Raw genomic sequence first — 55,153 nt, forward strand, 5'->3', positions numbered from 1 at the left:
CAACGCCTGGGGCACCAGCGCCCCTCAGTGCGTGAACCAGGTCGGTGACGGCTTCCAGCTCACCCGCGCAGACGGCTCGGTCCCCACCAACGGCGCGCCGAAGTCGTACCCGTCGATCTTCGCCGGCTGCCACTACACGAACTGCTCGCCCGGCACGAACCTGCCCAAGCAGATCAGGACCATCGGCAGCGTGCCCAGCACCATCGCCTTCCAGTACGTCGGCGGTGCGGTGTACGACGCCGCGTACGACATCTGGCTGGACCCCACGCCCAAGAAGGACGGGGTCAACAGGACGGAGATCATGATCTGGCTGAACAGGGTCGGTCCGGTGCAGCCGATCGGCTCGAAGACCGGAACCGCCTCGCTCGCCGGCCGCAACTGGGACGTGTGGCGCGGCAGCAACGGCCAGAACGACGTGATCTCCTACGTCGCACCCGGCGCGCTGTCCGGCCTGAGTTTCGACGTGAAGGAGTTCATCAACGGGGCCGTCTCCCAGGGCCTCGCCACGCCGGACTGGTATCTCACCAGCGTGCAGGCCGGCTTCGAGCCCTGGCAGAACGGCGCCGGTCTGGCCGTCACCAGGTTCTCCGTCGGCGTCAACTAATGGCGGCGCCCGCCGGCACGCACGGCGGGCGCCGCCGTACCACCGCCTCGCTGAACCCCGCTCCTCCCGAGGGCCCGGTCACCGCCGGGCCCTCGGCGCACCTCTGCCACGGCCGCCCGGACGCGGAATCGCCTCAGGGCCGCAGCGAGACCGCCGCGGCATCACCGCCGCATCAGCGCCGCACCGGTGCGGCAGCAGTGCGGGAGCGGCACCCGTGCGGCAGCGGCATCAGTGCGGCGTCACCCAGGACGGCACCCAGGTGCCGGCGGCGTCGTGTCCGGCCGCGTCGGCGGCGAGGTAGGCGCGAAGGGTGGCCAGCGCGGGGTGGGGGTTGTCGCGGTGCCAGAGCAGCGAGTGCGGGTAGACGGGCGTGGGATCGGTGACCGGGATGCGGCGCAGGCCGTGGCCGGCGGGCCAGACGAGGCGGGTCCGTTCGGTCGTGAAGGTGGCCAGGGCAGGCGAGTCGGCGATGGTGTCGAGAAGCGCGTCCGACCCGAAGTTGGGGCCGGTCGCCTCGATGGTGAGGCCGAACTCGGCGACCAGCGCGTCGTAGTAGGCGGCCCACTCGGTGCCGGGGACGATGCCGGGCATCCAGATGCGGTGTTCGGCGAGCTGGGCGACGGTGACGGACCGGGCCCGGGCCAGCGCGTGAGCGGGGCCGGTGAGGAGCTGGTGCGGTTCGTCGAGGACCCGGACCGACGCGATGTCCTCGGGAAGCGACCGGCCCGGCATGGCGACGGCACGGAAGGACGCGTCGATCGCACCCGACCGGATGGCGGCGACGGCCGTCTCGACGTCGAAGAGCATCACCACGTCGAGGTCGATCTCCGGGTGCGCGTGATGGAAGCCGCGCATCAGACCCGACGGCGCGACGCGCGAGGCGATCACGTCGACGCGCAGTGGACGGCGGCCGGGGCGCACGGAGGTGGCCGCGCGCTCCGCGACCCGCAGCAGCTCGCGCGCGTGGGGCAGGAACGCCTGCCCGTCGATGGTCAGCTCGGCGCCACGCGGGGTGCGGGTGAACAGCCGTACGCCGAGGTCGCGCTCCAGCGCGGCGATGCGTTTGGAGACAGCCTGCTGGGTGACCGCCAGCTCGGCGGCGGCCTCCTGGAACTGCCCCGTGTCGGCGGCGGCGACGAAGGTCCGCACGGTTTCTAGGTCCATAGCGACACCTTAGGCCCACAACCGTTGGTTGTGGCGTGATGCCGTGCGGGCTCGCTCGACCAGCGCACAGGCTGCCGTCCCGGGACGTCTGCTCACGGATTGGTTGTACAGCTACAGGGAGGGCGACGCCGGGTACGGCGCGCTCGCTACGACCCACCGGGATGAAGGTGACGGACCTCCGGTCGGGGACACGCCGTACAGCCGCGGGGCCGGACAACGTCCTGCAGGGGGCCCGCAGCGGGCTGTGCGAGGCCGGCCATGGGGATCCCTTACGGGACCGGCACGGGGGTGGTCGTGCGAGGCCTGCGGTATTCGGCGGCCCCCTCGGGGGAGCAATGGTGATGCCGAGAGTTCGGATGAATCCTGGGCGAACCGGACACGAATGACGGAGAGGGCCCTCATGCGTACGACCGCTCGCAAGACCACCGTGACCATTGCCGCCACCGCACTGCTGGGCGGATGGGGCGCACTGTCGGGAGGATCGGCGGAGGCGTCCTCGCCTGCCCCGGTCGCACGGCTGGGCGCCGGATCGCAGCCCTCCTCGTGCCGCCCGGCGAACCACCTTGCGAAGATCACCTCCGCCCCCGCCTCGTCGGGACACCGCCACTATCGCGTCTCCCTGACCGCGGCGGCCGGATACGAACCGTGCGTGCTGGCCGGATCTCCGACCGACGTGACCTTCCACCGCCACGGTTCCCCGATCGGCGTCACCGCCGGCGCGGACGGACCGCAGCACACGCCGGTGACCTTCGCTCCCGGTCACCCGGTCCACTTCGACATCCAGGTGCCGAACGATGCCGTCGGCGCATTCGCGGACGAGGCCGACTTCACCCTCAGGACCCCGGACGGGATGATCCCCGGCGAGTCCGCCGCCTACGGGACGCTCTCCGTGGGTGCCGATACGGCCGTCGGCCCGGTCCAGCCGGGAGCCTGACCCCGCAGAACGCCGCCAGGAGGCAGGGGGCTGACATGGCGCCAGCCCCACTACTCGGTGGTACCGTATAGCGGTACTCGGTACTACGCAGTACCGTGAGAGACCGAGGGGGCTCGCGGTGGACGACCTGACGGAGATGCTGAAGGGCACGCTCGAAGGGTGCGTGCTCGAGATCATCGGCGGCCAGGAGACGTACGGCTACGCGATCACTCGACAGCTGAACGAGCTCGGCTTCACCGATGTCGTCGAGGGGACGGTCTACACCATCCTGCTGCGGCTGGAGCGGAACAAACTCGTCCAGGTGACGAAGCGGCCGTCCGAAGTCGGTCCGCCCCGCAAGTTCTACGCGCTGAACGACGCGGGGCGCGAGGAACTCGCGAAGTTCTGGACGAAATGGCAGTACGTCTCCTCACGCATCGACAGGCTCAAGGAGGGCGGGAGATGAACTTCTGGGAGAAGGTCACAGGCAGCGATCTCACCAGGGAGTGGGCGGAGTTCGAGGTCAGGGCGGCGGCGCTGCCCGACGATCACAGGGCCGCGTGGGAACAGATCAAGATCCACCTCTTTCCGCACGGGGACTTCTCCGGCCGCAACCTGATGCCGATCCTCGACTCGGCTCTGGGCCTGCTGGAGGAGACTGCGGCGGACGGACAGAGCATCGGCGAGGTGCTCGGCGACGACATCCCGGGATTCTGCACGGCGTTGGCCGGCGGAGAAGGGGCCCGCACCTACCGGGACCGGTGGCGCGAGCAGTTGAACAGGAACGTCGCCAGGAAACTGAACCGGCTGGGAGGCTGACGTGAGCATCCGGGACATCATCGAGGGCAAGAAGCAGTGGCGGGCGCACATGGCCCGGGTCAAGGCACTCCCGCCGGACTACCGGATCGTCTACAGGGAGATGCAGAAGTACCTGTTCAAAGTCGGACCGGTCGACCTGCCCGACGGCCAACTACTCCCCGGGATCGTCGACTTCTTCGAGGCGGGTGCCGCCACGGGCAAGGGGGTCCTGGAACTCATCGGCACCGACGTCGCGGCGTTCTGCGACGACCTGATCAAGGACTCGCGCACGTTCGCGGACGTCTACCAGGAGTCCCGCGGCAAGCAGGCGGAACCGGCCGAACCGGCCGAGAAGTAGAGCTTGCCGGCTGAGGCCAGTGTGCGCAGGACACCCCTGACGGAAAGCCCGCGATCAGCGACCCATGCGGCGCTGCACGTCGAACCGCCGCAACACCCGCACCAGACGCCACACTCCGGCCGCCGAGCCGACCACCACGCCTCCCTCCAGCACTCCGTGCCTCGCCGAACCAGAGACACCGAAGGCCAGTACGAGAGCCAGAGCCAGGGCGAAGACCGCCGCAGCCAGCGCGACGGCAGTCACGAGGGCGAAGACGATCTCCACGGTCATTGCGTCCTTCTCCCACCGCGACTCACGCCCCATGTCCATCCCGCAAGTCTCACACCAAGGCCGCCCCACGGCACGCGGGCCGGACCGCCCGGCTCGTACGTGGAGGCGCACTCAGCCCTCCGGCCGAACGCTCCTGAGTTCCGTCTGCCGCGTAACCACAGCCGCCAACTGACCGGACGCGGCGCCAAGCACAAGAAACCCGCCCGCGGACCGCGTATGCGTCGCCGCGCGACCTCCACCCACCCGCCCGCCCTGCGCCGCTTCGCCCTCGACGGCGCCGACCACCCCGCTCACAAGGCCCCGGGCCGGCATGATCCGCCGCTCCATCATGTGGCGGAACAACGACGCCGCCGACAAGCGCCGCAAAGCCCAAGCGAGTTGGACCAGCACAGCCTGACCTGCAACAGCAGCGGTAACAAGCCACGTCACCACAGGTGCAGGAAGCTTCGGACATCGTCATGGCCGTCGAGGGCCCGACCGTCCACGTCCGACGGGTCCGCCTCGGCCCGCGCCGCCAGCGACTCCACCAACGCGCGGGCCTCATCGCTGAGACGCCCGAAGCGTCGAGCGGTATGGCCCAGGCACAACCCAGCGAGCCCGAGCAGCGGACTGCCAGACACAGCCCGCGTCCCGACCTGCACGCACCAGTGCTCGACGAACTCCGCGTCGTCGTCGTTCAACGCGGTGCCGACCAGGACTCCCGCTGCCTCACCCTCTGCCGAGCGGTCACGCAGAGCCTGCTCCAACGTCTCGACCACCACCTCGTGAGGCAGGGCGGGAGGGTTCTCGAAGCTCAGATGAGAATGCATCCCGCGAGACTACGCGGACCACATCCAACGGCCACCTGCCCCGGACCCGCTGCGGGTGGGCTCCGTTCAGTTGGACAGGCTTGTTGTTCAGCGTCCGGCCAGGGCACCGCCGTTGACGTGCAGGGTCTGTCCAGTGATGTGTCCTGCGGCCGGCGAGGCGAGGAACAGCACGGTGCCTGCGATGTCGGCTGGAGTACCGGCCCGGCCGTTGACTGTCTGGGCAAGCAGGTCGGCACGGCGCTTCGGGGTCATGCCGCCCTGGAAGAAGTCGGTGGACTCGGTGTAGCCCGGGGCGATGACGTTGGCCGTGATCCCGTCTTTGCCGAGATCCTGGGCGAGGGTGAGGTTCCAGGCCTCGACGGCGGCCTTGGCGGATCCGTAGGAGCCGGAGCCGCCACGGTGGGCCGCTATGGAGCTGACGCTGATCACGGCTCCCCCCGCTGTCAGGCGGGGTCGCAGGGCTGTGGTGACCAAAACCGCGGAGAGCACATTGGCGTCGAGGTTCGCGCGCCAGGCCGCCGCCACGCCGACCAGGCCGGATGGCGCCTCGGTACCGATGTCGGTGTTGCCCCCGGCGTTGTTCACCAGCACGTCCACCTGCGCGGGCAAGGTGTCGAGTGCCGCCTGGACCTGGCCGGGGTCGCTCGCGTCGAAAGCGACCGCGCGCACGTTCACGCCGAGTTGTGCGGCGGTTTCCTCCAGCACGCCCTTGCGGCGCCCGGTGATCACCACCTGGTCGCCCTGGGCGGCGAAGGCCTCGGCAACCGCCCGACCGATCCCGGTGCCCCCACCAGTAACCACGATCTGACGCATCCCCACTCCTCGTTTAGCGCTAAACGTGCGCGGGACACTACCACCGTGACCACCCCGGACCAGCCCCGCCTTGACCGCGCCGAAGAGATCGCCCAGGCCTGGCGACGCGAGCAGCCCGGGCTCCCGGTCGACTCGATAGGGATCCTCACCCGCATCCAGCACACCGCGAAACTGCTGGCCGACGAACGTCGCCGCGTCCTGGCTCAAGTCGGCATGGATGCCGCCACGCTCGACCTGCTCAGCACCTTGCGCCGCTCCGGCCGGCCCTACCGCCTGTCCACCCGGGAGCTCGCCACCCGCTGCCTGATCACACCGGGAGCAGTGACTCAACGGGTGGACCGAGCCCGGGACGAGGGTTTCGTCCGCAGGCTGACCGCGCACCCCGGCACCCGCGCCGTGCCCGTGGAGTTGACTCCCGAGGGGCACCGCGCGGTGGAGAACGCCGTAGACACCCTCCTGACCTACGAGCAGGGCCTCATCGAGGTCCTGTCACCCCACGAGCAGCGGGCGCTGACCCGCCTTCTGGTAGTGCTCCTGCAGGACCTCAACGACCGTGCTCACCGCCGGGCCGGCGACCTCGAACGCCCGGAGGATACTGACCCACGTTCCTAGTCGGTCGCCGCCAGTCGATGGAGAACTTCCGGCGAGGTGAAGCTCCAGCCGACGAGACGCGGCCCGCTCCAGTTGATGCCGATCGCGGGTCCGTCCTGGGCGGCATCCGGCAGTACCTGTTCGCACCGGATGTCCAAGGGCATGGATTCCACGCGCAGCTCATGCCCCCAGATCTTCGCTGTCCTGTGGGCGCGGGCCGACGTCGACCAGAACGGAAGGCTTCGCGTGCCCTCTGCGGCAAGGTGGGTGGGGCTTCCGCTGTCGTTCCTGACGAGCCGGACCAGTCGGCTGTGGCGGACCTCCCGGAAGAACGCCGCTGCCTGCGAACCACTCTGACTCATGGCCACCGAGACCATCGCTCCCCACCACTCATTCCTCGGGCATGCTCACTCGTCGAGGGGGCTTCCTCAGGCCGGAACCCCCGCGTCGTCGAGGAGGCGGTGCATGTCCTCTGAGGGGAGGCTGGGGTTGCCCGCTGCCGCTCCGGCCGTGCCGGGGTCCTTGAGGAGTTCGCGGATCCGCGGCACCGGAAGGCGTGGGTGCCGGGCTGCTGCTCGGCGGAGGTCCGGTTGGTGGGTGAACCGGACCAGGAGGTCCGGGGAAAGAGCGGGATCGCGCAACGCCAGGGACCGGCGCTCCGGGTCGGTGGAGTCGGCGAACCGCGCGGCCAGACCTGCCGAGGGGAAAGAGGGCCTCGTGATGAGCATCTTCACGGCACGATGACTGCCGTTGAGGTACAGGTCGAGCAGCAACTCCGGTGGCGGCTCGGGGTGGAACTCGCACAGCAGGAGTCGTACGGCGAAGTCCTCGTCCTGTGCGAGCAGTTCGACCAGGTCGGCCGGCAGGGTCGGACACACCGCGGCGCTGCGGCGCAGCCAGGGATGCGCGGAGGTCGCACACCGGCGAAGGACGTCCGCGTCGTCCCGGGCCTCCCACACCCACTCCAGCGGGTCCAGGCGGGCGTCGGGTTCCACGGTGTAGTCGATGGCCGCGCGTTCGGATTCGGCCAGTTCGGGCCGGGCGGAGACGACGAGCCGCACGCGTGGGTCCGGGGAGAGAGCCAGGCGCCGGACGAGGCCCGGCGACAGGAAGGGGTTCGCGGCCAGCGCCGCCGCCCTCGGACCGTCCGCCATGCGCTCGGCGAGTTCGTGGCTCAGCCGCCCGGCCCTCAGGACATCGGACAGCTTCCAGGAGTCCTGGAGATGCTCGACCAGCCATGTGGTCAGCGCCTCGTCCTGATGGCAGACGCGCAGTGCGGCGACACGTCGTACATCCGGATCGTCGTCCTCGAGGAGTGCCTGTCGTGTGGCCTCCTGAAGCCGGTCCCACGCCCGGCAGGACGCCTGCCGCAGCGTGCCGTCCGGATGATGCGCGAGGCCGGCCAGTAGGTGCGCGGGCACCAGGTGCGAGGTGGCGGTCTCGCGGCGAACGCGCTCCTGAGGATGCGAAAGCAGCCGCTCGTACGCCCAGTCCGGCAGCGGTTCCACCCGGCGCCGGTACGGTGTCGGGCCCACGGCGAGGGCGAGGGCGACCCGCGGGAACGGGTCGTCCAGGAGTCGGGCACGCTGAGCCGGGTCGGCGTTCTCGCTGAGGGCGAATTCCATCCGCAGGGCCGGGTCGGGGTCCATCAGGATCGCCTCGACCAACTCCGTTGGAAGATTACCGCGTTGGGCGATGGTTCTCCTGATCGCGCGGTCGTCATACTTGAGGAGACGCATCAACACACTGCCCGGCGCGGCCTTGTTCCACGACAGCATCGCGAGCACGTCCGCGTGGCGATCGGTCATCGCGCCCTCCTGCGGTGGACAAAGATCGCGCAGCCTATCGATTCCGCTCGCCGAGCGGTACCCGACAGCCGCCGGCCTCCTCCGCCCGCACAGCGCTCGGGGTGCCGGGGCCGGCCGCGATACCGACCGCCCCTGGCATCCACCGCTCCCGCGCACTCCCCCAGGTCGAGCACACGGGAGATTTCCACGACCGGCGGCTACGGTCCCGTCAGGCGCCGGTGCCACCAATGGGTGCCGCGAACCGAGGGAGCCAGCGGATCAGGCAGCGTCCGCCGCTCGAACTCCTGGTCCAGCCTCGCGACGATCCGTCCCAGCTCGCGGCGAGCTCGCGGAGGCAGGGCGAGCAGGATCGCCTCCACGTCGTCCCTGGCGGCCGGAGCGTCGTGACACGGACAGTCCGCGAGCGGCACATACAGCCGGCGCCCTGGGCGTCGGAGGAACCGCTCGATGTGGCCGAGGGACTCTTCCAGGCAGCCTGGAGAGAACCGCTCGGCTTCCAGGCGCCGTACAGCGGCCTGGGCACTGCGCCCGAGTCCGGAGATCCGACTGAACCGACGGGATCCGTCCCGGCTCAACTGCTTCTGGGCGCGCAACGCGCCGGGCGGCCTACGCGGCATCGCCCTTTCGGATCGGAATCACGCCGCCATGATGCCACGCGTGCCGGCATCACTCGCCCGATTATCCGAAGGGACCAGCCACACGTCCACGTAGCCGAATTGAAGTTTCGCGCAGCGGTCGGGAGTGCAGGGCCAAGCCGATTCAAGGCCATGTCCGACGGCGGAACGGTACCGCCTGGCGCGATGAGCCAAGGGGTATGGTCGCCAACGCGATTGCGAGACGCAGCCCTAACGCAAGTGGTCGCGCACGACATCGAGGAATATCCGGCGGCTCGGACCGATGGCGGCCCAGACCTTCTCGTCCTGCGGCTCGCCCGGATCCCCGGGTCCGTCCCTGATCACCCCTTGCACGGCGAACGCCAGCCTGCGTGCCGCTTCGTTCAGCTCGGGCGCGCACAGCATATGGATCGTCTTCTGCGCGATCCACATCCTGTCGATGGTCTGCCGCGCCCGTGTCTGCCACTGCTCGTCGGCCAGGTGGTGGTGATAGTGGTCCACGGCCACCCGTTCCGCCTCCTGTACGGTGCTGAGGAAGTCGACAAGATGGGTCAGGCACTCGCTCCGGCGCGCTTCGACCCGCTCACGATGACCCCGACGTACCTCCGCACGCTCCGCCGCGCGTCCCATCGAGAGCTGCGCCACCCACGACACGAGGCCGCCGAGAAGAACACCGATGAGCGGCGCGAGCGTCGTCACTGCCATCCCTGCACCATGGCATCGGCACACGGACGTCAGGGCTGTTCGGGCAAGTTCAGAACAACACCGGTCAGATCGTGATCGGTTGGTCGACAGCTATGCCACATCCGCACCCGGCATCGGCCAACCCAATGGCCCGAGGCTCGGGTTGGGGCTGACAAAGCCTTCCCCTGCCGCTCGCGTCCCCCAGAATTCACGGGCGGTCGACCAACGAAGACTGTCAGCGACATCCGCGTCATTCTCCGTGACAGCGGGAAGGTAATCGTCTCACAGTGCGGCGGTTCCTACGGGTACGGATCTCGCCGACCGGGTCGTCCCGCACATCTGATCCGCATCGTGGCCGCCAAGGAGGCGCCGTGCCCGCCGAGGACATCAACATCCATGCCTGGAAGACCTACGGAGAGCGCCAGCTGGCCCGCGCCTTCATGCCCCCTGTTCCGGACAGAATGTGCTGGACCCTCTGGGAGGGAGTGGGGCCTGGAATCGAAATCCTGGGCGACATCGCCGGGCGTCGTGTTCTGGACGTCGGTTCCGGGGCAGGCCACCACGCCGTGCATCTCGCGCAGGCCTACGGCGCCCACGTCACCGCCATCGAGCTGTCCGCGAGCCAGCACGAGCGGGCTGTCTCCAGCCACGGGGACGTACAAGGGGTGGAGTTCGCTCATGCCGATGTCACCGAGTACCTTGCCGACGCCGAGCCGTTCGACGCCGCATACGCCCTCGGCACCCTGGCCTTCATCGACCCGCACCGCGCGCTGCCCGCTCTGCGACGCGGCCTTCACCCCGGCGCGCCGCTGATCCTGTCGCTTCTGCACACCGATCTGCACGGTCGCGGCCCGTCGACGGAAGTGGCGCCGCGCGAGCAGATGATCCTGCTGCGCGACGACCCGCCCCTGCCGACGCAGATGTGGGTTCTGACGCCCCACCTGTGGGAGGACCTTCTCACCGAGTACGGCTTCCGCGTCGAGGCGACAGACCTGCTGCACCACCCCGACGAGGACGTCCCGGTCATCCAGCAACTCATCCGTGCCCGCCGCCTGCCCGATCGGATTTCCCGTGTCTCCAGCCGTCCCCGCGGCGCCAAGCCGCCGGTACCGCATGCGGCAGTGGGCGTCGGTGCGATTCTTCTCGGCGAGCAGGGACTCCTGCTGGGCCGCCACCGGCGTGGAACGCTCGAACTGCCCGGCGGGACCGTCGAGGCCGGCGAATCCTTCGAAGCCGCGGTGGTGCGCGAACTCCGCGAGGAGACCGGTCTTCTCGCCGACCTCTCTGCCATCACGCTCCTGGGCACACTCGTCGACCACGTGGACGGCGTCCTCCGGGTCACCGTCGGGGCTGTCGTCCACGCCTGGCACGGCCAACCGAGTACGCAGCCGGACGAAAGCGTGGGCGACTGGTCCTGGCATCCCCTGGATCGACTTCCCGGCGATCTGTTCGTGTGCAGCGCGCAGATCCTCACCGCCTGGAAACCCGGCTTGCCCATCGACCACACCCCCGCACACTTCACCCCCTACGCCGGCGGCGACTCCGCCGGTCACGAACGGCAGGAGTGAAGCGACCGGTCACCCGCTTGCCTTCACTCCCCCCTTTCACTGCCACAACCCCCCTCGGCTCTGGGGCACGGCTCGCGGGCTCTCGTAGCAGTAGCCCTCCGGCCGGCCGCGTTCCTGAACCCGACTCCCTTGCTACAGCGCGCTGTTCGCACCCCGCCGACCACACGGACTGATGGAGAACAGGCAATCAGACCGGCTGTCCGCAGCAGGGCCGCGCAACGGGGTGGGCCGAAGCACTCCGTCGCGTGCCGTGCCAGAATGGCAGTGATCGACTTGGGGGTCCGGAGAGGTCCTGAACGAGTGCCCATGAACAGCTCAGTCTCCTCGCCCGGCCGCACGAACGGGCCAGGCGGTGCGTGCTTTCTCTCCGTGGCGTGGTGGATGCCGAGAGTGTGCTCACGCACCGGTCGCCTGGGACTGTACGGCGGCTGGGCTACCGTCCGGATGAAGTGGTCGGCCGCCGCACGGCCGACCGGCTGGCGGTCGGTCCACCGGAAGCCGCACTGCGCGGCATCGGTCGGCAGCCGGAGTGGAGGGGCCGGGGGTTGCGGCACCAGGACGGTCGCATCGACGAGGTCGACTTCCCCGCTTCCCCAGCCCTCGGCATGCGGTACAGGCCGTCCCGTACCGGGCCGGATTGTCGCGGTCGTCGGGGCCGGCCCAGCGGAGGATCCGATGGCAGACCTGAGGGGATGACACATGACCGGCGGGCCCAGCCCAGCGGAGGATTTGATGGCGGACCTGCGGGGGATGGCGTATGACCAGTTACCGATCGCTCTCGGGTTCTACGACGAGAACAACCGCCTGGTCGACGCCAACGCGGCCGGAGAGCGTTCGCAAGGCAGAACCAAGCACGAGATGCGTGGTCTACGTCTGACCGACTTCTACGCCAGTGCCGAAAGCCTCCAGGTCGAGCAGGCCATGGGGCAGGTACTGCGAACCGGCCGGCAGATGACCGTCGAGATATTCGCCCAGACGCCGGGAGGGAGCCTCCCCCGCGCCTGGACGGTCATGCTCTATCCGCTCAAGGACCAGAGCGAACGGGTGCGGGGCGTGGCTATGGCCGGCATGGACACCACCGTCCCGTTCCAGGCGGCACAGCGTCCGGCCATCGTGGACGCGGCCGGTGCCCGCATCGGGACCACGCTGGACACGGAACAGACCGTCCGGACGCCGGCGGACTTCACCACCGAGCAGTCCGCCGACCACGCCTCCGTCGACCTGCTCACCGGAGCCGGCCACACCGAGCCGGATGGGCGATGGAGGCATCTGGGCACTTCGGGCGCTGAGGAGGCGGGGAACGTCACTTCGCGTACGCCGACCGGTGCGCGCATCATTATTCCCGCACCCCTGCCCGGCAGCCTGGGACCGCACGCTTCGGACGATGAGCACGCTGCCGTACGCGAAGCTATTGCCATCATGCAGAACCGCTTGGCCGAGCCGCTCACCCTGGCCGACATCGCCGCGGAAGTGCACCTGAGCGTGTACCACTTCCTGCGCGTCTTCCGCCTCGCCACGGGCGAGACACCGTATCGATATCTCACGCGCCTTCGCATCGCACTGGCACAGCGACTGCTGTCGGACACCACCCTCACCATCCAGCAAATAGCCGAACGATGCGGCTTCTCCGGCCCCGGTCCCCTGTCTGCCGCATTTCTGCGCCACGAGGGTATCCGGCCGTCCGTCTACCGGAGGAACTCCGCATCGACCAGGTGACCGTGCGGATCCAGGCCGTCGACCTCCGCGAGGAGCGCGTGAAAGTCCCGCACGTCGCGCGGGAGTTCTGGGCGATGGAGAAATCCGTCCATCAGTGACGCCCTGTCTGGAAGGCGAGCCGGGAAGGCCCTGCGTTCCGAGGGGCACCGGGCCACGGCTACTGATACTTGCGTGACGGGCAAGCGGATGCCTGGATCTCGCCGATCCCACTCGGCCGCGGTCACCGCAGACAGGGATGCTGTCGCGCCGCCGCACCGCATGTGCATGCAGGGGAATTCTTCTCGCGGCAACCAATAGCCCTGTAGCCCTGATCTGAACCACCTGAGCCAGTCCATCGGCATCTGTGGCCGGACGCCAAGGCACGCCCGATCGATCGTGGCTCGGTGAGCATGTGCGGCTACGTAACCCGAATGGCCGATGCCGAGATCCGTCAGTCATGGAAGCAATGCCCCTGGACCGATACGCGGACCATGGCTCTCACACATCCGCGGCAGTCCAGCGGTCATGCCCACACACCTGCCGCACCCCTCGCCCACCCCCGCGCCCCGCCCTGCCGGCGGCATTCGCAGACATCTGCTCCGCTGCGCGTGACCTTCGTGGCCTCAAGGTCGATACTGCCGACAGCGAGCCACTGACCATGAACCGGACGAGCACCTCCACCCGCCCTGGACCGCCGAGATCATCGACCAGCACTGCGGTCACCGACCAGCAAGAACGCAAGTCGCAGGCCTGTCTGTCAGCCCCATCAGGAGGTACCGATGAAGATGCTGATCAACGTCCCCGAGACCGTGGTGGCGGACGCGTTGCGCGGTATGGCGGCCGCGTATCCGGATCTGACCGTGGACGTGGAGCACCGGGTGATCGTCCGGCGGGACGCTCCCGTGGCCGGGCAGGTCGCCCTGGTGTCGGGCGGCGGGTCGGGGCATGAGCCGCTGCACGGCGGATTCGTCGGCCCCGGCATGCTCTCCGCGGCGTGTCCCGGCGAGGTGTTCACCAGTCCGGTGCCGGACCAGATGGTGCGCGCGGCGGCGGCCGTCGACAGCGGCGCCGGTGTCCTGTTCGTCGTGAAGAACTACACCGGCGACGTGCTCAACTTCGACATGGCGGCCGAGCTCGCCGAGGACGAGGGCATCCAGGTCGCGAAGGTGCTCGTCAATGACGACGTGGCCGTCACCGACAGTCTGTACACCGCCGGGCGGCGCGGTACCGGCGCGACCCTGTTCGTGGAGAAGATCGCGGGCGCCGCCGCGGCGGAGGGCCGGCCGCTGGAGCAGGTGGAGGCCATCGGACGCCGGGTGAACGAGAACTCCCGCAGCTTCGGTGTCGCGCTGACCGCCGTGACCACTCCGGCCAAGGGCTCCCCCATGTTCGATCTGCCCGCCGGAGAGCTGGAGTTGGGCATCGGCATCCACGGCGAGCCGGGGCGCGAACGGCGCGCCATGATGACGTCCGGCGAGATCGCCGACTTCGCCGTGAACGCGATCCTGGAGGACATGACCCCGCGCAGCCCGGTCCTCGTCCTGGTCAACGGCATGGGTGCGACCCCGCTGCTGGAGCTGTTCGGGTTCAACGCCGAGGTGCAGCGGGTGCTCGGCGAGCGTGGCGTGACCGTGGCCCGTACCCTCGTCGGCAACTACGTCACCTCCCTCGACATGGCGGGCGCCTCGGTCACCCTGTGCCAGGCCGACGAGGAGCTGCTGCGCCTGTGGGACGCGCCGGTGAAGACCCCGGCGCTCCGCTGGGGGGCGTGACACGGCGGACGCACCGGTCAACACCTCTACCACGCAAGGAGATCAAGTGCTCGACGCCGATTTCTTCCGCCGTTGGATGGCGGCGACCGCCGCGTCCGTCGACCGGGAGGCGGAACGGCTCACCACCCTCGACTCGGCCATCGGGGACGCCGACCACGGCAGCAATCTGCAGCGCGGTTTCACGGCCGTCCGGACCACCCTGGAGAAGGAGCGGCCCGACACCCCCGGCGCCGTGCTGAAGCTGGCCGGGAACCAGCTGATCTCGACGGTGGGCGGGGCCTCGGGCCCGCTGTACGGCACCCTGCTGCGCCGGACCGGGAAGGCGCTGGGCGACGCCGCCGAGGTGAGCGAGGGTCAGCTCGGCGAGGCGCTCCGGGCGGGAGTCGAGGGCGTGATGGCCCTCGGTGGCGCGGCGCCCGGCGACAAGACCATGATCGACGCGCTGGTTCCGGCGGTGGACGCGCTCGGCGACGGTTTCGCCGCGGCCCGCTCGGCCGCCGAAGCGGGCGCCACGGCCACCGTCCCGCTCCAGGCGCGCAAGGGACGCGCCAGCTACCTCGGGGAACGCAGCATCGGCCATCAGGACCCGGGCGCCACGTCCTCCGCCCTGCTGATCGCCGCACTCGAAGAGGCGGCCGCGGGAGGCTCCGGTGAGTGACGGGAAGCTGGTCGGGATCGTGCTGGTGTCGCACAGCGCGGCGGTCGCCGAGTCCGTCGTCGAGCTGGCCAAGGGCTTGGCCGGCGGGGCCACCGCCGTGCCGGTGGCGGCGGCCGGCGGCACCGAGGGCGGTGGGCTCGGCACGAGCGCCGAGCTGATCTCCGCCGCGGCGGCCGCCGTGGACCAGGGTGCGGGTGTGGCCGTCCTCACCGACCTCGGCAGCGCGGTGCTCACCGTGAAGGCGCTGCTCGCCGAGGGGGACGAACTGCCCGGCGGGACGCGCCTGGTGGACGCGCCGTTCGTCGAGGGCGCGGTGGCGGCCGTCGTCACGGCGTCCACGGGAGCGGACCTCGACGCGGTCGAGGCGGCGGCGACGGAGGCGTACAGCTACCGCAAGGTGTGAGGGTGGCTGGGGCGTACAGCTACCGGCAAGGTGTGAGGAGGCTCGGGCGTACAGCTACCGCAAGGTGTGGGGGTGGCCGGGGCGCACGGCCGGCGCGGGAGGTGACCCGTCCCTGCGCCCTGGCGCCCCGGCGCCTCGCCTTCCGTGCCCAGGCATCTCGGCCGAGGTGCGCGTCCGGGGGGGGCACTGCCTGCGCCGGGCGTCCGAGGTGACGCCGTGGCGGCGTCAGTCGCCGTGCCGGACCAGTCGGCGGGCCGCCCGTTCGCCCGTGGACACCGCCGACCGGTGATCCTCGATGGGCGTCACCCGGGTGTTCCTGAAGACGATGTAGGTGACGCCGGAGGCCGCGCCGCCGCCTCGCGGATCGGAGTGGATGCCGAGGCGCTGGGCGGTGGCGTACGAGGCCTCGCCGATGATGTCGCGGGGTCCGGTGTCCCCGACGACCGCGTACTGCACCCGGCCCCGGTAGATCACGGCGGCCACGGATCCGCCCCGGATGCCCTGATCCCGGTGGTCCCAGACGCGGCTCGGCGCCGGGACCACGATGTACGGCAGCCGTTCGGCGGCGAGATGGCGGCCGTCGGACTGCTGGTAGGCGGTGCCGGCCGAGAAGGACGGGTCGGTACGACGGTTGCAGCGGGCGGTGGGTCGGCCGTCGCAGTCGATGTCCAGGTCGGCCTTCCAGTACACCGCCCCACGCGTGGCGCAGACGGGGACGTCGGCGGGGGCGGCGGCGTCCGTGCGGTACCGGCCGCGGGAGACCTGGGCGCATCCGCGCACCCTGGCGAGCAGTTCGGCCGCGCTCACCCGGCCCTCGCTGCGGGTCGGCCGGGCGTCGCCCCGGGGCAGCCGGGCGTCGCTGCGGGGCAGCCGGGCGTCGCCTTGGGGCACCCGGCTCGCACCGCGGGAAACGGGTCGTTCGTGGGGCGGCTGCGCGGCGGCGGGCGGTGCCGTCGGGGCGAGGAGGGCGACACCCGCGGCAACCAGTGTCAGCGACTGAACACGCACTCTGGAAGACCCTCTCCTGGGGAGCATTCCGGACACCATGGCTCAATCTGGTGCGTATCGGCATGCATGGCCGCCCGGATGGGGCCGGATGGAGCATCGCCCTGACACTCCACGAGAGGCGCACAGGGGCGGGAGATCTGAGCCGATGTCAGCCCGGATCTCCCGGCCGCCCACGTCGGCGCGGATTCGGCGACGACAGCGTGTTCCGCGCCACGGAAGTGAACTGCTTTAGCCAGCAGGCGAGTTCACTCCTCGAAGGTCCAGCATACGCACCCTCGGACATGGGGGCGCGCGGCCCCCTCGTCACACCGTGCGCCCCCTCGCCACACCCCTCGTCACGCCCTCTTGCCATGTCCGCGCGACGCGGGCCATATTGGTCCGGACCATTGAGCGGCCTGGAGTGTCACCGGTCCCGGGGAGGCAGTTCCGTGCGACGCGCCCTCCTCCCCCTCGTCCCCTCCGTCGGAGCTGTGGTCCTGGTCGCGTCCTGCGCCTGGGGCGGTACGGCCGACAGCGACTCCGGACAGTCCCCGGGCGCGCCCACGGGGGTCACCGCGGTGGCGGGAAGCGCCTCCAGCGTGCACGTGATGTGGAACGACATGGCGACGGCCTCGGACATAGGCGGCTACGAGGTATATCGCGGCACCACGAAAGTCACCCAAGTGCCGGGTGCCCAGCACATGGTGGACGTCACCAGGCTCAGGCCGTCCACCATGTATGTCTTCACCGTGCGGGCTCGCGGCAAGGACGGGCGCCTCGGACCGCCCAGTCGCGGGACACGGGCCCGTACTCCCGCCATGGTCGCGGCGGACCGCTCGGCGCCGACCGGCCCGGGGCGGCAGACCGGCCGCGTGCTCGGCAGCCGGATGGTCGAGCTGTCCTGGACCGCCGCCCGGGACGACCGCGCTGTGGTGTCGTACGACATCTACCAGGGCGGTACGAAGATCCACAGTGTGGGCGGGAACCAGGTGGCGACCGTGCTCACCGGGCTGCGTCCCGGGTCCCGTTACGCGTTCACCGTCCGGGCGCGGGACGCGGCCGGCAACCTCTCGCCCGCCGGTACGCCGGTACGGCTCTCCACCCCGGGCACCGACGACGGCCACGGCACGGCGCCGACCGGCTTCACCGTCACCGCGCACCGCTCCGCGGGCACGTACAGCATCGACCTCGCCTGGGATCCGCCGGCCGTGGACGGAACGATCACGGAGTACCAGATCCAGGTGGACGACCGCCCGGCGACCTCGCTGGTGTGGGGCGGCGAGCCGCCGCACGGCCGGGCCCACTACCGCCTCTACTCGGGCAGCGACGCCGGGACCGGGCAGCGGATACGACTGCGGGCACGGCTGCCGGACGGGACGTGGGGCGGCTTCTCGGCGGAGCGCACGGTACCCCCGGCCGCCGGTGACTGAGAGGAAGGCACCGGCGGGAACATCACTCCGGCACGGCGTGTCGGCTTGCACCGGACGGCGGACTCCTTCACCTGAGCGGGCGCGCTGCGCATGCGGCGGGCTCCGGAGCCGCGTTGGCTGCCGTTGAGAGCAGCACGGCCGCTTCCCGACCCCGGCGGCGCATGGGACGCATCGCCAGCCGTGCCGCCGGAGGACAGCCAATGCGCACTTCCCGACTTCTCCTCCGCTCCGGCGTGCCCCTCGCCGTAGCCGGCGCGCTCGCGGCCCCGTCGGCCGGGACGTCCGCGGCGGCCACGGGAATCTCCGTGAGCACCTCCGGTTCCACGGTCTCCGTGGTCACCAGCGCGTGCACGCAGAACGCCGGAAGCTGGGGCAACGCCTCGCTGCTCAGCAGCGGTCAGGCGAACTTCGCCCAGGGCCGTCAGGCCGCCCTGTCGGGCACGACCGTCAGCCAGTCCGCCGCGTGGTCGGGGGTGAGTCCGGGGACGTACACGGTCGTCGTGGTCTGCTCCAACGGCACCACCGCGGGCACGCAGTCCGTGATCGTCTCCACGCCCTCCGCGCCCTCCCTGCAGTCCGCGTCCTCCGCGCCGACGGTCTCGTCCACCTCCGCGGCCGCGCCGGCCCGTGGAGTCAGGGGCGGCATCGGCGGGAGCGTCCGCGACTTCAGCCCGCTCACCCTCGGGGTGGGCGCGGGCCTGCTGGGCTCGGGCGTCATCGCCGCGGCCTGGTTCCTGCTGCGGCGCGCGAAGCCGTACCGGTACTGAGCCCGCACGCGGCGCGCCCAGGACGCCGCACGCCGCCCGCGGCCCATCAGCGGATCACCCCCGCCGGAGGGTCGCTGCCCGCCGAAGGGTGACCGAGCGGACGGTGACCCGCGTACGGCGCCCTGGGCGCGCCGCCGGTTCAGGTACGCCTCGTCGGACGGTCGGTGTCGTCGGACACCGCGGTATCCGCAGGCCCGGCGTCCGGAACCGCAGCCTCCGGCACCTCCGCGTCCAGCACTCCGGCGTCCAGCGGCCCGGCGTCCGGCAGCTCGGCCAGTTCCTTCAGCGCGTGAGCGAGCCACTGGGTCCAGAAGGTCTCCAGGTCGATGCCGGCCCGCAGGACCAGGTGGCGCAGCCGGTCCTGCGGAGTGTCACGGCCCGGCGGGAAGTCGCGCCGTTCGATCTCCTCGTACTCGGCCAACTGGCGCTGATGCAGCTCCAGATGGCGCCGGAGGTCGGCGTCGAGGCCCGCGGTGCCGACGACGGCCGCCGCGCGCAGGCGCAGCAGCAGGATGTCCCGCTGCGGCTTGGGATCCTGGGCGGCGGCGGTCCAGCGGGCCAGTTCGGCGCGGCCCGCGGGCAGGACCTCGTACCGCTTCTTCTGCCCGCGGGCGGGCTGCTCGGACGGCAGCGCGCGGATGAACCCCTCGGCCTCCAGTTTCCCCAGCTCACGGTAGATCTGCTGGTGCGTCGCCGACCAGAAGTAGCCGATCGACTTGTCGAAACGGCGGGTCAGCTCCAGCCCCGACGAGGGCTTCTCCAGCAGGGCGGTGAGGATGGCGTGCGGGAGTGACATGGGCTCATCCTAGGGAGACCGGTGCGGCCGCTACAGGGCCGCCGCGACCTCGGTGCCCTGCTTGATGGCCCGCTTGGCGTCCAGCTCGGCCGCGACGTCCGCGCCGCCGATCAGGTGGGCGCCGCGCCCGGCGGCGATCAGCTCCTCGTACAGGTCGCGGCGCGGTTCCTGGCCGGTGCAGAGGACGACCGTGTCGACGTCCAGGACCGTGCTCTCGTCGCCGACGGTGATGTGCAGGCCGGCGTCGTCGATACGGTCGTAGCGCACGCCCGGGACCGTGGTCACGCCGCGGTGCTTGAGCTCGGTGCGGTGGATCCAGCCCGTGGTCTTGCCGAGGCCGGCACCGACCTTGCCGGTCTTGCGCTGCAGGAGGTGGACCGTGCGGGGCGGGGCGGGGCGCCGCGGCGCGGCGAGACCGCCGGGGGCCGCGTAGTCCATGTCGACGCCCCAGTTGCGGAAGTACGTCTCCGGGTCCTCGCTCGCCTTGTCGCCGCCGTCGGTGAGGAACTCGGCGACGTCGAAGCCGATGCCGCCGGCGCCGAGGATGGCGACCTTGTCGCCGACGGGGGCGCCGTCGCGCAGGACGTCGAGGTAGCCGACGACCCGGGGGTGGTCGACGCCGGGGATGTCCGGGGTGCGCGGGGTGACGCCGGTGGCGACGACCACCTCGTCGTAGCCGTCGAGGTCGCCGGAGGTGACCCAGGTGCCGAGGCGTACGTCGACGCCGTGCGCGTCGAGCTGGTGGCGGAAGTAGCGCAGGGTCTCGTCGAACTCCTGCTTGCCGGGGACCTTGCGGGCGACGTTCAGCTGGCCGCCGACCTCGCTCGCGGCGTCGAACAGGGTGACCTGGTGGCCGCGTTCGGCGGCGGTCACCGCGCAGGCGAGACCGGCCGGGCCGGCGCCGACGACGGCGACGCGCTTGCGCAGCCGGGTCGGGGAGAGCACCAGTTCCGTCTCGTGGCAGGCGCGCGGGTTGACCAGGCAGGAGGTGATCTTGCCGCTGAACGTGTGGTCCAGGCATGCCTGGTTGCAGCCGATGCAGGTGTTGATGGCGTCCGGCGTACCCGCGGCGGCCTTGGCGACGAAGTCGGGGTCGGCGAGCATCGGGCGGGCCATGGAGACCATGTCCGCGTGCCCGTCGGCCAGCAACTGCTCGGCGACCTCGGGGGTGTTGATGCGGTTGGTGGTGACGAGCGGGACGGAGACCTCACCCATGAGCTTCTTGGTGACCCAGGCGTACGCGCCGCGCGGCACGGAGGTGGCGATGGTGGGGATACGGGCCTCGTGCCAGCCGATGCCCGTGTTGATGATCGTGGCGCCGGCGGCCTCGACGGCCTTGGCGAGGGTGACGACCTCGGGCAGGGAGGAGCCGCCGGGGACCAGGTCCAGCATGGAGAGCCGGTAGATGATGATGAAGTCGTCGCCGACGGCCTCGCGCACGCGCTTGACGATCTCGACGGGGAACCGCATCCGGTTCTCGTACGAGCCGCCCCAGCGGTCGTCGCGCCGGTTGGTCTGCGCGGCGACGAACTCGTTGATGAGGTAGCCCTCGGAGCCCATGATCTCGACGCCGTCGTAGCCGGCGCGCCGGGCGAGGCGGGCGGCGCGGGCGTAGTCGTCGATGGTCCGCTCGATGTCGGCGTCGGTCAGCGCGCGAGGGGCGAACGGGCTGATCGGGGCCTGGAGGGCGCTCGGGGCGACCAGGTCCTGGTGGTAGGCGTACCGGCCGAAGTGCAGGAGCTGCATGGCGATGCGGCCGCCTTCGCGGTGCACGGCCTCGGTGATCTCCTTGTGCTGCTCGGCCTCGGCCTCGGTGGTGAGCTTGGCGCCGCCCTCGTACGGCCGCCCCTCGTCGTTGGGGGCGATGCCGCCCGTGACGATGAGGCCCACTCCCCCGCGCGCCCGGGCCGCGTAGAACGCCGCCATCCGCTCGAAGCCGCGCTCGGCCTCCTCCAGGCCCACGTGCATGGATCCCATGAGCACGCGGTTCGGCAGCGTGGTGAATCCGAGGTCGAGCGGGGACATCAGGTGCGGGTAACGGCTCATCGGGCCCTCCGTGCAGGATGCGGTCGCTTCTTGTTGTAGAGGAAGCCCGATCCTTTATGCAACTTGTTGCACAAAGACTTTCCGCGATCCTCGCCACACTTCCTTTCCGAGGGAGGGAAGTCCCGCCATGCGGGGCACCGAGCCGCGCAGCGCGTTCACGGCGGTGACGGAGAACGGCCCCGTCGACCGGTCACTCGGGGCGGGGTGGCGCAGTACGCGCAGTACGCCCCGGCCGGAGAGGTACCGGCCGGGGCGTGTCGAGGCGAGCGGACGGGTGTCAGCGGCTTTCCAGGCGGAGGTGGAGATCGCGCTCCTGGTCGCCGGAGGCCCGGCAGGTCTCGTGGACGTCGAACACCGTGTCGAGGGTGTCGCGGAAGCGGTCCACGGCCCAGTACCCGCCCTGGATGTCCGCGAGGACGGAGGAGCTGAGGCGGGCCGGCGGGCAGCCCTCGCCGCGGGCGTCGGCGATGTCGTAGGTGCCGAGCCACACCATGGGGCGGGTCTCGTGGAGCTGCTGGGGGACCTCGTCCGCGCCGCGGTCCGACGCGAAGCAGGCGCTCAGGACGTCGAAGACGACCCGTGCGTCCTCCTTGGAGCACCCGCTGATCTCCACCGAGACGGTCTCCGGATGCGACCCCGTCATGTTGTCCATGATCGCTCCTTTCACGGCCGTGCCGCGGCGGAACGGGACACCCCGTCGAACCGCGTCCACCCCCAGCAAAGCACCACCCGGCGTCCCGCACATCTCAGGCCCCGCGGGCCGCCGGCGCGCGCGTCAGCCGCGGGAGAACTTGTACGTCTTGCTGTCCGTGAGCACACAGAATCCGGGCGACACGACGATCACGCGCAGGATGCCGGTGCGGCGGTCGTAGTCGACGCCCTCCGCCTCGAAGGATCCCGAGCAGGAGCTGCGCAGCGGCAGCCGGCGCAGCGCGGTGACGTGCCCGGAGACGTCGCCGGAGCCGCCCGGCGCGGCCGACAGGTCGATCTGCAGCAGGGGCTTGGTCATGCCGAACAGGGAGCCGTCGGGGTCGTCGGAGGAGCACAGCAGCGTGGTCGGCCCGGAGAAGTCGCAGCCCTGGACGTCGCGCACGGCGTGGTCGAGGTGGACCGTGGAGGCCTGCGGGAGGTTCGCGGAGGGCGACGTGGCGGGGTTGACGCCAGGGGTCGGGAAGACCAGGAGGCGATTCATCGTGCCCCACTCGCCGTTGAGCATCCACTGCCCGTCGGGCGAGATCGCGACCCAGGAGTTGTTCAGGGCCTCGCCGGCGCCGAGGGTGTGGACGTACTCGGTCCAGGCCCCGCCGGGCGCCTGGACCCGGAACATCTTCGCGTTCCCCGAATCGGCCTGGTAGGGATCGACGACGTAGCCGCTGTACGACGCGTCGGGGTCGCCGACGTGGTTCCAGCCGCGGACCGACACGCTCAGCGGGATGGTGCCGATGCCGGTGTAGTGGTTGGGGCTGTTCGCCGGGACCTCCACCGAGGCGAGGCCCTGGCTCTCGGTCAGCGGGTCGGCGCGGTCGGAACCGGTCTCGGTCCAGTTGTCCGCGGCGGTGGCGGGGGTGGTCACGGCGAGGGACACGACGGCGGCGGTGGCCAGGGTGACGAGTCCGGCGAAGGCGGTACGACAACGTTGCCGGGCGGGCGCGGGCATGGGCCGACTCCTGGGATGGGGGGTGGGGCACTCGGTCGGCGCACAGTCTGGCCCGCATGGATGGTCATGTACAGACCAATGACGGTCATGGGGGTGAACTCACGACGGCTTCCCGCCGGAGCCGCGGCCCGCCGCCGCACACCCCCGGCACTTCCGCCGCAGCTGACCCCGGGCACCCCGTCGCAGCCAACCCTCGGCACCTCCGCCGCGTACTCCCGGCATCTCCGCCGCGCACTCCCTGGCGCCTCCTCGCGGGCCCGGGCGCCTCCGTCGTGCACCGGCCCGCCGGCCCGCTCCCCGCAGGCCCGCCGCACGCCTGCGCCGGGCCGCCGCCCCTCCCCCGGCACACGCCCCCGGCCGTATTGAGGGATGGTGGAGGGACACGCCGAGGGACGGTGCGGCAACGAGCGAGGCGAACGGGACACGGTGTCGCGCCCGAGGAGTCGGAGGTCCGTACCGCGGAACCCGGTCCGGTGCGGAGGCGTCCGGAGCGGGAACCAGGAATGAATCCATGACGAGAGCGGCAAACTCCGACTCGGGACGGGCGGCGGCACGACCGGGTGCACCGGTGGAGCGGGGGAACGGGTCCGGAAGGAGAACGGTGGAACGGAGCAGGAAAAGCGGCGGAACGGGGAACAAGGGGAGTCGGCACGGGGGACGGCGTGCCACGCGGACGGGCTAAGGCGGTGCGGGCATGAGTGCAGCCGGGGTTCCGGCGACGGAGAGCGGCGAACCCGAGCGCGGGCCGGAACGCCCCGGAGGGCTGCTCGACGTGCTGGGCGTGGCGTCGGTGGTCCTGGACACGCGCGGCCGGATCGTCCTGTGGAGCCCGCAGGCCGAGGAGCTGTTCGGGTACAGCGCGCAGGAGGCACTCGGTCAGTACGCGGCCCGGCTCATCGTGCACGAACGGCACATGGAGCTGGTCAGCAAGCTGTTCGCGGACGTCATGCGCACCGGCCAGAGCTGGGCCGGCGGCTTCCCGGTCCGCCACAAGGACGGCAGCACCCGGCTGGTCGAGTTCCGCAACATGCGGCTGCTGGACGACCGGGGCGACGTCTACGCCCTCGGGCTCGCGGCCGACCAGTCGACGGTACGGCGGCTCGAACAGGACGTGGCGCTGTCCGAGCGGATGGTGCAGCAGTCACCGATCGGACTCGCGGTCCTCGACGCCGGGCTGCGGTTCGTGTCGGTCAACCCGGCGCTGGAGACGATGCACGGCGTCCCGGCCGCTCAGCACACGGGGCGCACGCTCCGCGAGGTGCTGCCGCAGCTGGACCCCGACGAGCTGGAGGTGCCGGCCCGCCAGGTGCTCGCCACCGGCACCCCGCTGGTCGCCCACCGTGTGGTGGGCCGTACGCCGGCCGATCCCGGCCAGGACCACACCTGGTCGATGTCGCTGTACCGGCTCGACGACGCGACCGGCCACGTGCTCGGAGTCGCGTACTCGATCCTCGACGTCACCGAACAGCACCGGGTCGCGGTCCAGGCGGAGACCGCGCGGCGCCGGCTCGCCGTGATCGCCGACGCCTCCGCGCGGATCGGCACCACGCTGGAGCTGGAGCGCACGGCGCTGGAACTGGCCGAGGTCGCCGTGCCCGAGCTGGCGGACATCGCGGCGGTGGATCTGCTGGACGCGGTCGTGGAGGGCCGGCCCAGCACGCTCCGCCCGGCGGAGCCCGCCGTGATGCGGGCGCTGGCGCTGCGCGCCGAGCGGGAGTCGGAGGCCGTGGAGGCAGCCGACCCGCCCGGCGAGGTCGCCCTGTACGCCCCCGACCGGCTGGTCACCCAGTGTGTCCGCACCGCCGAGGCGGTGATGCTTCCGCGCGTGAGCGAGGAGGACCTGCCGCGCATCGCCCGCAGCCCGGAGGCCGCCGTGATGCTGGGCCGCGTGGGCCTGCACTCGTACCTCGCGGTGCCGCTGATCGCCCGGGGCGAGGTGCTCGGCGCCCTGGACCTCAAACGGACCCGCAACCCCGCGCCGTTCGACGCGGACGACCTGCTGCTGGCCCGGGAACTCGCGTCCCGCGCGGCCGTGCAGATCGACAACGCCCGCTGGTACCAGAACGCCCGCAACACCGCGCTCACCCTCCAGCGCAGCCTGCTGCCCGGCGAACCGCCGGTGACGACCGGCCTGGAGGTGGCCTCCCGGTATCAGCCCGCGGGCGCCACCACCGAGGTCGGCGGGGACTGGTTCGACGTCATCCCGCTGGACGGCGACCGTACGGCACTGGTCGTCGGCGACGTGATGGGCAGCGGGATCGGCGCGGCCGCCACCATGGGCCGGCTGCGCACCGCGACGACCACCCTCGCCTCGCTCGGGCTGGACCCGGCGATGCTGCTGGAGCAGCTGAACAGGACCAGTTCGGCCCTGGAACCCTCCATCGCGACGTGTGTGTACGCCGTCCACGATCCGCATCTGCGCCGGTGCAGGATCGCCAACGCCGGGCATCTGCCACCGGTCAGGGTCCGTCCCGGGCATCCGCCGGAGCTGCTCGACCTGCCCACCGGAGTGCCGCTGGGCGTCGGCGGCGTCGAATTCTCCACCGTCACCGTCGACTTCGAGCCCGGCGACGAACTGGTCTTCTACACCGACGGACTGGTCGAGACGCGCTGCCACTCGCTGGACGAACGCCTCGACGTCCTGCTGTCGTTGCTCGACGACCCCGGCCGGCCGCTGGAGGAGACCTGCGACCTGCTCCTGCGCACGCTGCATCATCCCGACAACCACGACGACGTGGCCCTGCTCATCGCGCGTGCGCAGGAACTGGCCTGACGTCGCCGGGGTGTCATCCCGGCGCGAGCACCCCGGTCACCACATGGGCGTCCCACTCCTCCGACACCGTCAACCGGGTGGTGAGACCGGCGCGTTCGAAGGCGGCCACGGCGGCCGGCGCCTGGTGTTCGCTGGTCTCGGAGAGCAGGCAGCCGCCGGGCGCGAGCCATCCGGCCGCCCCGGCGGCCACCCGACGCAGCACGTCGAGACCGTCCGCGCCGCCGTCCAGCGCCACGGCGGGCTCGTGGTCGCGCGCCTCGGCGGGGAGCAGGGGGACCTGGGAGGTCGGCACATAGGGCACGTTGGCCGTGAGGATGCCGACGTGGCCGCGCAGGGCGTCGGGGAGGGCGTCGTAGAGGTCGCCCGCGTGGGCCCGGCCGCCGTACGGGGCGAGGTTCCGCCGGGCGCAGCGCACGGCGGCCGGGTCGATGTCGGCGGCGTGGACCTCGACGGCGCCGAGCGCGGCCGCCAGCGCGGCGCCGAGCGCCCCGGAGCCGCAGCACAGGTCGACCACGAGCGTGGCGCCCGGGGCCTGAGCGAGAGCCGTGTCGACGAGGAACTCGGTACGGCGGCGGGGTACGAACACCCCTGGTTCCACGGCGATGCGCAGGCCGCGGAACCGGGCCCAGCCGAGGACGTGTTCGAGCGGGAGACCGGCGGTGCGGCGGTCCACCATCGCGGCCGCCTCCTCGGGCGAACCGGCGGTGGCGAGGATCAGCTCCGCCTCGTCCTCGGCGAAGACGCATCCGGCGGAGCGCAGCGCGGAGACCATGGCGGAAGGGGAGAGCACGGGCAGGGAGGCCATAGAAGCCGAGAGCCTTTCGGAGACCTGGAGCCGAAGGGCGCTCTCGCGGTCACCGCTTTCCGTACCCGTGCGGGTACCGGCGTCCGGTCCGGTACGTACGCGGGCCGCGGTGGATCCGAGCCGTCACATGACACGGTCAGCCGATGTCGTGTGAAGCTGTCGCGAGGAGAGAGCCCTCAGCCGACACAGCGGTAATGGGTCTCACCTCCCTCGGCAGCCTGCGGCCGCGAGTGGTACGCGGCCGGACGGCCACCATACCCCAGTGCGATGGATCCGCCCCCGACCGCACCGAGTTCGAAATGCGGTGGCATCGCGTGACCCCGTTCCCGTACGCTCGCCGCGATGAACACTCACTCCACTCCGGAAATGGGGGTACCGTCCGCGCAAGGTGAGTGCTGATGCTCACCGAGACCGCGAACGGGTATTCCCGTCCGTCCTTCTGGCGGCGCGTACGCGAGTTCGCCGTGCCGCCCTCCATGATCGAGACCGCGACCGCCCGGCGTGATGCCGGGGACTGGGCGGGGGCGTGTGCCGCCGCCGGTGTCGACGTCGATCTCGACCTGCGTTCCGTCGCCCGCGCCCACGGCCGCGAACTCGCGTCCCGGGTCCGCGCCGACCTCCGCCGTCTCGCTCCCGACCTGCTGCGCTGGCACATGCCCAGGATCGCGCCCGACGGGCTGCTGCGGCCGGGGCTGACACTCGCTCTGGCCCGGTACGACGACCCGGACCGGCCTTCGGGCGCCCTGCCGCACCTAGTGGTCCGCACACCGCCGGCCTGGGCGGACGCCGGTCAGCGGATCGCCCTCTCCCTGTGGGACGGGGCCGGGCCGGCGCCGGGTACCGCCAGGCATCCGCACCCCTGTCCGAGCCGACGGTTCCGGTTCGATCTGCACCGGCACCTGTGGGACGCGGGCAGGGCGGGTGAACTGCGGGTACGAACGGGCGCCGACGGATCCGGCCTCGCACTCGCAGCCGAGTCGGCCGGGGCCGCACTGGGCGGGGCCGAGCCAGCTGGGGCCGAACTAGGCGGGGCTGAACTAGAACCGCCCGAACTGGGCGCGGGCGAAGGTGCGATGGCTGTCCCGCCGTGGTCCGGCTGTGCCGTGCAGCGGTGGCCGGCCGAGGCGGCGCTCCTGCTGGCCGCGGAGGGAAAGCCCACCGGCGCCTTCGTCGTACGGCTCGGCGGCCGGCGCCGGCTGGTGCTGGAGGCGACCGCGCCGGCCGGTGACGGCGTGCCGGGCGCGCTCCGGGTCGCGTCGGGCCACGCGGAGGGCGGCGTGTCCGCGCTGCCAGTCCTGCCCGACGCGGCGACCTGGGAGCTGCCCGACCTGGAACTGCTGCGGTCCGGGCTGCTCGACCCCGGCAAGCTGCACCCGCTCGTCGCCGCCGCCCTCGTGCCGGACCACCGGTCCCCCGGCCCGCCTGCGCGCCAGGGGCCGGCCGGTGAGCCGCGCCTGGTGGAGTGCCGGGGAGTCCTGCACCGCGTGGGTCAGGTGGACGGCGTCCTGGCCGCGCTGGACCACACCCCGGAGGAGCTGCGCCGGGAGGAACTGCTGGTCGCGCTCGGCGGACCGCCGTTGCCCTGCCTGCGGTTCATCGACGAGGCGCACCGGCGTCCCGAATGCCTCGCCGGCGTCCGCGAACGCCTGGACCACGGCGACATCCCGGGGGCACTGGCCGCCGTGGAAGGCCTGTTGGGCGCCGGCGCACTGCTGCGGGACGGCTCTCTGCGGGACTCGCTGGAGCGGGCGGCGCAGCGCCGGATCACGTACGGGCTCTACCGGGCCGGTCTCGTGGGCCCCGGGCGCGCCCCGCTCGATCCGGAGCGTCGCACCACCACCCGCCGCCTTCGCGGCCACCCGCGCCAGGCACTGTCCGGCCACTGAACACCTGTTTCTCCCGGTCGACTTCGCTCGAACCCGCACGGTTCCGGCTCAACTCGCTCTCCGCGTGCCGCGCTTGCACCTCGCTCCGCCGCGCCTTCGCGCTCTTCCCTCTCCCTTCTCACACCACAGGTGACCTCATATGACTGCCTACGCGCCCTTCGTCACGCCCGAAGTCCCGACTGCCGCCTCACAGATCGACGTCGCCGGGGACCTGCTTGACCTGCTGCGGCACACCGACACCGAGCTCCGCCCGGACCCCCAGCTGGAGGCGCTGGCACTGGCGGTGGCCGCCGACCTTCCCGTGCTCCTCTGGGGCGAGCCGGGCATCGGCAAGACGGCGGCGCTGACCCAGCTCGCGTCCGCGTTCGACCTGCCCCTGACCACGGTGATCGCCAGCGTCCACGAGCCGTCCGACTTCTCGGGGCTGCCTGTCGTGGGAGACGATCCGGCGGAGCAGGGGGTCCCGCTGGCCCCGCCGGACTGGGCGGTGCGCCTGGTCCGGGCCGGGCGCGGGCTGCTGTTCCTGGACGAGCTGTCCACCGCGCCGCCGGCCGTGCAGGCGGCGCTGCTGAGGCTGGTGCTGGAGCGGCGCATCGGTTCGCTCCGGCTGCCGTCCGGCGTACGGATCGTGGCCGCCGCCAACCCGCGGTCCTCGGCGGCCGACGGCTGGGAGCTCAGCCCGCCCCTCGCCAACAGGTTCGTGCATCTCCAGTGGACGCACGACCACGAAGTCGTCGTGCGCGGCCTGGGCGGCACCTGGCCGCGTGCGGTGCTGCCCCGGCTCGATCCGGAGCGGCTCGCGGAGTCGGTGGCGTTCGCACGGCGCGCGGTGTGCGGGTTCCTCACCGCGCGGCCGGCGCTGGTGCACCGGCTGCCGGGCGCCGAGACCCGCCGGGGCGGTGCATGGCCGTCGCCGCGCAGCTGGGAGATGACCCTGCGGCTGATCGCCTTCGCGACGGCCGCCGGGACGGGCCGCGAGGTGCTGTCGCTGCTGGCACGGGGAACCGTCGGGGACGGGCCCGGGCTCGAACTGATGGCGAGCATGGACCGGATGGACCTGCCGGACCCCGAGTCGCTGCTGGCCGCCCCGGCGAAGGCCGTGCTGCCCGAGCGCGGGGACCTGCGGCAGGCGGCGCTGGACGGTGTGGTGGACGCGGTCCATGCCCGGCCGACGCGGGACCGCTGGGACGCGGCGTGGGCCGTGCTGGTGCGCGCGCTGGAGACGGGCGCTCCTGACGTGGTCGTCGTCCCCGCGAACACGCTGGCCTCGTTGCGCCGCGAGGACTGGCCGGTGCCGGCGGCGATCGAGCGGCTCGCCGGTGTGGTGTCCCTGTCCCGGCGCGCCGACGAGGCGGGCCGCCGGGCCGCGCTCGTCGCGAAGGCGGGCCGATGACCGCGGACACGCGTCCCGGGGGCCTGGACCGGGAGAAGCTGTTCGCGGCCCGGCTGCACGCGGTCCGGGTACGCCCCTATCTCGCCACCGCGCTCTTCGCGCTGTGTCCCGTGGAGTCGCGCCGGGTGCCGACGATGGCCGTCGACCGGTACTGGCGCTGCTATGTGTCACCGGCGTTCGTGGCCCGGACGCCGGTCGAGGAACTGGCCGGGGTGTGGGCGCACGAGGTGGCGCATCTGCTGCGTGACCATCACGGCCGCGGCGACCGGATCGCCCGGGAGCGCGGGCTGACCGGCGTCGGGGACCGGCTGCGGATGAACATCGCCGCCGACCTGGAGATCAACGACGACGTGTACGGCGACGGTCTCACCCGGCCCCGGGGAGCCCTCCGCCCCGGGGATCTGGGCCTGCCGGACGACCAGTTGATGGAGGACTACCTGCGGGAGATCCAGCTCGGGTCACGGGTGGGCGACCTGGCCTGGCTGGAGTGCGGAAGCGGTGCCGACGGGCTGGAGCGGGCATGGGACCTGGGCCCCGAGGGCGCCCACGGACTCGACGCGCAGGAACGGGACCTGGTGCGCCTCCGCGTGGCCCGCGGCATCGCCGGGCGGCCGGGATACGCGCCGGGTGGCTGGGAGAGGTGGGCCGAGGAGGTGTGTCATCCTCCGCAGCCGTGGCGGGAGTTGCTGGGTGCGGCCGTCCGCTCGGCGGCCTCCGGTGCGGGTGCGGGCGACGACTACAGCTACGGCCGCCCGGCCCGGCGTGCGACCGCGCTGCCGAAGACCGTGCTGCCGAGCCTGCGGCGGCGGCCGCCCCGGGTCTGCGTGGTCGTCGACACCTCCGGGTCGGTCAGCGACGCCGAACTGGGCAGCGCGCTGCTCGAGGTCGCGTCGATCTCGCGCGCCGTGGGCGGGCGTCGCGACCTGGTCACCGTGGTGTCGTGCGACGCGGCGGCGCAGACGGTGCACACGCTGTGCCGGTCGGCGGGGATCCCCCTGGTGGGCGGCGGGGGAACGGATCTGCGGGCCGGTTTCGACCGCGCGCTGCGGGCCCGGCCCCGGCCGGACGTCGTCGTGGTCCTGACCGACGGCCAGACCCCGTGGCCCGCGTCGCGGCCACCGTGCCGGACGGTGGTGGGCCTGTTCTCGCGCCCCGTCTCCTCCTACAACGAGAACGATCCCGACTACCGGCCGGACGAACCACCGGCGTGGGCGCGGGTGGTGACCATCGGGGCGACGTAGTGGCGGGGCGGAAGGGGCACGCCGCGGGCGGAAGGGGCGCGGTGGGGCGGGAGGCACATGGTGGGGGCGGGAGGCCGGGGCGCTGTCCGCCTCCGACTCTCCCGCCGGGAAATGATGTCGCCCTAGGGGGCGTCTCTCCGATCTTCGTGGGTCCGCGAAGATCGAAGAGACACCCCCTAGCCGTGGACACCGGGACCCGGCAACAGCGCTTCCCCGCGCCCGGGTTCAGACCCCGACCGTCTCCTCGACCTCTTCCTCCGCCTCGGTCTCCTCGGCGGTACGCGGTGCGGCCTGCGGCTCTTCCGGCCGCTCACCGGCCTGCGCGGCACCGGTGGTGTGCCCGGTCACGGCGTTCTCCGGGCGCTCCTTCCTGGACGACCGCTCCCAGGCGCCGGCCACCGCGGTGACGGCGAGGCCGACGACCAGCCAGAGGCTCAGCGTCCACAGGTTGCGGGCCAGGCCGTCGTTCCCGAAGTACAGCAGGCTGCGCGCGCCCTCGACGAACCCGGCGCCGTTCCAGAAGGCGTGCAGGGTGCCGAAGAAGCCGTTCTGCAGCTCGGGCCGGAACAGACCGCCGGAGCTGGTGAAGTTGAGCATCACGAACAGCACCATCATGGTCAGCGTGGTCCACCGCTTGAGGAAGGTGTGGAGACCGACGCCGATGAAGACGATGCCGGCGGAGTAGAGCCACGCCATGCCCCAGACGCCCGCGAGCGCGTGGTGGGCGAGGTGGAACACCGGCCCGGCGAGCAGCGCGCCGATACCGGCGACCACGGCCGAGACGCCGAGGGCGAGCAGCGCCCGTACCCGCATCGGGAGCGCGGCGCCGGCGGCACCGAGCGCGGCGACCGAGGCGTACGAGCCGATGCTGACCGCGATCAGCAGGAAGAACAGTCCCTGTCCGGTGGGGTCGTCGGCGACCGGCTCGGCCACGTCGGTGATCTTCAGCGGCAGTCCCTGTCCGGCGGCGACCGGGGTGAAGACCTTCTCGACGGCCGTCGCGCCCATGTCGGAGGCGGCGGTCGCGACCAGCAGCTCGGGCGCCTTGCGGCTGGGCACATAGGCGCCGGTGACGTCCCGGGACTTCAGCAGGGAGACGGCGTCGGCGCGGGTGGTGACCGTGCGGACGTCCAGTTTGTCGCCGGCGGTGTCCTTCACGGTCTGGGCGAAGACCTTCGCCTCGGGACCGGCGCCGACGACGGCGACGGGCAGGTGGTGCGGCTCCGGGGTCACGAAAGCCCCCATGTACGCGAGCCCCATGCCTATGCACATCAGCAACGGGGTGATCAGGTGCGTGAGCACATGGCGCAATGCCGGTGACCTCATCGGGCACGCCTCCAAGGGTTGGCTTTTACAACTATCGGATTGAAGGTTGGCCTATGCAACCTTCGTTTAAGTTGTACTATACAACCAGGACCGCGGTGCAGGAATTCCCGTGGCGGTGATCCCAGTGGAGGTGCCCCCATGACGGCGGCGCAGACGGCGGCGCAGTCGGCCGTCGAGACGATCCAGCGCGAGATGACGGCCTTCGCGCGCCGGGCGCGCGCGGTGGCGGCTCGCATGCACCCCGAGCTGTCGCTGGTCTCGTACACCCTGCTCGGGCACCTGGAGCAGAGCGGCGGCTGCCGGGCGACCGACCTCGCCGCGCACTACGCCCTGGACAAGTCCACGGTGAGCCGGCAGGTCACGGCGCTGGAGCGGGCGGGACTGATCGAACGGCGCCTCGACCGCGAGGACCACCGGGTCCAGGTGCTTCAGCTCACCGACGCGGGCAAGGGGATCCTGGCCCAGGTCACCCGCAGCCGCCGGGCCATGCTCCAGGAGCGGCTCGCGGACTGGTCCGAGGAGGACCTGACCCGTTTCGCCGCCTATCTGGAGCGCTACAACGCCGCGCACACGGAGACCGAGTAGGTCCGGCCGCCGGGCGGTGAGGCGGTGGGGGCGCGCCCACGGAGACACGCCCCCCTGTGCATCTCCTACGGCTGCGGGGCCGTGTGCCTGTCGGCCGTGAGGTGCTCGGGGACGCGGGCCGCGAGGAACGTCGTACGGCGGCGCAGCCGGAAGCCGAGGGACTCGTAGAGGCGGATGGCGCCCGCGTTGTCGGCGCCCGTGTGCAGGAACGGGGTGTCGCCGCGCTCGCGGATGCCGTGCGCCACCGCGAGGATCAGCCGGGAGGCCAGTCCCTCGCCGCGGAAGGCCGGGTCGGTGCAGACCGCGCTGATCTCGGTCCAGCCCGGTGGACGCAGCCGCTCCCCCGCCATGGCGATCAGGGCGCCGTCGCGGCGGATGCCGACGTAGGTGCCGAGTTCCACCGTGCGCGGCAGGAAGGGGCCCGGCTGGGTGCGGGCGACGAGGTCGAGCATCTCGGGGACGTCGGCGGGGCCGAGGACCACCGCTTCCGGGTCGGGTACGGCGGCCAGGCCGTCGTCCACCATCTGCACGCCCTCGAGGTCGAAGGTGATCTCCCAGCCCTCCGGCACGGGGACCGGACAGTCGACGAAGAGGACCTCCGCACCGGGACCGGCCAGCGCGGCGATGTCGGCCCAGTCTCGGGCCTCGGGGCGGTCGGGCATGGCCAGCCAGGGGGTGACGTCGGCCGGGTAGCGCAGCACGCGGCCGCGCCGCTCCGCGAAGTGCGCGTGCGGGCCGGTCAGCGCGGCGCGGGCCAGATCGTCGAGCACGTGTTCCGACCGGCCCGGCCCGCCCGCCCCGCCGGGCAGCCACGGCCCGATCGGGTCACGGGTGTCGCCGATGCCGGTCGTTCCGCCGGTGCTGATCGTTCCGCTCATGCTGGCCGTTCCTGTCCTTCGCGCCGTTCCGGTGCCATCCGTGACAGCGTTTCCCGTGGTCCCGGTGTTCCCGGTGGTGCCCGGCGCCCTCTGTGGTCCCGGTCGGTCGGGACACGTCACTCGTGCGGGGGCTGCCCGACCACGATCCTGCCCTGCGACGGTGCCCTCGCGGGCCCGTGGCCGCGAGGAGTTCGCACGACTGCAATGATCGGGGCGCTGACCTGGGACGGAGCACGACCGCCGACAGCGTACGGTTGAAGGATGAACGTCACCCGAGGGTTCACGGGTCGCCGGAGCACGCACCGTCCTGGACTGCCTCCAGGGCAGTACGACGCCGGCGACGACTGGCCCGTGCTGTCCGCCGAGGTCACGCCCGACCTCACGCCCGCCGACTGGTCCTTCCGCGTCGACGGACTGGTAGAACGGCCGCGCGCATGGAGCTGGGACGAGGCGCGGGCGATGCCCGCCTCGGCGTACCGGGGTGACATCCACTGTGTGACCGGCTGGTCGAAGTTCGGCGTCCGGTTCGGCGGGGTCTCGCTGGACGCGTTCCTCGATGTGGTGCGCCCCCAGGGGTCCGCCACACATGCGCTCGCGTATTCGCACACCGGATACACCACGAACCTGCCGCTAGACGACCTCACCGGCGGTAAGGCCTGGATCGCCTGGGAGTACGACGGCAAGCCCCTGCCCGCGGAGCACGGTGGCCCGGCGCGGCTGCTGGTACCGCATCTGTACTTCTGGAAGAGCGCGAAGTGGATCGCGGGCATCACGCTCCTCGACCACGAGGAACAGGGCTTCTGGGAGGGCAACGGCTATCACGAGCGGGGCAACCCGTGGGAGGAGCAGAGGTACTCCGGTGACTGAGACGGTCTCTCCTCTCGCCCCTGCCGGGTCGGCCGTTCCCGTGACGCGTTTCGCCGTGCCCGGGCGCATCGCCGTGAACGAGCAGGTGGCGGCGGTGTGGCAGACGGCGACGCTCGTCGGGATCCGGCGCGAGACGCCGCACGCGGCCACGTTCCGGTTCGCGGTCCCGGACTGGGCGGGACATCTGCCCGGCCAGCACCTGATGCTGCGGCTGACCGCCGAGGACGGCTACGCGGCCCAGCGTCACTACTCGATCGCGTCCGCGCCGGACGGTTCCGGGCACATCGAGCTGACTCTCGACCACGTGCCGGACGGCGAGGTCTCGGGGTGGTTCCACACGACGGCGCGCCCCGGGGACACCGTGGAGGTGCGGGGCCCGCTGAGCGGCTTCTTCGCGTGGCCGGGCGACCGGCCCGCGCTGCTGCTCGGGGCCGGCTCCGGCGTCGTACCGCTGATGTCGATGGTGCGCCACCACCGTGCGCGGGGCCTGTCCGTGCCGCTGCGGATGCTGGTGTCGGCGCGCAGCCCCGAGGAACTGATCTACGCGCGGGAGCTGGGCGCGGAGACGACGGCGGTCTTCACGCGCAGCGCCCCGGAGGGCACGCGGGTGGGCCGTATGACGGCCGCACATGTGGCGCCGCTCCTGGAAGAACAGCCTCCTGGTGGATGGGAGGCCTATGTGTGCGGCTCCAACGGGTTCGCCGAGCACGCCTCCCGACTGCTGGTCGAGGCAGGGCAGCCGGTGCACCGGATCCGCATCGAGCGCTTCGGGTAGCACCGGGCAGAGCCCGGAAGCCGTCGGCGGCCACCGGTGTCGCCGTCGGCCCCGGTGCCCCGGTTCGGCAGCGGCCGCCGCCGATGTCACGCCGCCGGCCGTGTCACGCCGGCGGCCGGGCGACTTTCGCGGCCACGGCGTCGAGAATCCAGTCCAGACCGGTCGCGAAGGCTGTCCCGGCGTCCATGTCCGTGCCGTCGTGCACGGCCTTGGCCAGCGCCGGGAAACGGCCTGTGGCCAGCATGTTCATCACATGCGGACCGGAGGCGCGCTGCCAGTCGAGCTCGGACAGGCCGGAGGCACGCTCGGCCCGCAGGTTCGCGATCTCACGTCTGATCGCGCCGATGACGTAGGCGCTGACGGTCTCCACGGCGCGCATCACGGTGTCGATGTCGGCGAGACCGTCGAGGGCGGCCAGCTTGGCCTCGGTCACGGCGAGGCCGTTCGGGCCCAGGGACGGGCGGCCGCCGAGCAGGTCGGCCAGCCACTCGTGGCGCAATGCGGCCTCCCTGGTCCGATGGGAGAGGACGCGCAGGGCCTCCCGCCAGTCAACTGGCCGCTCCTCGGGGAGGATCTCGCCGTTCACCTCGTCCACCATGAGGTCGAACAGCTCCTCCTTGGTGGAGAGGTATCCGTACAGCCGCATCGGGCCCGCGTTCAGCCGGGCGGCGACCTTGCGCACCGACACCGCGGCCAGGCCGCCCTCGTCGGCCAGCGCGATCGCGGCGGCGACGATCCGCTCCCGGTCCAGCGGCACAGGGCGATCCGGAGGCTCCGGCCGGTCCCACACAGTCATGGTCACACCGTTCTGTTGCTTCGCGTCGCGTTGCGGAAATACAGTGTATCGACATGAGACATCGTATCGCTGTTGTCGGAGGCGGCCCAGGCGGCCTTGCCTTCGCCCGTGTCATGCACCGCCACGGCCACCCCGTCACCGTCCTCGAACGCGATCCCGGTCCCGACGCCCGCCCTCCGGGCGGCACGCTGGACCTGCACGAGGGGCTCGGCCAGCTCGCGCTGGAGAAGGCGGGGCTGCTGGCGGACTTCCGGGCACTGTCCCGCCCCGAGGGGCAGGCCATGCGCATCCTGGACACGGACGGCACGGTCCTGCGCGACTGGCACCCCGGTCCGGACGAGCAGGCCAATCCCGAGATCGACCGCGGGCAGCTCCGCGACCTGCTGCTCGGCCCCCTGGACGTCGAGTGGGGCCGGGGCGTGGAGCGGGTGGTGCCGGGCACCCCGGACGGCGTCCGGATCGATTTCGCGGACGGGCGGCAGGAGACGTTCGACCTCGTGGTCGGCGCGGACGGCGCCTGGTCCCGGACCCGGCCGGCGGTCTCGCCGGTGACACCGCACTACACGGGGATCACCACGGTCGAGACCTCCCTGGACGAGGTCGACACCCGTCACCCCGGCCTCGCCCGGTTGATCGGGGACGGCTCCGTGGCCGTGTACGGCGTGAACCGGAAGCTCGTCGCGCAGCGCAACAGCGGGGGCCATGTCAAGGTGTACGCCCAGTTCCGCGCGCCACTGGACTGGCACGCGTCGCTGGACCCGGCCGACACCGGTGCCGTGCGGTCGGCCCTGCTGGCCCTGTACGACGGCTGGGCCGCTCCGGTCCTCGAACTCCTCCACCACGGAGCCTCGTTCGACCACCGCCCTCTCCACGTGCTGCCCGTGGACCACACCTGGGCCCACGTCCCCGGGGTGACGCTGCTGGGCGACGCCGCCCACCTGATGCCTCCCCTGGGCGCGGGCGCGAACCTCGCGCTGCTGGAAGGCGCCGAGCTCGCGGAGTCCCTCGCCACCGGCACCGCGGATCCGGACGACACCGTCCGCGCCTTCGAGGAGCGGATGTGGGAACGCGCCGGCAAGTGGGCGAGGATCACGACGGCCGGTCTGGAACGCCTCGTGAGCCCGGACCCCGCCGCGGCCGTCGCCCTCTTCGACCAGGTCCAGCCCTCCTGACCACCGGGCACCGAGGTGCCGGCGCCGGCGCCGGCGCCAGCACCAGCACCAGCACCAGCACCAGCACCAGCACCAGCACCAGCACCAGCACCAGCACCACAACTCGCCGCGGTCGCCGGGGAAACGGCACGTGTCCCGAGCCGCATCCGGTCCGAAGTGGTGGGTCGCCGGACGGGCGAGCGGCTCCGTACGGGGTACGAAACGGGTGTGCGCGCTCAGGCGCCCGCGCGCGGGGCGGCGGACACCGCCGCCCCGGCTCGTCCGGCCCTCCGGCTCCGCCGGCGGGGAGGAGGTGGACATGCGTTCCCGTACACAGGCGCGCGGCTGGCGCTGGCGGCCCAATCCGCTGCGGCGCCGCTCGGACGTCGTGGAGGCCTGGACCTTCGTGGTGGTGGCCGTCCTGCTGTTCGTGGTCGCACCCCTGACCGGTGTGGCGGCGGGTCTGCGCGCCCATGGCACGGCGGAGGGCCACGCCAGGACCCAGCGCGCCGAACGGCACGCCGTACGGGCCGTGGTGCTCGGCCGCACCGACGAACAGCTGCCCCTCGTCCGGGACGACCGCCGCCACCCGTACCGCGCCGAGGTCCGCTGGTCGGAACCGGGCACGGGAAGCCGTACGGCGGCGGCCCGGGTGCCGGCGGGGACCCGGGCGGACGATGTCGTGACCGTCTGGTTCGACGGCCGGGGCCGCAACGTGTCCCCTCCGCCGGACGCGGTGGCCGTGTGGCAGCACGCCGTGTCGATCGGGCTGTGCGCGGCCGGCGGCGCGGCGGGGACGGTGCTCGCCGCCCACGCCGTGCAGCGCCGTGTCGCGCTGCGCCACCGGCTGGACGAGTGGGAACGGGAGTGGGCCCTCACGGGACCGAGATGGAGCCGGCCTCTGACGTGATCGTCCCGCGCCGCCGCGGCGGCCCCCGTACGGTGAGTCGGGTCGGTCTTCCCTCACCCAGGCGGTTGCTGATGGCCCGGTTCGACCTGCCCCTCGACGAACTCCGCGCGTACCGCGGCGAGTCCGGTCCGCCCGGCGATTTCGACGTCTTCTGGGCGAAGACGCTCCAGGAGGCCCGGGAGCACGAACTGGATGTCCGTTTCGAGCCGGTGGACACCGGCCTGACGACGGTCCGTGTGTTCGACGTGACCTTCCGGGGGTTCGGCGGTCATCCGGTGAAGGGCTGGCTGCGGCTGCCCGCCGGAGCCGCCGAACCGCTGCCGCTGGTGGTGGAGTTCGTCGGCTACGGCGGTGGCCGGGGGCTGGCGCACGAGCAGTTGCTGTGGGCCTCGACGGGCCGGGCGCACTTCGTGATGGACACCCGCGGGCAGGGCAGCGCGTGGGGCGGCGGGGGCGGGACGGCGGACCCGGTCGGCGCCGCACCCGCCTTTCCGGGGTTCATGACCCGGGGCATCGACTCACCGGAGGACTACTACTACCGGCGTGTGTTCACGGACGCCGTCCGCGCGGTGGAGGCGGCGCGCTCGCATCCGCTCACCGACGCCTCGCGGACCGTGGTGACCGGCGCGAGCCAGGGCGGCGGCATCGCGATCGCCGTCGGCGGCCTGCTCCCCGATCTCGTCGCGGTCGCCCCGGACGTCCCGTTCCTGTGCGACTTCCCGCGCGCGGTCTCGCTGACGGACAGTCATCCATACCGGGAGATAGCCCTGTTCCTCAAGACGCACCGCGGACGCGGAGCGGACGTCCTGCGCACGCTCTCCTATTTCGACGCCGTGCACTTCGCCTCGCGCGGCCGGGCGCCCGCCCTCTTCTCGACGGCGCTGGAGGATCAGACCTGCCCGCCGTCGACGGTCTTCGCGGCGTTCAACGCGTGGGGGCACGAGGACAAGGCGATCGAGGTGTACGAGTTCAACCAGCACGAGGGCGGCGGCCCGTTCCAGGAGGAGCGCAAGGTGCGCTGGCTGCGGTCGTACGCCTGAGCACTTCCCTCCGAGTCCGACCGGTCGGTACGTTCAGGCATCCCCGGGCGGCGCCCGGGTGCCGGCTACCACGGAGGTCAGATGTCCGCGCACGAGGTACAGGTCCACGGCCACTGCGATCCGCGTTTCGGCGCGGTGCGCGAGGCGTTCGAGGAGAACTTCCGGCGACGCGCCGAACTGGGCGCGGCCGTGGCGGTGACCGTGGACGGCGCGACGGTGGTGGATCTGTGGGGCGGCTGGGCGGACCCGGCCCGCAGCCGCCCGTGGGAACGGGACACTCTGGTCAACGTCTGGTCGACCACCAAGGGGCCGGTGGCCCTGTGCGCGCACATCCTCGCCGACCGGGGTCTGCTCGACCTGGACCGTCCGGTGGCCGCGTACTGGCCGGAGTTCGCGGCGGCGGGCAAGGAGAAGGTGCTCGTACGGCATCTGCTCTCCCACCGTGCGGGACTGTCCGGGCTGCGGGAACCGCACTCGCTGGAGGATCTCTACGACTGGGAGCTGACGACGGCGCGGCTCGCCGCGACGGAGCCGTGGTGGGAGCCCGGCACCCGGTCCGGGTATCACGCGCTCACCTACGGCTTCCTGGTCGGCGAGGTCGTACGGCGGGTCTCGGGACTGCGGCCCGGGGCGTTCCTGGAACGCGAGGTGACCGGTCCGCTCGGTGCCGACTTCACCATCGGCCTGCCGGAGTCGGAGTACGGACGGGCGGCCGAACTGATCCAGACACGTCCCGCGGATGACGGCGAACAGGCGGCGCGCTTCGCCGAGTTGACGCCGACGGTGATCGCCACGCTGACGAACCCGCTGGTGGGGGCCGCCCAGGCGAACACACCCGCGTGGCGGGCGGCGGAGCTCCCGGCGGCCAACGGCCACGGTACGGCGCGCGCGGTCGCCGCGCTGTACGGCGTCCTCGCCGGCCGCGGGTCGTACGGCGGGCGGCGGATCCTGTCGGCGGGCGCGGTCGAGGTGGCGCGAGAGGGGCAGGGCGCCTGCCGCGATCTCGTGCTCGGCGCGGGCTTCCAGCAGGACACGGAGTTCGGCCTCGGCCTGTGGCTGAGCGGCCCCGGCGGCTCGTACGGCCCCAACCCCCGGGCCTTCGGCCATGACGGGCTCGGCGGCTCCTGCGGACTGGCCGACCCCGAGGCGGGGGTCTCCCTGGGCTACGTGATGAACCGCCTCGGCACCCGCATCGCGGACGACCCCCGTAAGACGGCCCTGGTGGATGCCTTGTACAGCGCCCTGTGAGGCCTTGAGGTTCTTACGGCTCGGCTGCGCATGGGGCCCGGCGGGAGCGACCGTTCAGTCCCTTCGGGCCACCACCAGTCCGGCGCGCCGGGTGCCGTCCGGGCGCCTGCCGAGGTCGGGCAGGTCACGCAGTTCGACCGTGAAGCCGGCGCCCCGCAGGTCCCTCGTCATGTCCGAGAGGCGGAAAGCCCGGTAGTACATGACGAAGGGCGGCCGCCACACCGCGTTGCGCACGCGCATGACCGCGTCGAAGCCGAGCAGGGTCCAGAACGCGGGGCTCGACGGGCGGGGCGGCGCGCCGACCGGGAAGGCGAAGTGGCCGCCCGGCCGCAACGCCGAGTGGACCTGGGCGAACAGGCCGGGCAGTTCGCGGGGCAGGAAGTGCCCGAACGCCCCGAAGCTGACCACCAGGTCGAAGGCGGCCGTGAACGGCAGGGCGCGGGCGTCCGCGCGCACCCAGGAGACCTCCGGGGCGTTCCCACCGGGCATGTGCCCCGGGTCCGGGTTGGCGGCCCGGCGCCGGGCGATGTCCAGCATGCCCGCGCTGAAGTCGACACCGGTGACACTGCGGCGGCACAGGTCGGCCAGCCCCCGGGTGCCGGCACCGGTGCCGCAGCACAGGTCGAGGCCGTCCTCGAAGGGCCCTAGCGGGGCGAGCGCCTTCGCCGTCGACTCCAGGACGGTGTCCGGCGTCCGGAAGGGGGTGTGGTCGAACTTCGGGGCGAGGAGGTCATAGCCGTGCTCGACGGACGACAGCGCCTGCACGGCGAGTTCACGCAGCGTGGGACCTTCGGGGCTGAACATCCCGTCAGCTTAGGGGGCGTCTCTTCGATCTTCGTGGATCAGGCCGCGGCGTCCGGTGCGGTGCCTCGGCGTGCGGCCGGACCGCCCTCGTACTGGGCGTACGTGGGCGGTTCGGCCGTGCGGCGAGGTGCCGTGCCGGGCGTCGCGGACCCACGAAGATCGGGGAGACGCCCCCTAGGGGGTGTTCCCCGGACCGGGAACGCGCCGCCCGGACCGGGTGAGTACTCTCTTGCGCACTTGATCTCTTTCTTCCATCGACTGACCATGAGGTGATCGGATGCGCGCGTTCCGCGAGGCCGTCGAGGCCGGCGACCTGGATGCCGTGGAGGCACTGCTGGCCGACGACGTCGTCTTCACCAGCCCGGCGGTGTTCAAGCCGTACCCGGGCAAGCCGATCACGGCGGCGATCCTGCGCGCGGTCTTCCGGGTGTTCGAGGACTTCCGGTACGTGCGCGAGATCGGCGACGCCGACGGCGCCGACCACGCGCTCGTGTTCGCGGCCCGGGTGGGCGACCGTGAACTGACGGGCTGCGACTTCCTGCACGTCGGCGAGGACGGCCTGATCGACGAGTTCACGGTCATGATCCGCCCGCTCTCCGGCCTCCAGGCGCTCGCCGAGGCGATGGGCGCCCAGTTCGAGCAGATCGCGAAGGATGCGGAGGCGCGCTCCGTCTGAGGGACGGCGGCCGGCCCCCGCGTCCCTCGACGCGTGGCGGCCGGCTCCCCCGGATCTCGCTGCTCCCCCTGCTCCCTCTGAGGCGAGCGGCCGCCTCCCCCGGATCTCAGGGTGCCAGTCGCACGGGGAGGTCCCGGACGCTGTTGCCGACGAAGCTGGCGTCGCGCGACAAGTCGTCCTCGGCAGCGGCGAGTTCGAGGCCGGGGAACCGGTCGAACAGTCGCTCCAGCGCGACGGTCGCCTCCAGGCGGGCCAGCGGTGCGCCCAGGCAGTAGTGGGCGCCGTGCCCGAGCGAGAGATGGCGCACGGCCCCGGCACGGGCGGGGCGGGTGACGTCGAACCGGTCGGCGTCCTCGCCGTGCGCGGCGGGGTCACGTCCGGCGGCGGAGTAGCCGGCGAGGACCGGGGTGCCCGCCGGGATGAGGGTGCCGTCGATCGTGAGGTCGCGCACCGGATAGCGGAACGGGAAGTAGCTGACCGGCGCGTCCCAGCGCAGCGTCTCGTCCACGACGTCGGTCCAGCCCGCGCGGCCCGCGCGCACGAGACCGAGCTGGTCGGGGTGGCCGCACAGGGCGCGCACGGCGTTGGTGATCAGGTTGAGCGTGGTCTCGTGCCCCGCGATGATCATCAGCATCAGGGTGCCGATCAGCTCCTCCTGGCCGAGCCGGTCGCCACCCTCGTCGCGGGCGGCGATGAGGGCGCTGGTGAGATCGTCACCGGGGTGCGCGGCCTTGGCCGCCGCGACCTCGGCGAGGACGGCGACGAGTTCACGGTTGGCGGCGACGGCGTCGCCCGGCTCGATGTCGGTGGCGACCACCTGATTGCCGAGGCGGTGCAGACGGTCCCGGAACCCGGGCTCCACACCGAGGAGTTCGCTGATGACCCCCATCGGCAGCGGGAGCGCGAAGTGCCGCCGCAGGTCGGCGACGCCGCCGGCCGCCGTGGCCGCCGCCGCCAGACCGTCCAGCAGTTCCTCGGTCAACGCGATGATCCGAGGCCGTAGTTGTTCGACGCGCCGGGGTGTGAAGGCGCGGCTGACCAGGGAACGCAGCCGCCGGTGGTCCTCCCCGTCGGCGGTGGTCATGCCCCGTACGGTCGCGAAGGTCAGCAGCGGCCAGCCGGGTCCGACCCGCCCTTCGCGCAGTGCGGTGAAGTGCTCGGCGCTCTTGGCGACTTCGGGGTGCTGCAGGAACTCCCTCAGTGCCTCGTGCCCCAGTACGGCCATGCCCTCGATGCCGCCCGGCAGTTCGACGGGAGCCACCGCGCCGAGGGCGAGCAGGCGTGCGTTGTCGGCGTGCGGGCAGCCTCCGGCGGGGTCGAGGCGGTGCGGGTTTCCGGCGGGCGGGGTCTCCACGGTTCGGCTCTCCTGACGGTCGTACGGGCGCGTGACGCATGAGCCCGGAAGGGGCGTGCGGGCGCAGGCGGGCCGTCGTACCGTCCCCTGCGTGCCGCTGGCGGTCCGCCGCCGATCGTAGGCGGCGCGCGGCCGCGTACGGAGCGGGGTCGGACCGCGGAGTCGCCCGCACCGGGTGGCCCGCACCCTGTGCCCGCACACAGGCGCGGTGACGCCGAGGGCGGCCACCGTCCGCCGCGGGTGCGCGCGAGGCGGGGAAGGCCTCGCGCACCGGATCCTGTTGACATCAGGCAGCGGATCGGTATAGTGCGATCAGCGCATGTGCGTGCCCTCTCCGTGGGTGCCGATGCCGCTTTCCTCTCTCTCAGCCCTCGTGCCGACGGTCTCCGACCGGGCCGGGCTCCTTCTCGGCACCACCTCGTGACCGGCGTCTTCGCCGTCGTACCCGAGGGGCCGTTCCCGCCGCCCGGAGGCAGATCCGCCTCCCTCCCGCGGCCTTCCCCTCCTCCCTTCTCCTTCCGTCTCCGGACTTCCCGCCTCACGTCCCGAAAGGACACATCGGCCATGACCACCGCCATCGAATCCTCCACCGAGGTGCGGCAGGCCGCCGCCGCCCGTCCCGTCGCCGGGCTCCTCGACATCGACGCGCACGGAAAGGGCCGCCTGCGCTCCGCGAGCTGCCTCCCCTCCCCCACCGATCCGCAGGTCCCCGCGGCGCTGATCCGCCGTCACGGCCTGCGCAAGGGCGACGCCGTGGAAGGCCTGTGCGGGGCGCAGCGCGCGCTGACAGAGATCACCCTGGTCGACGGCCGCGATCCCGGGGAACTGCGGGGCCGCCGGCGCTTCGCGGAGCTGACCCCGGTGCATCCGCACGAGCGGATCCGCATGGAACACCCTGCCTCGGGCCTGGCCGGCCGGGTCACCGATCTGCTGGCGCCGGTCGGCAAGGGACAGCGCGGACTCATCGTGGCCCCGCCCAGAAGCGGCAAGACCGTGCTGATCCAGCAGTTGGCCGCCGCGGTCGCCGGCAACCGTCCCGAGTGCCGGCTGATGGTCCTGCTGCTGGACGAACGTCCCGAGGAGGTCACCGAGATGCGCCGCTCGGTGCGGGGCGAGGTGTTCGCCTCCACCTTCGACCGGCCGGCCAAGGACCACATCGCCCTGGCGGACCTCGTCCTGGAACGCGCCAAGCGGCTGGTCGAGGCCGGAGAGGACGTGGTCGTCCTGCTGGACTCGCTGACCCGGCTGTGCCGGGCCCACAACAACGCCTCGGCGGCGGGCGGACGCACCCTCAGCGGGGGCGTCGACGCGGGCGCGCTCATCGGACCCAAGCGGTTCTTCGGCGCCGCCCGGCAGGCGGAGGAGGGCGGTTCGCTCACCATTCTCGCCAGCGTCCTGGTGGACACCGGGTCCCGCGCCGACGGCTACTTCTTCGAGGAGCTGAAGAGCACGGGCAACATGGAACTGCGGCTGGACCGGGAGCTGGCCGGCCGCCGCGTCTTCCCGCCCGTCGACATCGAACCCACCGGTACCCGCCGCGAGGAACTCCTGCTCACCCCGGCGGAGTTGACGGTCGTACGGGGGCTGCGCCGGGTCCTGCGGTCCCGTGAGGGCGGACCGGCCGCCTTGGAGACGCTGCTGGAGCGCCTGCGGGACACCCCCGACAACGCCACGTTCCTGCGGCGCGTCCAGCCGACCCTGCCGTCCTCGCCGGCCGGCTGAGGAAGCCGGCCGATCCGGACGGGCGGGCAGGACCGGGGCAAAGACGCAGGACCGGGGCGGAAGCGCCGGGTTGAGCGAGCGCGTCGGGCCGGGCGAGCGCATCGGACCGGGCGACCGCGTCGGGCCGGCACGGAACGGCCGGGCGGCTCCCGGCCGTCACCCGGAAGCGTGGCATCCGGGTTGCTCCGCTGGGCCGACCGGCCCCGGCAGCGCGCCACACCACCACGACCTTCCTAGCGTGATCATATGAACATCGGAATCTCTCGTCGGATGGCCGTGACAACGTGCTCCCTCTGCGTGGCGGGCGCGCTGGCCTTCGGGCCGACCGCCTCCGCCGCCGGCCACCGTGCGGGGGAGCCCGCCCCTCCCGCGCCGCGGGCGGCGGTCCCTCAGCCGTCGCTGCTGTTCCACTCCGGTACGCAGGTGCGGATGCGGCCCGGCGCCCCCGCGGTGCCCGAGGTCTCCGCGCTGTCCTGGCTGGTCGCCGACGCGAGCAGCGGCGAGGTGCTGGCGGCGGGCGACGCGCACCGCAGGCTGCCGCCCGCGAGCACGCTGAAGACCCTGTTCGCCGTCACCGTGCTGCCGACGCTGCCCGCCGGTCTCCAGCACACCGTGCGCTACGAGGACCTGGCGGGCATCGGCGAGGGCAGCAGCCTCGTCGGCGTCGAGGAGGGTCACACCTATCAGGTGGCCGACCTGTGGCGCGGGGTGTTCCTCAGCTCGGGCAACGACGCCGTGCACGTGCTCGCCGCCCTCAACGGCGGCTGGCAGACCACGGCCACCCGGATGCAGGCCAAGGCACGCACCCTGGGCGCCCTGGACACCCATGTCGTCTCCCCCGACGGCTACGACACACCGGGGCAGGTGTCCTCGGCGTTCGACCTCGCGGTGTTCGGCCGGGAGGGGCTGCGCAACCCCGACTTCGCCCGGTACTGCTCCACCGCGACGGCCCAGTTCCCCGGGGACGGGTGGCCGTACGCCATCGAGAACACCAACCGCCTGCTGACCGGCGAGGACGGCGTGGGCCGGTATCCGGGGCTGATCGGCATCAAGAACGGCTACACGAGCAACGCGGGCAACACCCTGGTCGCGGCGGCCCGTCGCGACGGCAGGACCCTGATCGTGACGGTGATGAACCCTCAGTCGGGCGGTGGGCTGACGGTGTACGACGAGGCCCGCGAGCTGCTCGACTGGGGGTTCGACGCGGCGGGCCGGGTGGACGCGGTGGGCTCGCTGGACGCGATGCGCCCCAAGCCCCGCGTCGAACCGACCGCCGCTCCGGTCGCGGCGGCCACCTCGCCGGCGCCCGACGACGACTCGGACTGGGCCGGAACCGCCACCGTGGCGGGGCTCGCCGCACTCGGCGCGGGAGGCGTGGCGCTCGCGTTGCGCGCCAAGGGCGGCCGGGCCTGGCGCGGCTGACCGACGGGCAGGCCGAACAACGGGCAGCGGGCAGCGGGCAGCGGGCAGCGGGCAGCGGGCAGCGGCGGAGAACGACGGGGAACGCCATGGCCGACACCGGCTCAGCGTGTCAGCGCCCGGTGTCGGGAGGCGACACGCCGTTCTCCGGTGGACGGCCCGGACATGACCGGCGTGTGAGCCACGGCGGGTACTCCGAGGAACACAGCGCTCACGGCGCGCGAGGCGGGCCCCGGCGGGTACGGCGGGTACGGCAGGCTCGGCGAGCCTGGCGAGTACGGCGGGTACGGCAGGTACAGCAGGCCCGGCGGGCCCCGGCGAGTGCCCGCGCGCAAGGCCGACGTCCGCGGGCACCCCGGGCGGGCGCACCGGCGGTCAGAACACCGAGAGGCCGGTCAGGGTGGTGAACAGGTCGAGGGCGGCGACACCGGCCACCGAGTTGCCGCGCTCGTCGAGGCCCGGGCTCCACACGCACAGCGCGCAGCGGCCGGGGACGACGGCGATGATCCCGCCGCCGACCCCGCTCTTGCCCGGCAGCCCGACCCGGTGGGCGAAGTCGCCGGCCGCGTCGTAGGTGCCGCAGGTCAGCATCACGGCGTTGACCTGCTTGGCCTGGCTGCGGGTGAGCAGACGGGTGCCGTCGGCGCGGATGCCGTGGCGGGCGAGGAAGGTGGTGGCGAGGGCGAGATCGGCGCAGGAGGCGGTGATCGAGCACTGCCGGAAGTACTGGTCGAGCAGGTCGGGCACCGGGTTGTCGATGTTGCCGTAGGAGGCCATGAAGTGGGCGAGGGCGGCGTTGCGGTCGCCGTGCTGGGTCTCGGAGGCGGCGACCTCCGGATCGAAGCCCAGGTCCGGGTTGCCGCTCTCGGCGCGCAGGAAGGTCAGCAGTTCCCCGGCCGCGTCTCCGGTACGGGTCTGCAGGCGGTCGGTGACGACGAGCGCGCCCGCGTTGATGAAGGGGTTGCGCGGGATGCCGTGCTCGTACTCCAGCTGCACCAGGGAGTTGAAGGGGTTGCCGGAGGGCTCGCGGCCCACGTGCTCCCAGAGTTCGTCACCCTCGCGGGACAGGTCGAGGGCGAGCGTGAAGACCTTGGTGACGGACTGCGTGGAGAACGGCTGCCGCCAGTCCCCCACGCCGTACACCGTGCCGTCGAGCTCGGCGACGGCCATGCCGAAGCTGCGGGGGTCGCGGGCGGCGAGCGCCGGTATGTAGTCGGCGGGGCGGCCGCGGCCCGGTGTGCGCGCGATCTCCTCGGCGATGCGCTCCAAGACCGGCAGGAAGGTGAGGGATGACGTCGACGTCATGATCACCATTGTCCCTCCCCGCCGGTCCCGGTGCGCGACCGGGGCGGTGTCGGACCAGGTCAGACGGCCGGCGACCCGCTGCCGGCGAGGACCTCGGGGCGCAGCAGGGCGGCCAGCCGCTCGGCGGGCAGCAGGCCCTTCTCCAGGACCAGCTCCGCGACGCCGCGGCCGGTGGCGAGGGCCTCCTTGGCGATGTCGGTGGCGGCCGTGTACCCGATGTGCGGGTTGAGGGCGGTGACCAGGCCGATGGAGTTCTCCACGGTGGCGCGCAGCGCCTCGGTGTTCGCGGTGATGCCGTCGACGCAGCGCTCGGCGAGCGTGAGGCAGGCCCTGCGCAGGTGGGTGATGCTCTCCGAGAGGGAGTGCAGGATGATCGGCTCGAAGGCGTTGAGCTGGAGCTGTCCGGCCTCGGCGGCCATGGTGATGGCGACGTCGTTGCCGATGACCTCGAAGGCGACCTGGTTGACGACCTCGGGGATCACCGGGTTGACCTTGCCGGGCATGATCGACGAACCGGCCTGCACCGGCGGCAGGTTGATCTCGCCGAGGCCGGCGCGCGGTCCGGAGGAGAGCAGGCGCAGGTCGTTGCAGCTCTTGGAGAGCTTGACCGCGACCCGCTTGAGCACGCCGGACATCTGCACGAAGGCGCCGCAGTCCTGGGTGGCCTCGACCAGGTTGGCGGCGGTGACCAGGGGCAGTCCGGTGATGTCGGCCAGGTGGCGGCGGGCGGCCTCGGCGTAGCCCTCGGGGGCGTTGAGGCCGGTGCCGATGGCGGTGGCGCCGAGGTTGATCTCGTGGATCAGCTCGACGGCCTCGGCGAGCCGGCTGCGGTCCTCGTCCAGCATGACGGCGTACGCCGAGAACTCCTGGCCGAGGGTCATCGGCACCGCGTCCTGGAGCTGGGTGCGGCCCATCTTCAGCACGTCGCGGAACTCGAAGGCCTTGCGGGCGAAGGAGTCCTGGAGGACGGCCATCGCCTTGAGCAGCCCGCGCACCGCGAACACCGTCGCGATCTTCACGGCGGTCGGGTAGACGTCGTTGGTGGACTGGCCGAGGTTGACGTCCTCGTTGGGGTGCAGGTGCGCGTACTCGCCCTTGGCGTGGCCGAGCAGCTCCAGCGCACGGTTGGCCACGACCTCGTTGGCGTTCATGTTGGTGGAGGTGCCGGCGCCGCCCTGGATGACGTCGACGACGAACTGGTCGTGCAGCTTGCCGGCGCGGATCTCGCGGCAGGCCCCGACGATCGCGGCGGCCTTCTCGGGGGCCAGCAGGCCGAGTTCCTCGTTGGCGAGGGCGGCGGCCTCCTTGACGGCGGCGAGGGCGTCGATCAGGTGGGGGTAGGCGGAGATCGGGGTGCCGGTGATGGGGAAGTTCTCCGTGGCGCGCAGGGTGTGGATGCCCCAGTACGCGTCGGCGGGGACGTCGCGGTCGCCGAGCAGGTCGTGCTCGCTCCGGATGGCGGCGTTCATGAGGTGGGGGTGCTCTTTCGCTGACGTTCGGTGGAACGGGGAGGTGGCGGCGGGTGCGGCCGCGCTCGGGGCGCCGGGACGGCGCCGCGAGGTGACGGGGCGGCCCGGCGTGGGCGGCCCGTGGGCGGGGCGGGTCAGGCGGCGGGTGCGGCGACCGGGTCCAGCGCGCGTACCGGTCGTACGGACCCGACCGGGCGTCCGCCGCCGAGCAGCGGTGCGCCCTCGAACGCGGTGAGCAGGGCGGGGTTCACGCCGGCGCGGGCGAGGGCGGCCGCGGCGACCGGGACGCGGGCCCGGTCGTTGCCGTCGGCGATCTTGACGGCGACGGCGCGGCCGTCGGGCAGCGCGGCGACCTCGACGCCCTCGAAGCCGTCCTTGGCGAGCAGGCCGGGTACGGCCCGCATGAGCGCGGCGACGTCGCGCCGCTTGCCGGAGGCCAGTTCGGCGTGCTCGCGCATCGCGTCGGCGACCCGCGCCTCGGGGGTGCCCGGGGCGGCCGTGGTGATGCGGGCGAGAGCGCGGGCGAGACCGTGCAGGGATATGGAGAACAGCGGCGCGCCGCAGCCGTCCACGGTCACCCCGGCGACCCGCTGTCCGGTGAGGTCCTCGACGGTCTCGGCGACGGCCCGCTGGAGCGGGTGCGCCGGGTCCAGGTAGTCCTCCAGGGACCAGCCGTTGACCTTGGCGGTCCACAGCATGGCGGCGTGCTTGCCCGAGCAGTTCTGGGCGAGGCGGTCCGGGGTGCGGCCGTCGCGGACCCAGATGTCGCGCTCGACGGGGTCGTACGGCATGTCGGGGACGTTGCGCAGGTCGTCCTCGGTGAGCCCGGCGAGGCCGAGCAGGCGCCGGGCGCCGTCGAGGTGCCGCTCCTCGCCGGAGTGGCTGGCGGCGGCCAGCGAGAGGAGTTCGCCGCCGTCGAGCGGGAGTCCGGCCCGCAGCATGGCCACGGCCTGGACGGGCTTGAGGGCCGAGCGCGGGTAGAAGGCGGCCTCGATGTCGCCGAGCTGGAAGCCGACCCGGCCGTCCGCGTCGAGGACGACGACGGAGCCGTGGTGGACGCCCTCGACGACCCCGCCGCGCACGACGTGGGCGACGGGGGCGTGCAGGGGCTCGCGCACGACGGGCGCGGCGGCGGGCGGACGGCCCTGCGCCGGGGCGGCGGCGGAGGGGCTGACGACAAGGGCGCCTTCGGGAGAACTGCTGTACATCTCTGCCTGTATCACTGGGAGGAGGGGCCGGCCGGCGGGTGGATCGCGCGTCGCCCGGGATGGGACGGGGGGCGTTGTCCGCCCTGGGAGTGCGGTTCGTTCAGGTGGCGGGGGCGCCCTGCGCGGGGAGGCCGGCGGGGGCGCCCTGTACCGGAAGGCCGGCGTGGGTGACCGGGCCGGTCTGCTCGGAGAGAGCGCCGTGGGTGGCGCGCACGATGGCGGTGAGGGAGGTCTCGACGCGGTCGAGGTGGTGGCTCATCGCCTCGACCGCGTCGTGCTCGGAGCCGTCGAGCAGCGCTTCGACGATCGCGCGGTGCTCGCGGTTGGACTGCTCGCGGCGGCCGCCGAGCTCGGTGAGGAAGGCGGACTGGCGGGCCAGCGCGTCGCGGATCTCCTCGATGACCCGGCGGAACACCGGGTTCTGGGCGGCCTCGGCGACGGCGAGGTGGAAGAGCGTGTCCATCGCGACCCACGCGGTGGTGTCCGTCTCCCGTTCCATGCGTTCCAGCAGGTGGGTCAGGTGGTCCAGGTTCTCCGGGGTGCGGCGCAGGGCCGCGTACCCGGCGACCGGGATCTCTATGTGGCGGCGCACCTCCAGCAGGTCGCTGGCGGCGTAGTCGCCGAAGGTGGGGTCCTCCACAGAGCCGGCGACGACGAAGGTGCCCTTGCCGGTGCGGGAGACGGTCAGGCCCATCGTCTGCAGCGCGCGGAGCGCCTCGCGGAGCACGGGCCGGGACACCTCGAGGGTGCGGCACAGCTCGGCCTCGGAGGGGAGCTTGTCGCCGATGGCGTACTCACCGCGCTCGATGGCGCCGCGGAGGTGGCCGAGGACCGCTTCCATGGCGCTGACGCGCCGCGGGACCCGACCACCTGTCTGGCTGTCTGACAGGTTCACGGGAGCGATCCTGCGGCGCGCGGACCGGCACTGTCAAGGCGTCACGGGCGGACGTGCGGGGAGACACACCGCCGGGACGTGCGGGGACCCGTCCGGTGGCATCCCCGTGGGCACTCCGGGAGGCGGGCGGGACACCTCCGGCGGGCGGGTGGGACGCCCCGGGCGGAGGGGCGGGAACGCCGGCGAAGGGCGGCACCCGGGAACACCGGCGGGAGTGCGGCGCCCGGAAACTGCGCCGGAGGTGCGGTACCCGGAAACGGCGGCGGGGTGCGGCGCCCGGTGAAGGGCGGCCGCACCCCGCGCGCGGGTCCGGGCGTCGCTCAACTGGAGAGCGTTCCGCTGGAGAGCAGGCCGATCAGCACGGCGCCGACGATGATGCGGTAGATCACGAAGGCGTTGAAGGAGTGCTTGGCGACGAACTTCAGCAGCCAGGCGATGGAGGCGTAGGCGACGATGAAGGAGACGATCGTGCCGACGGCCAGCGGGGCGGCGCCGACGCCCGCGCCGAGGGCGTCCTTCAGCTCGTAGATGCCGGCGCCGGTCAGGGCCGGGATGCCGAGGAAGAAGGAGAGCCGGGTGGCGGCGACCCGGTCGAGGTCCAGGACCAGCGCGGTGGACATGGTGGCGCCGGAGCGGGAGAAGCCGGGGAACAGCAGGGCGAGGATCTGGGAGCAGCCGACCAGCATCGCGTCCTTGAAGGAGGTGTCGTCCTCACCGCGCTTGTGGCGGCCCATCTGGTCCGCGCACCACATCACGGCGGAACCCGCGATCAGCGAGCCGGCGACGACCCAGAGCGAGGCCAGCGGACCGTCGATCAGCGGCTTGGCCGCCAGGCCCACCACGACGATCGGGACGGTCGCGGCGATCACCCACCACGCGAACTTGTAGTCGTGGTGGTAGCGCTCCTCGCGGTCGGTCAGGCCCCGGAACCACGCGGTGACGATCCGCTTGATGTCCTTGAAGAAGTACACGAGCACGGCGGCGATGGCGCCGACCTGGATGACGGCGGAGAAGCCGACGACGGACTTGTCGTCGACGGGGATGCTCATGAGCCCCTCGGCGATCTTGAGGTGGCCGGTGGAGGACACGGGGAGGAACTCGGTCACCCCCTCGACTACTCCGAGGACGACGGCCTGACCGACGGAAATGGCGCTCATGGAATCCAGTTCTGAGGAGAGTTGGTCGACAGTGCTGTAGACAGTCTTACTATGCCAAGCCGTGAGAGCGAGCCACTACGCCCACACGGCACCGGCGAGAGCGGCCCCGGCGAAGGCCGCCCCGAGCCCCGCTCCCACACTGACGACGGCATTGGCGGCAGCGTAGAGCCCGGCGCCCGACTCGGTCAGCCTGAGAGTCTCCCAGGAGAAGGTCGAGTAGGTCGTCAGCGCACCGCACAGTCCGGTGCCGAGCAGCAGCTGGAGGTGCGGGCCCGCGGCTCCGGCGGAGGCCGCGCCGGTGAGGAGGCCCAGGATCAGGCAGCCTACGACGTTCACGGCGAAGGTGCCCCAAGGGAGCAGGGAGTCGTGCCGGGCCTGGACGGCACGGTCGGTGAGGTAGCGCATGGGTGCGCCGACCACGGCCCCCAGAACGACCAGAAGCCAGTTCAAAACGATTCCTTACTGTTCACCTCCGGTTCATCGGGAGGTTCTCACTCTTCATTTTCATTTCACCGGGGCTCAGCGCGGTCTCCGGCACAGCAGGCGGCGCGCGGCGGCCGCGCCCAGCCACACCGCCGTGAGAGCCGCGAGCAGGGTCACCGCGAGGTAGGCCAGACCGACGTGGACATGACCGTCCGCGACGAGCCTGCGGGCGTCCACGGCGTAGGTGGAGAACGTGGTGAAACCGCCGAGCACCCCGGTGCCGAAGAAGGGGCGGACCAGGTGGTGGGGGCGCCACACCTCGGTGATCAGCACCATGAACACGCCGATCACGGCACACCCGGCGACATTGGTCCAGAAGGTCGCCCAGGGGAACGCGCCGGGCGCGGTGGGCCAGGCGAGAGCCAGTGCGTACCGGGCCGTCGCGCCGAGGGCGCCGCCCGCCGCGACCACCGCGACGACCGGGGCCTGGGCACGCCACTCGGCCTGCCACCGCGGCACGGGGCGCGCGTGGACGCTCTCGGTCTCCGGGGCTGTCATGCTCGTACGTCTCCTGTCCGGCCCCCGCCCCGACGGGTGGTCTCGGCCGGGGACCAGGGTACCGGCGGGGCGCCCGCCGACCGGCTGCCCGCGTACGGCACGGACCGGTGCCGTCGGAACGGCGGGCGGCCGGCTGCGCGCACAGGGCACGGGCGACAGCGCGCGGGCCAGGTCACCGGAGCCGCGGGCGGCGGGCGGCGCGGCGCGGTCACCAGCCTTTCTCGAACATCCGGGCCACCTCGGCGATGCGTATCTCGTCACGCCGGTAGTAGGTGCGCCGGCACAGGCGACGGGCGCGCAGCAGGCCGAGGCGGGTGAGGAGGTCGAGGTGGGCGGCGGCGGTCCGCCTCGGTATGCCGAGTTCGGCGGCGACGGCCCTCGCGGTGACGCCGGTCCGGGCGGGGTCGGCGCGGAAGCGGCCGGAAGGGAAGCGGGCCGCCGGGTCCTTGAGCAGGTCCAGAATGCGCTGCCTCGTGCGGCCCGAAGAAGACCCCATCATCCCGCCCGACCTCCGTCCCCGGCCTCCCTGTGCACCCTGGTCCCACTGTGGCGCAGGCGGTGCCGTCGCGTCCGTGTCTCGGCCACCGTTGTCCGGTACCGAACGGCCGTACGACGTGGACCCGCCCGCGGACCCTGTTCCCCGGACCGGACAGCCGCGGGCCGGCCCTTCCCGGCCCTTCCCGGCCGGGGGCCGCGCGGGGCGGGGGTCCGCCGCGGCACGCGGCAGGCCGGGGCAACCGATCAGGATCGAAGAAGCGGCGGCCGCCTCCCCCGCCCTAGCGTGGAAGCACCGGCGGACACCCCGCCGGACAACCACCGCGAGGAGCTCTCCCCATGACCGCAGGCCTGCAGACCATCGTCTACCCGGTGAAGGACCTGGAGCGGGGCAAGGCCCTGTTCACCGCGCTGCTGGGCGTCGAGCCCTACGCGGACGAGCCGTACTACGTCGGTTTCAAGTCCGCCGGGCAGGATGTCGGCCTCGACCCGAACGGCCACCGCAAGGGCATGACCGGACCGGTTCCGTACTGGCACGTCGCCGATCTGAAGCAGCGCCTGACGGCTCTGGTGGAGGCCGGCGCGGAGCTGGTCGAGGACGCCCACGACGTCGGCGGCGGCCGGCTGATCGCGTCCGTCCGTGACGCCGACGGCAATCTGGTGGGGCTGCTCCAGGACCCCTCCGCCTGAGGCCCGCGCGGCCGGTCGTCCCCGTACTACTTGCACAGTCAAGGAATGGCTGGATCGGTGCTACGGTGCGGGTATGGCAGTCAAGACGGCCGACGCCCG

General features: G+C 72.4%; 54 protein-coding genes and 1 pseudogene (2 of these 55 running past the window's edge). 29 read left to right on the forward strand and 26 right to left on the reverse strand.

From position 1 onward, the window contains the following. On the forward strand, window positions 1–604 hold the 3' portion of the coding sequence (locus tag ACIPRD_RS12125) for a GH12 family glycosyl hydrolase domain-containing protein (RefSeq protein ID WP_356407344.1). 173 nt of this gene lie to the left of the window's left edge; only the last 604 of its 777 coding nucleotides appear in the window; its start codon lies beyond the left edge, outside the window; the stop codon is at window positions 602–604. A 228-nt stretch (window positions 605–832) separates the two neighbouring features. On the opposite strand, the gene ACIPRD_RS12130 is transcribed toward ACIPRD_RS12125, so the two are convergent. After that, complete coding sequence (locus ACIPRD_RS12130; RefSeq protein ID WP_401562438.1) at window positions 833–1,768, reverse strand: LysR family transcriptional regulator; 936 nt, start codon at window positions 1,766–1,768, stop codon at window positions 833–835. A 400-nt stretch (window positions 1,769–2,168) separates the two neighbouring features. On the opposite strand from ACIPRD_RS12130, the gene ACIPRD_RS12135 reads away from it, so the two are divergent. From ACIPRD_RS12135 to ACIPRD_RS12150, 4 genes are all read left to right on the forward strand, one after another. Beyond that, window positions 2,169–2,702: a DUF4232 domain-containing protein gene (locus ACIPRD_RS12135; protein WP_401562439.1), complete on the forward strand. Its 534-nt coding sequence runs from the start codon at window positions 2,169–2,171 to the stop codon at window positions 2,700–2,702. Window positions 2,703–2,820: 118 nt separating this feature from the next. After that, a complete protein-coding gene (locus tag ACIPRD_RS12140) occupies window positions 2,821–3,147 on the forward strand; it encodes a PadR family transcriptional regulator (protein ID WP_356407351.1) in 327 nt (108 codons plus the stop codon). Continuing rightward, window positions 3,144–3,500 carry a DUF1048 domain-containing protein gene (locus ACIPRD_RS12145; protein WP_401562441.1) on the forward strand — a complete coding sequence of 119 codons (357 nt, stop codon included), beginning with the start codon at window positions 3,144–3,146 and terminating at the stop codon, window positions 3,498–3,500. Before ACIPRD_RS12140 ends, ACIPRD_RS12145 begins: the two co-directional genes overlap by 4 nt. Before the next feature lies 1 nt (window position 3,501). After that, a complete protein-coding gene (locus tag ACIPRD_RS12150; protein WP_401562442.1) occupies window positions 3,502–3,837 on the forward strand; it encodes a DUF1048 domain-containing protein in 336 nt (111 codons plus the stop codon). Window positions 3,838–3,891: 54 nt separating this feature from the next. On the opposite strand, the gene ACIPRD_RS12155 is transcribed toward ACIPRD_RS12150, so the two are convergent. The 3 genes from ACIPRD_RS12155 to ACIPRD_RS12165 all read right to left on the reverse strand — a co-directional run bounded on the left by ACIPRD_RS12155 (window position 3,892) and on the right by ACIPRD_RS12165 (window position 5,729). Further along, a complete protein-coding gene (locus tag ACIPRD_RS12155; protein WP_401562444.1) occupies window positions 3,892–4,146 on the reverse strand; it encodes a DUF6332 family protein in 255 nt (84 codons plus the stop codon). Between the two features lie 386 nt (window positions 4,147–4,532). Next, window positions 4,533–4,916, reverse strand: a complete 384-nt coding sequence (locus tag ACIPRD_RS12160) for a hypothetical protein (RefSeq protein ID WP_401562446.1) — start codon at window positions 4,914–4,916, stop codon at window positions 4,533–4,535. An 87-nt stretch (window positions 4,917–5,003) separates the two neighbouring features. Beyond that, window positions 5,004–5,729, reverse strand: a complete 726-nt coding sequence (locus tag ACIPRD_RS12165) for an SDR family NAD(P)-dependent oxidoreductase (protein WP_401562447.1) — start codon at window positions 5,727–5,729, stop codon at window positions 5,004–5,006. Window positions 5,730–5,774: 45 nt separating this feature from the next. On the opposite strand from ACIPRD_RS12165, the gene ACIPRD_RS12170 reads away from it, so the two are divergent. Next, on the forward strand, window positions 5,775–6,341 hold the full coding sequence (locus ACIPRD_RS12170) for a MarR family winged helix-turn-helix transcriptional regulator (protein ID WP_401562449.1): 567 nt from the start codon (window positions 5,775–5,777) through the stop codon (window positions 6,339–6,341). Here ACIPRD_RS12170 and ACIPRD_RS12175 read toward each other — a convergent pair. From ACIPRD_RS12175 to ACIPRD_RS12185, 3 genes are all read right to left on the reverse strand, one after another. Continuing rightward, window positions 6,338–6,697, reverse strand: coding sequence for a DUF2750 domain-containing protein (locus tag ACIPRD_RS12175; protein ID WP_401562451.1), 360 nt, complete (start codon window positions 6,695–6,697; stop codon window positions 6,338–6,340). The genes ACIPRD_RS12170 and ACIPRD_RS12175 overlap by 4 nt on opposite strands. A 51-nt stretch (window positions 6,698–6,748) precedes the next feature. Next, complete coding sequence (locus ACIPRD_RS12180; protein ID WP_401562453.1) at window positions 6,749–8,128, reverse strand: hypothetical protein; 1,380 nt, start codon at window positions 8,126–8,128, stop codon at window positions 6,749–6,751. An 845-nt stretch (window positions 8,129–8,973) separates the two neighbouring features. After that, window positions 8,974–9,447, reverse strand: a complete 474-nt coding sequence (locus ACIPRD_RS12185) for a hypothetical protein (RefSeq protein ID WP_401562454.1) — start codon at window positions 9,445–9,447, stop codon at window positions 8,974–8,976. Between the two features lie 350 nt (window positions 9,448–9,797). On the opposite strand from ACIPRD_RS12185, the gene ACIPRD_RS12190 reads away from it, so the two are divergent. From ACIPRD_RS12190 to ACIPRD_RS12210, 5 genes are all read left to right on the forward strand, one after another. Beyond that, window positions 9,798–10,994: a bifunctional class I SAM-dependent methyltransferase/NUDIX hydrolase gene (locus tag ACIPRD_RS12190; RefSeq protein ID WP_401562455.1), complete on the forward strand. Its 1,197-nt coding sequence runs from the start codon at window positions 9,798–9,800 to the stop codon at window positions 10,992–10,994. A gap of 732 nt (window positions 10,995–11,726) precedes the next feature. Further along, a complete protein-coding gene (locus tag ACIPRD_RS12195; protein ID WP_401562456.1) occupies window positions 11,727–12,710 on the forward strand; it encodes a helix-turn-helix domain-containing protein in 984 nt (327 codons plus the stop codon). A 758-nt stretch (window positions 12,711–13,468) separates the two neighbouring features. After that, window positions 13,469–14,461, forward strand: a complete 993-nt coding sequence (gene dhaK, locus ACIPRD_RS12200) for a dihydroxyacetone kinase subunit DhaK (protein ID WP_356407395.1) — start codon at window positions 13,469–13,471, stop codon at window positions 14,459–14,461. A 46-nt stretch (window positions 14,462–14,507) separates the two neighbouring features. Continuing rightward, window positions 14,508–15,119 carry a dihydroxyacetone kinase subunit DhaL gene (gene dhaL / locus ACIPRD_RS12205; protein ID WP_356407398.1) on the forward strand — a complete coding sequence of 204 codons (612 nt, stop codon included), beginning with the start codon at window positions 14,508–14,510 and terminating at the stop codon, window positions 15,117–15,119. Then, entirely contained in the window at window positions 15,112–15,522 is a 411-nt protein-coding gene (locus ACIPRD_RS12210; protein WP_356407401.1) for a PTS fructose transporter subunit IIA, read from the forward strand. Before dhaL ends, ACIPRD_RS12210 begins: the two co-directional genes overlap by 8 nt. 225 nt (window positions 15,523–15,747) lie before the next feature. Here ACIPRD_RS12210 and ACIPRD_RS12215 read toward each other — a convergent pair whose 3' ends face one another. Continuing rightward, on the reverse strand, window positions 15,748–16,530 hold the full coding sequence (locus ACIPRD_RS12215) for a glycoside hydrolase family 75 protein (protein WP_401562458.1): 783 nt from the start codon (window positions 16,528–16,530) through the stop codon (window positions 15,748–15,750). Window positions 16,531–16,958: 428 nt separating this feature from the next. On the opposite strand from ACIPRD_RS12215, the gene ACIPRD_RS12220 reads away from it, so the two are divergent. Continuing rightward, window positions 16,959–17,939: a fibronectin type III domain-containing protein gene (locus ACIPRD_RS12220; RefSeq protein ID WP_401562460.1), complete on the forward strand. Its 981-nt coding sequence runs from the start codon at window positions 16,959–16,961 to the stop codon at window positions 17,937–17,939. A gap of 200 nt (window positions 17,940–18,139) precedes the next feature. Beyond that, entirely contained in the window at window positions 18,140–18,706 is a 567-nt protein-coding gene (locus ACIPRD_RS12225) for a hypothetical protein (RefSeq protein ID WP_401562462.1), read from the forward strand. A gap of 253 nt (window positions 18,707–18,959) precedes the next feature. Here ACIPRD_RS12225 and ACIPRD_RS12230 read toward each other — a convergent pair. The 4 genes and pseudogenes from ACIPRD_RS12230 to ACIPRD_RS12245 form a co-directional block, all read right to left on the reverse strand. Then, window positions 18,960–19,502, reverse strand: a pseudogene (locus tag ACIPRD_RS12230) (PadR family transcriptional regulator); the annotation flags it as partial. Window positions 19,503–19,532: 30 nt separating this feature from the next. Next, window positions 19,533–21,548 (reverse strand): FAD-dependent oxidoreductase, encoded by a 2,016-nt coding sequence (locus ACIPRD_RS12235; RefSeq protein ID WP_401562464.1) that lies wholly within the window; start codon window positions 21,546–21,548, stop codon window positions 19,533–19,535. A gap of 277 nt (window positions 21,549–21,825) precedes the next feature. Beyond that, complete coding sequence (locus ACIPRD_RS12240; protein WP_356407416.1) at window positions 21,826–22,200, reverse strand: hypothetical protein; 375 nt, start codon at window positions 22,198–22,200, stop codon at window positions 21,826–21,828. Between the two features lie 123 nt (window positions 22,201–22,323). After that, window positions 22,324–23,205, reverse strand: coding sequence for a hypothetical protein (locus ACIPRD_RS12245; RefSeq protein ID WP_401562466.1), 882 nt, complete (start codon window positions 23,203–23,205; stop codon window positions 22,324–22,326). 694 nt (window positions 23,206–23,899) lie between these two features. Here ACIPRD_RS12245 and ACIPRD_RS12250 point away from each other — a divergent pair. Further along, window positions 23,900–25,978: a SpoIIE family protein phosphatase gene (locus tag ACIPRD_RS12250; RefSeq protein WP_401562468.1), complete on the forward strand. Its 2,079-nt coding sequence runs from the start codon at window positions 23,900–23,902 to the stop codon at window positions 25,976–25,978. A 13-nt stretch (window positions 25,979–25,991) separates the two neighbouring features. Here ACIPRD_RS12250 and ACIPRD_RS12255 read toward each other — a convergent pair whose 3' ends face one another. Beyond that, complete coding sequence (locus tag ACIPRD_RS12255) at window positions 25,992–26,783, reverse strand: putative protein N(5)-glutamine methyltransferase (RefSeq protein ID WP_401562470.1); 792 nt, start codon at window positions 26,781–26,783, stop codon at window positions 25,992–25,994. A 398-nt stretch (window positions 26,784–27,181) separates the two neighbouring features. Here ACIPRD_RS12255 and ACIPRD_RS12260 point away from each other — a divergent pair, with 398 nt between their 5' ends. The 3 genes from ACIPRD_RS12260 to ACIPRD_RS12270 all read left to right on the forward strand — a co-directional run bounded on the left by ACIPRD_RS12260 (window position 27,182) and on the right by ACIPRD_RS12270 (window position 31,303). Continuing rightward, entirely contained in the window at window positions 27,182–28,669 is a 1,488-nt protein-coding gene (locus ACIPRD_RS12260) for a hypothetical protein (RefSeq protein ID WP_401562471.1), read from the forward strand. A 139-nt stretch (window positions 28,670–28,808) separates the two neighbouring features. Next, window positions 28,809–30,062, forward strand: a complete 1,254-nt coding sequence (locus tag ACIPRD_RS12265) for an AAA family ATPase (RefSeq protein ID WP_401562473.1) — start codon at window positions 28,809–28,811, stop codon at window positions 30,060–30,062. Then, on the forward strand, window positions 30,059–31,303 hold the full coding sequence (locus tag ACIPRD_RS12270; protein WP_401562475.1) for a VWA-like domain-containing protein: 1,245 nt from the start codon (window positions 30,059–30,061) through the stop codon (window positions 31,301–31,303). The genes ACIPRD_RS12265 and ACIPRD_RS12270 overlap by 4 nt, the downstream gene beginning before the upstream one ends. 225 nt (window positions 31,304–31,528) lie before the next feature. Here the strand turns inward: ACIPRD_RS12270 and ACIPRD_RS12275 are convergent, their stop codons facing one another. Continuing rightward, window positions 31,529–32,629, reverse strand: coding sequence for a hypothetical protein (locus ACIPRD_RS12275; protein ID WP_401562476.1), 1,101 nt, complete (start codon window positions 32,627–32,629; stop codon window positions 31,529–31,531). Between the two features lie 138 nt (window positions 32,630–32,767). On the opposite strand from ACIPRD_RS12275, the gene ACIPRD_RS12280 reads away from it, so the two are divergent. Continuing rightward, window positions 32,768–33,214: a MarR family transcriptional regulator gene (locus ACIPRD_RS12280; RefSeq protein ID WP_356407439.1), complete on the forward strand. Its 447-nt coding sequence runs from the start codon at window positions 32,768–32,770 to the stop codon at window positions 33,212–33,214. Between the two features lie 65 nt (window positions 33,215–33,279). Here ACIPRD_RS12280 and ACIPRD_RS12285 read toward each other — a convergent pair whose 3' ends face one another. Next, window positions 33,280–34,092 carry a GNAT family N-acetyltransferase gene (locus tag ACIPRD_RS12285; RefSeq protein ID WP_401562478.1) on the reverse strand — a complete coding sequence of 271 codons (813 nt, stop codon included), beginning with the start codon at window positions 34,090–34,092 and terminating at the stop codon, window positions 33,280–33,282. A gap of 261 nt (window positions 34,093–34,353) precedes the next feature. On the opposite strand from ACIPRD_RS12285, the gene ACIPRD_RS12290 reads away from it, so the two are divergent. Together ACIPRD_RS12290 and ACIPRD_RS12295 are read left to right on the forward strand one after the other, a co-directional pair. Next, a complete protein-coding gene (locus ACIPRD_RS12290) occupies window positions 34,354–34,959 on the forward strand; it encodes a sulfite oxidase-like oxidoreductase (RefSeq protein WP_401562480.1) in 606 nt (201 codons plus the stop codon). Beyond that, complete coding sequence (locus ACIPRD_RS12295) at window positions 34,952–35,734, forward strand: ferredoxin reductase (protein ID WP_356407449.1); 783 nt, start codon at window positions 34,952–34,954, stop codon at window positions 35,732–35,734. Before ACIPRD_RS12290 ends, ACIPRD_RS12295 begins: the two co-directional genes overlap by 8 nt. A gap of 103 nt (window positions 35,735–35,837) precedes the next feature. On the opposite strand, the gene ACIPRD_RS12300 is transcribed toward ACIPRD_RS12295, so the two are convergent. Then, the gene (locus tag ACIPRD_RS12300) at window positions 35,838–36,530 is read right to left on the reverse strand and encodes a TetR/AcrR family transcriptional regulator (RefSeq protein WP_401562482.1); all 693 of its coding nucleotides are present in this window, start codon (window positions 36,528–36,530) and stop codon (window positions 35,838–35,840) included. Window positions 36,531–36,583: 53 nt separating this feature from the next. On the opposite strand from ACIPRD_RS12300, the gene ACIPRD_RS12305 reads away from it, so the two are divergent. From ACIPRD_RS12305 to ACIPRD_RS12320, 4 genes are all read left to right on the forward strand, one after another. After that, on the forward strand, window positions 36,584–37,702 hold the full coding sequence (locus tag ACIPRD_RS12305) for an NAD(P)/FAD-dependent oxidoreductase (RefSeq protein ID WP_356407455.1): 1,119 nt from the start codon (window positions 36,584–36,586) through the stop codon (window positions 37,700–37,702). Window positions 37,703–38,000: 298 nt separating this feature from the next. Continuing rightward, window positions 38,001–38,591 (forward strand): hypothetical protein, encoded by a 591-nt coding sequence (locus tag ACIPRD_RS12310; protein ID WP_401562484.1) that lies wholly within the window; start codon window positions 38,001–38,003, stop codon window positions 38,589–38,591. A 71-nt stretch (window positions 38,592–38,662) separates the two neighbouring features. Further along, entirely contained in the window at window positions 38,663–39,631 is a 969-nt protein-coding gene (locus ACIPRD_RS12315) for an acetylxylan esterase (protein WP_401562486.1), read from the forward strand. An 81-nt stretch (window positions 39,632–39,712) separates the two neighbouring features. After that, on the forward strand, window positions 39,713–40,879 hold the full coding sequence (locus ACIPRD_RS12320; RefSeq protein ID WP_401562488.1) for a serine hydrolase domain-containing protein: 1,167 nt from the start codon (window positions 39,713–39,715) through the stop codon (window positions 40,877–40,879). 54 nt (window positions 40,880–40,933) lie between these two features. On the opposite strand, the gene ACIPRD_RS12325 is transcribed toward ACIPRD_RS12320, so the two are convergent. Continuing rightward, entirely contained in the window at window positions 40,934–41,683 is a 750-nt protein-coding gene (locus ACIPRD_RS12325) for a class I SAM-dependent methyltransferase (protein ID WP_356407466.1), read from the reverse strand. 277 nt (window positions 41,684–41,960) lie between these two features. Here ACIPRD_RS12325 and ACIPRD_RS12330 point away from each other — a divergent pair, with 277 nt between their 5' ends. Further along, window positions 41,961–42,359, forward strand: a complete 399-nt coding sequence (locus ACIPRD_RS12330; protein WP_356401821.1) for a nuclear transport factor 2 family protein — start codon at window positions 41,961–41,963, stop codon at window positions 42,357–42,359. Window positions 42,360–42,465: 106 nt separating this feature from the next. Here ACIPRD_RS12330 and ACIPRD_RS12335 read toward each other — a convergent pair whose 3' ends face one another. Then, on the reverse strand, window positions 42,466–43,713 hold the full coding sequence (locus ACIPRD_RS12335) for a cytochrome P450 (protein ID WP_401562490.1): 1,248 nt from the start codon (window positions 43,711–43,713) through the stop codon (window positions 42,466–42,468). Window positions 43,714–44,277: 564 nt separating this feature from the next. Between ACIPRD_RS12335 and rho the strand changes: the two genes are divergently transcribed. After that, window positions 44,278–45,435, forward strand: a complete 1,158-nt coding sequence (gene rho, locus ACIPRD_RS12340) for a transcription termination factor Rho (protein ID WP_401562492.1) — start codon at window positions 44,278–44,280, stop codon at window positions 45,433–45,435. 246 nt (window positions 45,436–45,681) lie between these two features. Beyond that, window positions 45,682–46,857 carry a serine hydrolase gene (locus ACIPRD_RS12345; RefSeq protein ID WP_356401815.1) on the forward strand — a complete coding sequence of 392 codons (1,176 nt, stop codon included), beginning with the start codon at window positions 45,682–45,684 and terminating at the stop codon, window positions 46,855–46,857. A 372-nt stretch (window positions 46,858–47,229) separates the two neighbouring features. Here ACIPRD_RS12345 and ACIPRD_RS12350 read toward each other — a convergent pair whose 3' ends face one another. The 8 genes from ACIPRD_RS12350 to ACIPRD_RS12385 all read right to left on the reverse strand — a co-directional run bounded on the left by ACIPRD_RS12350 (window position 47,230) and on the right by ACIPRD_RS12385 (window position 54,368). Beyond that, a complete protein-coding gene (locus ACIPRD_RS12350) occupies window positions 47,230–48,168 on the reverse strand; it encodes a glutaminase (RefSeq protein ID WP_401562494.1) in 939 nt (312 codons plus the stop codon). A gap of 50 nt (window positions 48,169–48,218) precedes the next feature. After that, a complete protein-coding gene (gene aspA, locus ACIPRD_RS12355; RefSeq protein WP_356401811.1) occupies window positions 48,219–49,628 on the reverse strand; it encodes an aspartate ammonia-lyase in 1,410 nt (469 codons plus the stop codon). A 134-nt stretch (window positions 49,629–49,762) separates the two neighbouring features. Beyond that, window positions 49,763–50,836, reverse strand: coding sequence for an asparaginase (locus tag ACIPRD_RS12360; protein WP_401562496.1), 1,074 nt, complete (start codon window positions 50,834–50,836; stop codon window positions 49,763–49,765). A 100-nt stretch (window positions 50,837–50,936) separates the two neighbouring features. Continuing rightward, window positions 50,937–51,731: a FadR/GntR family transcriptional regulator gene (locus ACIPRD_RS12365; protein ID WP_401562498.1), complete on the reverse strand. Its 795-nt coding sequence runs from the start codon at window positions 51,729–51,731 to the stop codon at window positions 50,937–50,939. 320 nt (window positions 51,732–52,051) lie between these two features. Continuing rightward, window positions 52,052–52,888: an undecaprenyl-diphosphate phosphatase gene (locus ACIPRD_RS12370; protein ID WP_356401807.1), complete on the reverse strand. Its 837-nt coding sequence runs from the start codon at window positions 52,886–52,888 to the stop codon at window positions 52,052–52,054. A gap of 75 nt (window positions 52,889–52,963) precedes the next feature. Next, the gene (crcB, locus tag ACIPRD_RS12375) at window positions 52,964–53,338 is read right to left on the reverse strand and encodes a fluoride efflux transporter CrcB (protein ID WP_356401804.1); all 375 of its coding nucleotides are present in this window, start codon (window positions 53,336–53,338) and stop codon (window positions 52,964–52,966) included. A gap of 69 nt (window positions 53,339–53,407) precedes the next feature. Next, complete coding sequence (gene crcB / locus ACIPRD_RS12380; protein WP_401562500.1) at window positions 53,408–53,869, reverse strand: fluoride efflux transporter CrcB; 462 nt, start codon at window positions 53,867–53,869, stop codon at window positions 53,408–53,410. A gap of 208 nt (window positions 53,870–54,077) precedes the next feature. After that, complete coding sequence (locus tag ACIPRD_RS12385) at window positions 54,078–54,368, reverse strand: ArsR family transcriptional regulator (RefSeq protein WP_356401800.1); 291 nt, start codon at window positions 54,366–54,368, stop codon at window positions 54,078–54,080. A gap of 335 nt (window positions 54,369–54,703) precedes the next feature. On the opposite strand from ACIPRD_RS12385, the gene ACIPRD_RS12390 reads away from it, so the two are divergent. Then, entirely contained in the window at window positions 54,704–55,054 is a 351-nt protein-coding gene (locus ACIPRD_RS12390) for a VOC family protein (RefSeq protein WP_356401798.1), read from the forward strand. A gap of 73 nt (window positions 55,055–55,127) precedes the next feature. Continuing rightward, a protein-coding gene (locus ACIPRD_RS12395) for a MarR family transcriptional regulator (protein ID WP_356401796.1) crosses the window boundary here: on the forward strand, window positions 55,128–55,153 show its 5' portion. 373 nt of this gene lie beyond the right edge of the window; the window shows 26 of its 399 coding nt (coding positions 1–26); it begins with the start codon at window positions 55,128–55,130; the stop codon falls past the right edge of the window.

Origin of the sequence: Streptomyces sp. NPDC090108 (assembly GCF_044747185.1) — a bacterium.
Taxonomy (GTDB): domain Bacteria; phylum Actinomycetota; class Actinomycetes; order Streptomycetales; family Streptomycetaceae; genus Streptomyces.

Coding starts and splice junctions, on each gene's coding strand:
- ACIPRD_RS12130 (WP_401562438.1), bottom strand. CDS start 1,768: ATGGACCTAGAAACCGTGCGGACCTTCGTCGCCGCCGCCGACACGGGG.
- ACIPRD_RS12135 (WP_401562439.1), top strand. CDS start 2,169: ATGCGTACGACCGCTCGCAAGACCACCGTGACCATTGCCGCCACCGCA.
- ACIPRD_RS12145 (WP_401562441.1), top strand. CDS start 3,144: ATGAACTTCTGGGAGAAGGTCACAGGCAGCGATCTCACCAGGGAGTGG.
- ACIPRD_RS12155 (WP_401562444.1), bottom strand. CDS start 4,146: ATGGACATGGGGCGTGAGTCGCGGTGGGAGAAGGACGCAATGACCGTG.
- ACIPRD_RS12160 (WP_401562446.1), bottom strand. CDS start 4,916: ATGCATTCTCATCTGAGCTTCGAGAACCCTCCCGCCCTGCCTCACGAG.
- ACIPRD_RS12165 (WP_401562447.1), bottom strand. CDS start 5,729: ATGCGTCAGATCGTGGTTACTGGTGGGGGCACCGGGATCGGTCGGGCG.
- ACIPRD_RS12175 (WP_401562451.1), bottom strand. CDS start 6,697: ATGGTCTCGGTGGCCATGAGTCAGAGTGGTTCGCAGGCAGCGGCGTTC.
- ACIPRD_RS12180 (WP_401562453.1), bottom strand. CDS start 8,128: ATGACCGATCGCCACGCGGACGTGCTCGCGATGCTGTCGTGGAACAAG.
- ACIPRD_RS12185 (WP_401562454.1), bottom strand. CDS start 9,447: ATGGCAGTGACGACGCTCGCGCCGCTCATCGGTGTTCTTCTCGGCGGC.
- ACIPRD_RS12195 (WP_401562456.1), top strand. CDS start 11,727: ATGGCGGACCTGCGGGGGATGGCGTATGACCAGTTACCGATCGCTCTC.
- dhaK (WP_356407395.1), top strand. CDS start 13,469: ATGAAGATGCTGATCAACGTCCCCGAGACCGTGGTGGCGGACGCGTTG.
- ACIPRD_RS12225 (WP_401562462.1), top strand. CDS start 18,140: ATGCGCACTTCCCGACTTCTCCTCCGCTCCGGCGTGCCCCTCGCCGTA.
- ACIPRD_RS12235 (WP_401562464.1), bottom strand. CDS start 21,548: ATGAGCCGTTACCCGCACCTGATGTCCCCGCTCGACCTCGGATTCACC.
- ACIPRD_RS12240 (WP_356407416.1), bottom strand. CDS start 22,200: ATGGACAACATGACGGGGTCGCATCCGGAGACCGTCTCGGTGGAGATC.
- ACIPRD_RS12245 (WP_401562466.1), bottom strand. CDS start 23,205: ATGCCCGCGCCCGCCCGGCAACGTTGTCGTACCGCCTTCGCCGGACTC.
- ACIPRD_RS12250 (WP_401562468.1), top strand. CDS start 23,900: ATGAGTGCAGCCGGGGTTCCGGCGACGGAGAGCGGCGAACCCGAGCGC.
- ACIPRD_RS12255 (WP_401562470.1), bottom strand. CDS start 26,783: ATGGCCTCCCTGCCCGTGCTCTCCCCTTCCGCCATGGTCTCCGCGCTG.
- ACIPRD_RS12260 (WP_401562471.1), top strand. CDS start 27,182: ATGCTCACCGAGACCGCGAACGGGTATTCCCGTCCGTCCTTCTGGCGG.
- ACIPRD_RS12265 (WP_401562473.1), top strand. CDS start 28,809: ATGACTGCCTACGCGCCCTTCGTCACGCCCGAAGTCCCGACTGCCGCC.
- ACIPRD_RS12270 (WP_401562475.1), top strand. CDS start 30,059: ATGACCGCGGACACGCGTCCCGGGGGCCTGGACCGGGAGAAGCTGTTC.
- ACIPRD_RS12275 (WP_401562476.1), bottom strand. CDS start 32,629: ATGAGGTCACCGGCATTGCGCCATGTGCTCACGCACCTGATCACCCCG.
- ACIPRD_RS12280 (WP_356407439.1), top strand. CDS start 32,768: ATGACGGCGGCGCAGACGGCGGCGCAGTCGGCCGTCGAGACGATCCAG.
- ACIPRD_RS12285 (WP_401562478.1), bottom strand. CDS start 34,092: ATGAGCGGAACGATCAGCACCGGCGGAACGACCGGCATCGGCGACACC.
- ACIPRD_RS12290 (WP_401562480.1), top strand. CDS start 34,354: ATGAACGTCACCCGAGGGTTCACGGGTCGCCGGAGCACGCACCGTCCT.
- ACIPRD_RS12300 (WP_401562482.1), bottom strand. CDS start 36,530: ATGACTGTGTGGGACCGGCCGGAGCCTCCGGATCGCCCTGTGCCGCTG.
- ACIPRD_RS12305 (WP_356407455.1), top strand. CDS start 36,584: ATGAGACATCGTATCGCTGTTGTCGGAGGCGGCCCAGGCGGCCTTGCC.
- ACIPRD_RS12310 (WP_401562484.1), top strand. CDS start 38,001: ATGCGTTCCCGTACACAGGCGCGCGGCTGGCGCTGGCGGCCCAATCCG.
- ACIPRD_RS12315 (WP_401562486.1), top strand. CDS start 38,663: ATGGCCCGGTTCGACCTGCCCCTCGACGAACTCCGCGCGTACCGCGGC.
- ACIPRD_RS12320 (WP_401562488.1), top strand. CDS start 39,713: ATGTCCGCGCACGAGGTACAGGTCCACGGCCACTGCGATCCGCGTTTC.
- ACIPRD_RS12325 (WP_356407466.1), bottom strand. CDS start 41,683: ATGTTCAGCCCCGAAGGTCCCACGCTGCGTGAACTCGCCGTGCAGGCG.
- ACIPRD_RS12330 (WP_356401821.1), top strand. CDS start 41,961: ATGCGCGCGTTCCGCGAGGCCGTCGAGGCCGGCGACCTGGATGCCGTG.
- rho (WP_401562492.1), top strand. CDS start 44,278: ATGACCACCGCCATCGAATCCTCCACCGAGGTGCGGCAGGCCGCCGCC.
- ACIPRD_RS12345 (WP_356401815.1), top strand. CDS start 45,682: ATGAACATCGGAATCTCTCGTCGGATGGCCGTGACAACGTGCTCCCTC.
- ACIPRD_RS12350 (WP_401562494.1), bottom strand. CDS start 48,168: ATGGTGATCATGACGTCGACGTCATCCCTCACCTTCCTGCCGGTCTTG.
- aspA (WP_356401811.1), bottom strand. CDS start 49,628: ATGAACGCCGCCATCCGGAGCGAGCACGACCTGCTCGGCGACCGCGAC.
- ACIPRD_RS12360 (WP_401562496.1), bottom strand. CDS start 50,836: ATGTACAGCAGTTCTCCCGAAGGCGCCCTTGTCGTCAGCCCCTCCGCC.
- ACIPRD_RS12370 (WP_356401807.1), bottom strand. CDS start 52,888: ATGAGCGCCATTTCCGTCGGTCAGGCCGTCGTCCTCGGAGTAGTCGAG.
- crcB (WP_401562500.1), bottom strand. CDS start 53,869: ATGACAGCCCCGGAGACCGAGAGCGTCCACGCGCGCCCCGTGCCGCGG.
- ACIPRD_RS12385 (WP_356401800.1), bottom strand. CDS start 54,368: ATGATGGGGTCTTCTTCGGGCCGCACGAGGCAGCGCATTCTGGACCTG.
- ACIPRD_RS12390 (WP_356401798.1), top strand. CDS start 54,704: ATGACCGCAGGCCTGCAGACCATCGTCTACCCGGTGAAGGACCTGGAG.